This window comes from Pseudescherichia sp. AS216 (genome assembly GCF_037152055.1).
Classification (GTDB): domain Bacteria; phylum Pseudomonadota; class Gammaproteobacteria; order Enterobacterales; family Enterobacteriaceae; genus Pseudescherichia.
In genome coordinates this window covers 111,506-168,353 of sequence record NZ_JBBCMV010000002.1, presented here as the reverse complement: position 1 = coordinate 168,353, position 56,848 = coordinate 111,506, and the positions used below count along the sequence as shown (strand labels likewise).

At 59.8% G+C, this 56,848-nt stretch carries 49 protein-coding genes, 4 tRNA genes and 1 pseudogene (2 of these 54 cut by a window edge); 32 read left to right on the top strand and 22 right to left on the bottom strand.

From position 1 onward, the window contains the following. Positions 1–3,043, top strand: the 3' portion of a protein-coding gene (gene uca / locus WFN61_RS06355) for an urea carboxylase (RefSeq protein WP_337038319.1). The gene continues 569 nt to the left of window position 1, outside the view; the window shows 3,043 of its 3,612 coding nt (coding positions 570–3,612); its start codon lies off the left edge, out of view; its stop codon occupies positions 3,041–3,043. On the opposite strand, the gene WFN61_RS06350 is transcribed toward uca, so the two are convergent. Then, on the bottom strand, positions 3,040–4,311 hold the full coding sequence (locus WFN61_RS06350; RefSeq protein ID WP_144817813.1) for an EAL and HDOD domain-containing protein: 1,272 nt from the start codon (positions 4,309–4,311) through the stop codon (positions 3,040–3,042). The two genes, uca and WFN61_RS06350, sit on opposite strands and share 4 nt — an antisense overlap. A gap of 235 nt (positions 4,312–4,546) precedes the next feature. After that, positions 4,547–4,783 carry a DUF2171 domain-containing protein gene (locus tag WFN61_RS06345; protein WP_042387703.1) on the bottom strand — a complete coding sequence of 79 codons (237 nt, stop codon included), beginning with the start codon at positions 4,781–4,783 and terminating at the stop codon, positions 4,547–4,549. 137 nt (positions 4,784–4,920) lie between these two features. Here WFN61_RS06345 and WFN61_RS06340 point away from each other — a divergent pair, with 137 nt between their 5' ends. After that, positions 4,921–5,283 (top strand): nitrous oxide-stimulated promoter family protein, encoded by a 363-nt coding sequence (locus WFN61_RS06340; protein ID WP_257758370.1) that lies wholly within the window; start codon positions 4,921–4,923, stop codon positions 5,281–5,283. 35 nt (positions 5,284–5,318) lie between these two features. Here WFN61_RS06340 and flhA read toward each other — a convergent pair whose 3' ends face one another. The 6 genes from flhA to hypA form a co-directional block, all read right to left on the bottom strand. Next, positions 5,319–7,388 carry a formate hydrogenlyase transcriptional activator FlhA gene (gene flhA, locus WFN61_RS06335; protein WP_337038316.1) on the bottom strand — a complete coding sequence of 690 codons (2,070 nt, stop codon included), beginning with the start codon at positions 7,386–7,388 and terminating at the stop codon, positions 5,319–5,321. Between the two features lie 71 nt (positions 7,389–7,459). Then, positions 7,460–8,470 (bottom strand): hydrogenase expression/formation protein HypE, encoded by a 1,011-nt coding sequence (gene hypE, locus WFN61_RS06330; RefSeq protein WP_257758368.1) that lies wholly within the window; start codon positions 8,468–8,470, stop codon positions 7,460–7,462. After that, the gene (gene hypD, locus WFN61_RS06325; protein WP_257758367.1) at positions 8,467–9,588 is read right to left on the bottom strand and encodes a hydrogenase formation protein HypD; all 1,122 of its coding nucleotides are present in this window, start codon (positions 9,586–9,588) and stop codon (positions 8,467–8,469) included. The genes hypE and hypD overlap by 4 nt, the downstream gene beginning before the upstream one ends. After that, positions 9,588–9,860 (bottom strand): HypC/HybG/HupF family hydrogenase formation chaperone, encoded by a 273-nt coding sequence (locus tag WFN61_RS06320; protein ID WP_257758366.1) that lies wholly within the window; start codon positions 9,858–9,860, stop codon positions 9,588–9,590. The genes hypD and WFN61_RS06320 overlap by 1 nt, the downstream gene beginning before the upstream one ends. Then, positions 9,851–10,723 carry a hydrogenase nickel incorporation protein HypB gene (gene hypB, locus WFN61_RS06315; protein WP_337038311.1) on the bottom strand — a complete coding sequence of 291 codons (873 nt, stop codon included), beginning with the start codon at positions 10,721–10,723 and terminating at the stop codon, positions 9,851–9,853. Before hypB ends, WFN61_RS06320 begins: the two co-directional genes overlap by 10 nt. A 3-nt stretch (positions 10,724–10,726) precedes the next feature. Next, positions 10,727–11,077: a hydrogenase maturation nickel metallochaperone HypA gene (gene hypA, locus WFN61_RS06310; protein ID WP_337038309.1), complete on the bottom strand. Its 351-nt coding sequence runs from the start codon at positions 11,075–11,077 to the stop codon at positions 10,727–10,729. A 188-nt stretch (positions 11,078–11,265) separates the two neighbouring features. On the opposite strand from hypA, the gene hycA reads away from it, so the two are divergent. From hycA to hycI, 9 genes are all read left to right on the top strand, one after another. After that, positions 11,266–11,733: a formate hydrogenlyase regulator HycA gene (hycA, locus tag WFN61_RS06305; protein ID WP_312235250.1), complete on the top strand. Its 468-nt coding sequence runs from the start codon at positions 11,266–11,268 to the stop codon at positions 11,731–11,733. Between the two features lie 80 nt (positions 11,734–11,813). After that, on the top strand, positions 11,814–12,419 hold the full coding sequence (locus tag WFN61_RS06300; RefSeq protein WP_222888646.1) for a 4Fe-4S dicluster domain-containing protein: 606 nt from the start codon (positions 11,814–11,816) through the stop codon (positions 12,417–12,419). Continuing rightward, positions 12,416–14,242, top strand: coding sequence for a formate hydrogenlyase subunit 3 (hycC, locus tag WFN61_RS06295; RefSeq protein ID WP_337038307.1), 1,827 nt, complete (start codon positions 12,416–12,418; stop codon positions 14,240–14,242). The genes WFN61_RS06300 and hycC overlap by 4 nt, the downstream gene beginning before the upstream one ends. Positions 14,243–14,244: 2 nt before the next feature. After that, the gene (locus tag WFN61_RS06290; protein WP_312273156.1) at positions 14,245–15,168 is read left to right on the top strand and encodes a respiratory chain complex I subunit 1 family protein; all 924 of its coding nucleotides are present in this window, start codon (positions 14,245–14,247) and stop codon (positions 15,166–15,168) included. Positions 15,169–15,185: 17 nt separating this feature from the next. Continuing rightward, positions 15,186–16,895: a formate hydrogenlyase subunit HycE gene (hycE, locus tag WFN61_RS06285; RefSeq protein ID WP_144817825.1), complete on the top strand. Its 1,710-nt coding sequence runs from the start codon at positions 15,186–15,188 to the stop codon at positions 16,893–16,895. A 9-nt stretch (positions 16,896–16,904) separates the two neighbouring features. Next, on the top strand, positions 16,905–17,447 hold the full coding sequence (locus tag WFN61_RS06280) for a formate hydrogenlyase complex iron-sulfur subunit (protein WP_257758360.1): 543 nt from the start codon (positions 16,905–16,907) through the stop codon (positions 17,445–17,447). Beyond that, positions 17,447–18,214 (top strand): NADH-quinone oxidoreductase subunit B family protein, encoded by a 768-nt coding sequence (locus tag WFN61_RS06275; RefSeq protein WP_238081166.1) that lies wholly within the window; start codon positions 17,447–17,449, stop codon positions 18,212–18,214. Before WFN61_RS06280 ends, WFN61_RS06275 begins: the two co-directional genes overlap by 1 nt. Beyond that, positions 18,211–18,621: a formate hydrogenlyase maturation HycH family protein gene (locus tag WFN61_RS06270; RefSeq protein WP_337038305.1), complete on the top strand. Its 411-nt coding sequence runs from the start codon at positions 18,211–18,213 to the stop codon at positions 18,619–18,621. Before WFN61_RS06275 ends, WFN61_RS06270 begins: the two co-directional genes overlap by 4 nt. Continuing rightward, positions 18,614–19,069, top strand: coding sequence for a hydrogenase maturation peptidase HycI (gene hycI, locus WFN61_RS06265; RefSeq protein WP_337038304.1), 456 nt, complete (start codon positions 18,614–18,616; stop codon positions 19,067–19,069). Before WFN61_RS06270 ends, hycI begins: the two co-directional genes overlap by 8 nt. A 78-nt stretch (positions 19,070–19,147) precedes the next feature. On the opposite strand, the gene WFN61_RS06260 is transcribed toward hycI, so the two are convergent. Together WFN61_RS06260 and ascF are read right to left on the bottom strand one after the other, a co-directional pair. Beyond that, positions 19,148–20,572: a 6-phospho-beta-glucosidase gene (locus WFN61_RS06260; RefSeq protein WP_337038302.1), complete on the bottom strand. Its 1,425-nt coding sequence runs from the start codon at positions 20,570–20,572 to the stop codon at positions 19,148–19,150. An 18-nt stretch (positions 20,573–20,590) separates the two neighbouring features. After that, positions 20,591–22,039: a PTS cellobiose/arbutin/salicin transporter subunit IIBC gene (ascF, locus tag WFN61_RS06255; protein ID WP_144817831.1), complete on the bottom strand. Its 1,449-nt coding sequence runs from the start codon at positions 22,037–22,039 to the stop codon at positions 20,591–20,593. A gap of 220 nt (positions 22,040–22,259) precedes the next feature. On the opposite strand from ascF, the pseudogene WFN61_RS06250 reads away from it, so the two are divergent. From WFN61_RS06250 to WFN61_RS06230, 5 genes and pseudogenes are all read left to right on the top strand, one after another. Continuing rightward, positions 22,260–23,276, top strand: a pseudogene (locus WFN61_RS06250) (LacI family DNA-binding transcriptional regulator); the annotation flags it as partial. A gap of 133 nt (positions 23,277–23,409) precedes the next feature. Further along, positions 23,410–23,955, top strand: coding sequence for an electron transport protein HydN (gene hydN, locus WFN61_RS06245; RefSeq protein ID WP_312178036.1), 546 nt, complete (start codon positions 23,410–23,412; stop codon positions 23,953–23,955). A 37-nt stretch (positions 23,956–23,992) separates the two neighbouring features. Continuing rightward, complete coding sequence (fdhF, locus tag WFN61_RS06240; protein ID WP_337038297.1) at positions 23,993–26,140, top strand: formate dehydrogenase subunit alpha; 2,148 nt, start codon at positions 23,993–23,995, stop codon at positions 26,138–26,140. A 4-nt stretch (positions 26,141–26,144) separates the two neighbouring features. Continuing rightward, positions 26,145–28,367: a carbamoyltransferase HypF gene (hypF, locus tag WFN61_RS06235; RefSeq protein ID WP_337038296.1), complete on the top strand. Its 2,223-nt coding sequence runs from the start codon at positions 26,145–26,147 to the stop codon at positions 28,365–28,367. Between the two features lie 15 nt (positions 28,368–28,382). After that, positions 28,383–29,411 carry a HoxN/HupN/NixA family nickel/cobalt transporter gene (locus WFN61_RS06230; RefSeq protein WP_312273149.1) on the top strand — a complete coding sequence of 343 codons (1,029 nt, stop codon included), beginning with the start codon at positions 28,383–28,385 and terminating at the stop codon, positions 29,409–29,411. Here the strand turns inward: WFN61_RS06230 and norW are convergent. Together norW and norV are read right to left on the bottom strand one after the other, a co-directional pair. Then, positions 29,356–30,516, bottom strand: a complete 1,161-nt coding sequence (gene norW / locus WFN61_RS06225) for an NADH:flavorubredoxin reductase NorW (RefSeq protein ID WP_337038291.1) — start codon at positions 30,514–30,516, stop codon at positions 29,356–29,358. The two genes, WFN61_RS06230 and norW, sit on opposite strands and share 56 nt — an antisense overlap. Beyond that, complete coding sequence (gene norV, locus WFN61_RS06220; RefSeq protein ID WP_257758352.1) at positions 30,513–31,955, bottom strand: anaerobic nitric oxide reductase flavorubredoxin; 1,443 nt, start codon at positions 31,953–31,955, stop codon at positions 30,513–30,515. Before norV ends, norW begins: the two co-directional genes overlap by 4 nt. Before the next feature lie 189 nt (positions 31,956–32,144). On the opposite strand from norV, the gene norR reads away from it, so the two are divergent. The 16 genes from norR to WFN61_RS06140 all read left to right on the top strand — a co-directional run bounded on the left by norR (position 32,145) and on the right by WFN61_RS06140 (position 45,474). After that, the gene (gene norR, locus WFN61_RS06215; RefSeq protein ID WP_337038289.1) at positions 32,145–33,677 is read left to right on the top strand and encodes a nitric oxide reductase transcriptional regulator NorR; all 1,533 of its coding nucleotides are present in this window, start codon (positions 32,145–32,147) and stop codon (positions 33,675–33,677) included. A gap of 34 nt (positions 33,678–33,711) precedes the next feature. Next, the gene (mltB, locus tag WFN61_RS06210) at positions 33,712–34,794 is read left to right on the top strand and encodes a lytic murein transglycosylase B (protein WP_042387649.1); all 1,083 of its coding nucleotides are present in this window, start codon (positions 33,712–33,714) and stop codon (positions 34,792–34,794) included. A gap of 135 nt (positions 34,795–34,929) precedes the next feature. Beyond that, the gene (gene pncC / locus WFN61_RS06205; RefSeq protein WP_312282978.1) at positions 34,930–35,427 is read left to right on the top strand and encodes a nicotinamide-nucleotide amidase; all 498 of its coding nucleotides are present in this window, start codon (positions 34,930–34,932) and stop codon (positions 35,425–35,427) included. Between the two features lie 89 nt (positions 35,428–35,516). After that, the gene (gene recA / locus WFN61_RS06200) at positions 35,517–36,581 is read left to right on the top strand and encodes a recombinase RecA (protein WP_144817845.1); all 1,065 of its coding nucleotides are present in this window, start codon (positions 35,517–35,519) and stop codon (positions 36,579–36,581) included. A gap of 70 nt (positions 36,582–36,651) precedes the next feature. Then, on the top strand, positions 36,652–37,137 hold the full coding sequence (gene recX / locus WFN61_RS06195) for a recombination regulator RecX (RefSeq protein WP_144817846.1): 486 nt from the start codon (positions 36,652–36,654) through the stop codon (positions 37,135–37,137). Positions 37,138–37,282: 145 nt separating this feature from the next. After that, entirely contained in the window at positions 37,283–39,910 is a 2,628-nt protein-coding gene (gene alaS / locus WFN61_RS06190; RefSeq protein ID WP_312178029.1) for an alanine--tRNA ligase, read from the top strand. Between the two features lie 242 nt (positions 39,911–40,152). Beyond that, positions 40,153–40,338 (top strand): carbon storage regulator CsrA, encoded by a 186-nt coding sequence (csrA, locus tag WFN61_RS06185; protein WP_000906486.1) that lies wholly within the window; start codon positions 40,153–40,155, stop codon positions 40,336–40,338. 314 nt (positions 40,339–40,652) lie between these two features. Beyond that, positions 40,653–40,745: transfer RNA gene (locus WFN61_RS06180), tRNA-Ser, on the top strand. A 3-nt stretch (positions 40,746–40,748) separates the two neighbouring features. Beyond that, positions 40,749–40,825: transfer RNA gene (locus WFN61_RS06175), tRNA-Arg, on the top strand. A gap of 61 nt (positions 40,826–40,886) precedes the next feature. Further along, positions 40,887–40,963 (top strand) — tRNA-Arg (locus tag WFN61_RS06170). A 28-nt stretch (positions 40,964–40,991) separates the two neighbouring features. Further along, positions 40,992–41,068 (top strand) — tRNA-Arg (locus WFN61_RS06165). A 298-nt stretch (positions 41,069–41,366) separates the two neighbouring features. Next, complete coding sequence (yqaB, locus tag WFN61_RS06160; protein WP_312273333.1) at positions 41,367–41,933, top strand: fructose-1-phosphate/6-phosphogluconate phosphatase; 567 nt, start codon at positions 41,367–41,369, stop codon at positions 41,931–41,933. Then, positions 41,930–42,358 (top strand): YqaA family protein, encoded by a 429-nt coding sequence (locus WFN61_RS06155; protein WP_144817848.1) that lies wholly within the window; start codon positions 41,930–41,932, stop codon positions 42,356–42,358. Before yqaB ends, WFN61_RS06155 begins: the two co-directional genes overlap by 4 nt. A gap of 78 nt (positions 42,359–42,436) precedes the next feature. Next, on the top strand, positions 42,437–43,981 hold the full coding sequence (gshA, locus tag WFN61_RS06150; RefSeq protein WP_144817849.1) for a glutamate--cysteine ligase: 1,545 nt from the start codon (positions 42,437–42,439) through the stop codon (positions 43,979–43,981). A gap of 159 nt (positions 43,982–44,140) precedes the next feature. Then, positions 44,141–44,656, top strand: a complete 516-nt coding sequence (gene luxS, locus WFN61_RS06145; protein WP_238081134.1) for an S-ribosylhomocysteine lyase — start codon at positions 44,141–44,143, stop codon at positions 44,654–44,656. 59 nt (positions 44,657–44,715) lie between these two features. Further along, positions 44,716–45,474 carry an AraC family transcriptional regulator gene (locus tag WFN61_RS06140; protein ID WP_222888624.1) on the top strand — a complete coding sequence of 253 codons (759 nt, stop codon included), beginning with the start codon at positions 44,716–44,718 and terminating at the stop codon, positions 45,472–45,474. Here the strand turns inward: WFN61_RS06140 and leuA are convergent. The 10 genes from leuA to nrdE all read right to left on the bottom strand — a co-directional run. Beyond that, positions 45,471–47,120, bottom strand: a complete 1,650-nt coding sequence (gene leuA, locus WFN61_RS06135; RefSeq protein ID WP_337038269.1) for a 2-isopropylmalate synthase — start codon at positions 47,118–47,120, stop codon at positions 45,471–45,473. The two genes, WFN61_RS06140 and leuA, sit on opposite strands and share 4 nt — an antisense overlap. 102 nt (positions 47,121–47,222) lie before the next feature. Next, positions 47,223–48,770 (bottom strand): multidrug efflux MFS transporter permease subunit EmrB, encoded by a 1,548-nt coding sequence (gene emrB / locus WFN61_RS06130; protein ID WP_144817854.1) that lies wholly within the window; start codon positions 48,768–48,770, stop codon positions 47,223–47,225. 5 nt (positions 48,771–48,775) lie between these two features. Continuing rightward, the gene (emrA, locus tag WFN61_RS06125; RefSeq protein ID WP_144817855.1) at positions 48,776–49,951 is read right to left on the bottom strand and encodes a multidrug efflux MFS transporter periplasmic adaptor subunit EmrA; all 1,176 of its coding nucleotides are present in this window, start codon (positions 49,949–49,951) and stop codon (positions 48,776–48,778) included. Between the two features lie 122 nt (positions 49,952–50,073). After that, positions 50,074–50,604, bottom strand: coding sequence for a transcriptional repressor MprA (gene mprA, locus WFN61_RS06120; RefSeq protein WP_042387615.1), 531 nt, complete (start codon positions 50,602–50,604; stop codon positions 50,074–50,076). Positions 50,605–50,767: 163 nt separating this feature from the next. Then, positions 50,768–51,952: an MFS transporter gene (locus tag WFN61_RS06115; protein ID WP_144817856.1), complete on the bottom strand. Its 1,185-nt coding sequence runs from the start codon at positions 51,950–51,952 to the stop codon at positions 50,768–50,770. A gap of 126 nt (positions 51,953–52,078) precedes the next feature. Further along, on the bottom strand, positions 52,079–53,074 hold the full coding sequence (gene proX, locus WFN61_RS06110) for a glycine betaine/L-proline ABC transporter substrate-binding protein ProX (RefSeq protein ID WP_144817857.1): 996 nt from the start codon (positions 53,072–53,074) through the stop codon (positions 52,079–52,081). 69 nt (positions 53,075–53,143) lie between these two features. Beyond that, positions 53,144–54,235: a glycine betaine/L-proline ABC transporter permease ProW gene (gene proW, locus WFN61_RS06105; RefSeq protein WP_144817858.1), complete on the bottom strand. Its 1,092-nt coding sequence runs from the start codon at positions 54,233–54,235 to the stop codon at positions 53,144–53,146. Beyond that, complete coding sequence (gene proV / locus WFN61_RS06100; RefSeq protein ID WP_337038264.1) at positions 54,228–55,430, bottom strand: glycine betaine/L-proline ABC transporter ATP-binding protein ProV; 1,203 nt, start codon at positions 55,428–55,430, stop codon at positions 54,228–54,230. Before proV ends, proW begins: the two co-directional genes overlap by 8 nt. 353 nt (positions 55,431–55,783) lie before the next feature. Then, positions 55,784–56,746, bottom strand: a complete 963-nt coding sequence (nrdF, locus tag WFN61_RS06095) for a class 1b ribonucleoside-diphosphate reductase subunit beta (protein WP_337038261.1) — start codon at positions 56,744–56,746, stop codon at positions 55,784–55,786. A gap of 10 nt (positions 56,747–56,756) precedes the next feature. Beyond that, positions 56,757–56,848 carry the 3' portion of a class 1b ribonucleoside-diphosphate reductase subunit alpha gene (gene nrdE, locus WFN61_RS06090; protein WP_337038259.1) on the bottom strand. The gene runs 2,053 nt beyond the window's last position, so only the last 92 of its 2,145 coding nucleotides appear in the window; its start codon lies off the right edge, out of view; it ends in the stop codon at positions 56,757–56,759.

Sequence of the window (56,848 nt, the reverse complement as noted above, 5' to 3'; positions counted from 1 at the left end):
CTTCAGCGATGCGGGCGTCTTTATTGAGAAGTATATCGAGCGTGCCCGCCATCTGGAGGTGCAGATCTTTGGCGACGGCGCGGGAGAGGTGATTGCCCTCGGCGTGCGCGACTGCTCGGTGCAGCGGCGTAACCAGAAGGTGCTGGAGGAGACTCCCGCCACCGCGCTGCCTGAGGGAATGGCTGAGGCGCTCTGCCAGGCCGCTATTGAGCTGGGCAAGGCGGTAAGCTACCGCAGCGCCGGCACGGTGGAGTTCGTTTACGACAGCAGTGCCCAGCAGTTCTACTTCCTTGAGGTCAACACCCGGTTACAGGTAGAGCACGGCGTCACCGAGCAGGTGTGGGGCGTAGATCTGGTCCAGATGATGATCGCCCTGGCGGCGGGCGATCTGCCCCCGCTGGCCGAGATCGCCGCCGGGTTAAGCCCGCACGGACATGCGATCCAGGCCCGGGTCTATGCCGAGGATCCAGGCCGTGAGTTCCAGCCCTCGCCAGGCCTGCTGACTAACGTGAGTTTTCCGCAGCAGGATCGCACCACGCTGCGAATTGACACCTGGGTAGAGTCTGGCTGCGAGGTGCCGCCGTTCTTCGATCCTCTGCTGGCCAAGATCATTACCTACGCTGACTCCCGCGACGAGGCGATCGACCAGCTGGACAGCGCTCTGGACGCGACGCGCCTCTACGGCGTAGAGACTAACCGTCAGTACCTGCGGCAGATTTTGCGCGACGCGCCCTTTGCCAGCGGCGAACCGTGGACCCGCTGCCTTGAGAGCCTGAGCTACCAGGCGGCGACGCTGGAGGTGGTGAGCGCCGGGACGCAGACCACGGTACAGGACTATCCGGGACGGCAGGGCTACTGGGCGGTTGGCGTACCCCCCTCCGGGCCAATGGACGATCGTGCCCTGCGCCTTGGCAACCGTCTGCTGGGCAACGCCGACGACGCGGCGGGTCTGGAGATCACCGTGAGCGGCCCGACCCTGAAGTTTAATACCGATGCGGTGGCGGTCGTTACCGGCGCAGCAATAAGTGTCGAACTGGATGGCCAGCCGCAGGTAATGAACCAGACCTTCTTCATTCCTGCTGGCACCACGCTAACCCTGGGAGATACCCTGGCGGCGGGCGTGCGCAGCTACCTCTGCCTGCGCGGCGGTCTCGACGTGCCGGACTATCTGGGCAGCAAGAGCACCTTTACCCTCGGGCAGTTTGGCGGCCATGCCGGGCGCGCCCTGCGTACCGGAGACGTGCTGCACCTTGCATCGTTAACCGATGCCCGCTGCGGCGCGGCCCTGCCTGCGGCGCTGCATACGTCCCTCGGGACGGTACGCGAGCTGCGGGTGATCTACGGCCCACACGGTGCGCCGGAGTACTTTACACCCGAGTGGATCCCGACCTTTTTTGCCACCGAGTGGGAGGTACACTTCAACTCCAGCCGCACCGGCGTGCGGTTGATTGGCCCAAAACCGGAGTGGGCGCGCGACAGCGGCGGCGAGGCGGGGCTGCATCCCTCTAACATTCATGACAACCCCTACGCCATCGGCGCGGTAGACTTTACCGGCGATATGCCGGTGATCCTCGGCCCGGACGGCCCGAGCCTCGGCGGTTTTGTCTGCCCGGTGACGGTCATCGAGGCGGATCTCTGGCAGCTCGGCCAGCTCAACGCTGGGGATCGGGTGCGCTTCGTGCCGGTGGACATCGACACCGCCCGCCTGCTGGCGCAGGGGCGTAGCCAGGAGCTGGCGAGCCTGCAACCGGTGGCGATCAACTGGCAGATGCAGCCGCTCACCTCGCCGGTGGTGATGGAGACCGGCGCGGCGGACAAGCGGCTGGTAGCGCGCCTCTCTGGCGATACCCATCTGCTGCTGGAGATTGGCGATGCCGAGCTGGATCTGGTTCTGCGCTTTCGCGGCCACGCTCTGATGCAGGCCCTGGAGGCGCTGGCCCTCGACGGGGTGATTGACCTGACGCCGGGCATCCGCTCGCTACAGGTACACTATCAGCCGGAGGCGCTGACGCTGCCGCACCTGCTGGGGATCGTGCGCGAAGTGTGGCACTCGGTATGCCAGCAGGAGGATCTGCAGGTGCCGTCGCGTGTGGTCTGGCTGCCGCTGTCGTGGGACGATCCGGCGTGCCAGAAAGCCATCGACAAGTACATGACCACCGTGCGCCGGGATGCGCCATGGTGTCCAAGCAACCTGGAGTTTATCCGCCGCATCAACGATCTCGACAATATTGACGAGGTTTATCGCACGGTGTTTGACGCCAGCTACCTGGTCATGGGGCTGGGGGATGTCTATCTCGGTGCGCCGGTGGCAACCCCGCTCGATCCGCGTCACCGGCTGGTGACCACCAAATACAATCCGGCGCGCACCTGGACGGCAGAGAACTCGGTCGGGATCGGCGGGGCGTATCTCTGCGTCTATGGCATGGAGGGGCCGGGCGGGTATCAGTTCGTCGGACGTACGCTGCAGATGTGGAGTCGCTATCATGCGGTCGAGGATTTTGGCGGCAAGCCGTGGCTACTGCGCTTCTTTGATCAGATCCGTTTCTACCCGGTCTCCGCCGAGGAGCTGCTGACCATCCGTCGCGACTTCCCGCTCGGGCGCTATCCGCTGCGCATTGAGCAGAGCACGCTGCGGCTGGCGGAGTACCAGCAGTTTCTGGCCGAGGAGGCGACCAGCATCGACGCCTTCCGCCACCATCAGCAGGCGGCGTTTAATGCTGAAAGAGAGCGCTGGGTAGCCTCTGGCCAGGCGCACTTTGACAGTCAAGACGCCATGCCGGAGGTGGGTGACGATGCGCCGCTCCAGGCGGGCCAGCGTGGCATCGACAGCCCCATAGCCGGTAATCTCTGGCAGGTGCTGGTCAAGCCCGGCGACAGGGTGAAGGAGGGGGACGTAATGGTGATTCTGGAGTCGATGAAGATGGAGATCCCGTTGCGCGCCACCTGCGATGGTATCGTGGATCAGGTCCGGGTACAGCCGGGATCGTCGGTGCGGGCCGGGCAGTGCGTGGCGGTGGTTAACGCCGAGCGCGCCGTGGTTTAGCGCACGCGGGCGCTTTTCGGCGGGCTGGCCTTCAGCGGGGCGTTAACCGGCATCTCGTCGGCCCACTGGGTGGCTGAGGTCATCATCTCAGCCATCATCCCGCGCGTCAGTCCCAGCCGGTAAGCCTGCTGGCTGGCCTCCTCCCACTTCCGCTGCTCGTACAGCTCGGCCAGGCTAACAAACTGATGCAGCAGGCCCCGATGCTGTTGCAGAGCCATGCGGACATCCTGAGAGATCACTACCTGGCCGATCAGCTCCTCCAGTGGGATCTCGAATACGGCGTCCAGCAGGGAGAAGAGTCCCACCATGAACGCGTCGTTGGCCGAGACCCTGCCTCGCAGGCGAGTTGCCGCCAGCTCGCAGAACTTGGCGCGGATCAGGCTTTGATAGTAGGTTTCATTGGTTTTAACGTTATTCATCGAGCTGAGGCAGGTGACCAGCACAAAACGCCGCAGCTCTTTCGCCCCCAGATAAACCACGATATCTTTCAGCGAGTGGCTGCGCGTCCCCTTAATGCCCCGGGTGTTATAGAGAATGTTCTGCGCATAGCGCATCACCTTATAGGAGAGGGCGACGTCGTGCTTGAGCAGGTCTTCAATGCGCTGCAGGTTGGGGGCATCGGAGTTCACCTCCTGAATCAGGTTCAGAGAGACGATATGGTTCTGCACCAGTTTATTACTTTTGTAGACCACTGGCTTGCTAAAGAAATAGCCCTGAAAAAGGGTAAAGCCGGCGTTTTTAAATAGCTCGTATTCGTCGAAGGTTTCGATCTTTTCCGCCAGCAGCAGGGTGTTTTTCAGTAGCTCCTCGCGACATAGCAGGTAGTCCTGAATTTCCGGCCAGCTATTTTCTCGAATATCAAATTTGATAATGCTGATGTAGGGAATAAAGGTATCCCAGTCGCCGCTAAGGGAAAAATCATCCAGCGCAATGCGAAACCCTTGCTGATGCAGGCGTTTGATGGTGGCAAGCAGGGCCCCGGTCGGCTCGGCAGTTTCAAGGATCTCAATGACCACCCGATCTTTAGGCAGCGTTTCCGCCAGCCCCTGGAGCAGCAGTTCATAGGGAAAGTTAACAAACACCGTACCCGACTCTTTCTGGCTGCTGCCAGGCGCGCCAAAGAACTGCTCTTCAATGAGCTGGGCGGTGGCATGTTCAGGTGAAACGTTGGGGAAACGGTTAGCCATACTGTCCCGAAACAGGAGTTCATAGCCAAACGTCTGCAAATTTTCATCAAAAATCGCCTGTCTGGCGACAAAAGAAAACATTCTCTATCCTCACCCCAGCGCTTTAGCTTTTCACTATGCCGCGTAATGCGCGGGCTGACTAATACTTTTCACAAATTATCTCTTATTTGTAAAGTTTCGTCACAAAAAAAGTGTGTCTGTTTATCTTTTAAAAACAGGCGTTTGACAGGCTGGCTTATTTTTTAGGAATAAGAGAAGGGCGGGAAAATAGAGCGTGCCGCTCAGGTCAGAGACCCGAACGGCGCAAAAACTGCGGTTACGCGGTCTGCCAGGAAGATTTTACCTCTTCCGAGTTTTTGTTGAGAACCACGTTATTACCGTCAACTTTTTCTACCCAGCTTAGAGGGATATAGTGGTGCACACCGCCGGAAGCCGAATCACTTTTTGCCAGTTTGATCTTGTCTTCGCCTTCGAGGTGGTCAACGGTGCCAACGTGGGTACCACAGCTAGCAATAACCTGAGCGTGTTCACGAATTTCACTTTTATTAACCATACATCCTCCTTTGTTGTGATGAAGTTTGAGTATAGTCGACGTTTTTAACTCTGCAGGGCAGAACAATCTGAACTCTTTGAGCGGCTAATGAAGAAGATGTAATATGGATACCTCTTTTCCACCCTGGAGCATCTTCTATGGCTGGCCCTCGCATTACCCGTGAAAAACTCACTATCCGCAGGATGATTGCCCTCTATCAGCGCGGCGCGCCTGCTGCCTTCACGGAAGAGGGGCATTACGATGCGCTCTTTGCCTATGCGGAAAAACGTCTGGATAAGTGCGTATTTGGTGAAGAAAAGCCGGCCTGTAAGCAGTGCCCGGTGCACTGTTACCAGCCGGCAAAGCGGGAAGAGATGAAGCAGATTATGCGCTGGGCCGGGCCGCGTATGCTGTGGCGCCATCCGATCCTCACCGTACGCCATCTGATTGACGATAAGCGCCCGGTGCCGCCACTGCCCGAGAAATGTAGGCCGGGTAAGCGCAGCGCCACCCGGCGTTAACCGTTATGTCGGGTGGCGGCTTCGCCTTACCCAACCTACGAACCAATCGTACTCTTATCAATGCCTAACCGCTTCATGCGCGACAGCAGGGTAGTGCGCTTGAGGCCCAGCCGCTGGGCGGCCCCTTTCGGCCCGGCGATGACACCGTTGGTCTCCCGCAGTACCCGCAGGATCAGCTGCGTTTCCTCCTCACCGTCCTGAGCTACCGCCACCGGCGTAGTAGCGGCAACGGCAATCTCCGGCAGCGACAGCTGCAACACGCTGCCACGCGTCAGCAGCACCGCCCGCTCAATCACGTTCTCCAGCTCGCGCACGTTGCCCGGCCACTCCATGGCAGAGAGAGTGCGCAGCGTTTCGGCAGGAATGCTGTCAATATTACGCCCCAGCCGCCGGGCGATTTTGAAGGTGAAAGCCTTCACCAGCAGCGGGATATCCTCCGGACGCTCGCGCAGGGGCGGAATATGGATCGGGAAGACGTTGAGCCGGTAGTAGAGATCGCTGCGGAACTCACGATCCTGCACCATCTGCCTGAGATCCCGGTTGGTGGCGGCGATCAGGCGGACATCGGTCTGGATCAGCTTGTTGCTGCCGAGGCGCTCAAACTCCTGCTCCTGCAACACGCGCAGCAGCTTAGGCTGCAGCTCCAGCGGCATATCGCCTACCTCGTCCAGGAAGAGCGAGCTTTTATCCGCCAGCTCAAAGCGTCCGATGCGCTGGGCGCTGGCCCCGGTAAAGGCCCCCCGCTCGTGACCAAAGAGATCGCTCTCCAGCAGGCCAGCAGGCATCGCCGCGCAGTTCATCTTGACCATCCGCCGCGTATTGCGCCCGCTCAGATTGTGAATGGCCCGCGCAATCAGCTCTTTGCCGGTGCCGGTCTCGCCGAGGATCAGCACCGTGCTGTTGCTCTGGGCCACCATCTCCACCTGCTTGAGGACGCTAAACATCGCCTCGCTGCGCCCGATGATCTCGCCGAATTCGCTCTCGACGTTATTTAGCTGCTCGGTCAGGGCGAGGTTCTCATCCACCAGCCGCTCTTTGAGGCGCTGGATCTCCTGGTAGGCAAGGGCGTTGTCGACGGCAATCGCCACCCGCTCGGCAATCTGGCGCAGCAGCTGGAGATTGGCGGTAGTGAAGACTTTCTCCTCGCACTGGGCCAGCTTCAGAACGCCCAGCAGATTGTCGCCGGACATCAGCGGCAGCAGGCAGAGGGTCTGGATCTGATTGCCCCAGGTCTCAAACAGCCGCCGCTCGTAGGGAGCCAGCCGGTCGCGTTCGTGCAGGTTGAGTAGCAGCATCTCTTTGCTTTTAAATACCCGCTCGGAGAGGGTGCCTGCCTCGTCAACCTCGCTCTGCTCGTGCAGGGGCGCGCGCTCGTTGAGGTAGTGGGTGGAGTAGATGTTCAGCTTGCTCTTGCGGCTGCTGCGCAGGACGATGCTGATGGCGTCGATATCGAAATAGCGGTGGATCTCTTTGGCAATTTCCCCCACCAGTTCGTCCATATCAAGGCGGGAGAGCACCGCGTTAGTGATGGCGACCAGAATGCGAAAGTTGTCGCGCTCGCGGCACAGGAGATCGTAGTCCGGGCCGCAGTCGACCCGGCTCTGGATCTGCTCCACCACGACGCCAACGATCTGGGTGAAGGTGTGCAGGCGCTCCATCTCCTGGGCGCTCCAGGGCCTGTCATCATGGCGAATAAACTCGCAGCCGCCGAAGATCTGCCCCTCTGCTGCCAGCGGCAGCAGCCCATAGTGGCCAAAGGCGGGGTAGAGATGGCTCTCCGCAAGCTGCGGCCAGGCCTCGCTAAAGTCCTGGTAGCTACAGTGCAGGGCCTGCGGGCGAGAGAGAATGCGGCGCACCGGGCCGTGGGCCAGGGCGGTTTCATCCTCATACGCCACGGGCTTGCCGTCAGGGCCAGAGGCATAGTAGCAGGCCCGGCGATCCCCGGCGCGCCAGAGAACAATTCCGGCGCGATCCGCCAGCGCCGCCTCCTTCACCAGCCCGGTTAGGGTCTGGGCCAGCGCGGCAAGATCCGGCTGCTGTAATAGAGTCCGGGTGACATCGAACAGCCCCTGCTGTCCGAGATCGCCCATCGGTGTATTTGACATTGTACTCATCCAGAAAGGCACCGAACGGGGTACCAAAAGCCTAATCGTTTTTATCTTGCCTGCAAAATGCCCTAGCAAATTCGCGGCAGGGGTTCAGAGTGGGGGAGATCCAGGGTGCGCTTCACACCGTATAGACCACTCAGCCGAACCCCTTTACGGGCTACCACCTCGCCGATAATTGCCGCATCACGGCCCAGCGGATACAGGCGCAGCCGTTCAACCGCGGCCTCGGCGGCCTGACGCTCGGCGACAATCACCAGTTTGCCCTCGTTGGCAAAGTTGAGGGCGTCAAGGCCCAGCAGCTCACACACGCCGCGCACGGCGGGCTTCACCGGCAGGCTGGCCTCGTTAAGCTCAATGCCGCAGCCGCTGCTGGCGGCAAACTCATGCACCACCGCGTTGACGCCGCCCCGCGTGGCGTCGCGCAGGGCCTTAATGCCATCAATAGCGCGTAGGGACTGGATCAGCGGCGTGAGCACCGCACAGTCGCTCATCAGCTCACCGTCCAGCCCGAGCTGCTCGCGCAGGTTGAGAATGGTCGCGCCGTGGCAGCCCAGCGAGCCGCTCACCAGCACGACGTCCCCCGGCTGCAGCGCCTGGGCGCGCCAGTTCAAACCGGTGGGAATAGCGCCGATGCCCGCGGTGTTAATAAACAGCTTATCCGCTGCCCCGCGCTGCACCACCTTGGTGTCGCCGGTGACGATGGCAATATCTGCCGCCTTCGCCGTGGCTGCCATGCTGTTGACCACCGCCTGCAGGGTCGCCATCGGCAGCCCTTCTTCAAGGATGAAGCCGCAGGAGAGATAGCGCGGGATTGCGCCGCTGACCGCAATATCGTTAGCGGTGCCGCACACCGCCAGCTTGCCGATATCGCCCCCTGGAAAGAAGAGCGGATCGATCACATAGCTGTCGGTGGAGAAGGCCAGCCGATCGCCGCCCGCCGCCAGCTGCGTAATATCGAGACGGGCCTGATCCTCCTGCTCCGCCAGCCAGGGATTATCAAAGGCCTGCATGAACAGGGCGTTAATCAGCTGCTGCATCGCCTGGCCTCCGCTGCCGTGGGCCATTTGCACCGTACTCATACTTCACACTCCTGGGCGCGATAGTGATACCAGGCGGCGCAGGCTCCTTCTGAAGAGACCATAAGCGCGCCGAAGGCAGTTTGTGGGTTGCAGGTTTGACCAAACAGCGGGCACTGGTGCGGCTTACAGCGCCCCGTCAGCACCTCGCCGCAGCGGGCGCGCGGATCGTCCCAGGTCTGCTGCGGGCGGAGCTGGAAATGCGTTTCTGCATCGAAGCGCCGGAATGCATCGCGAAGACGCACTCCGGAGTGGGCAATCACGCCCAGCCCGCGCCACTCGCTGTCGCCCTCAACGGTGAATACCCTGGCGATAGCCTGCTGCGCCAGCGGATTGCCGTTGTCGGGCACCACCCGCCGGTATTGATTCTCTACCCTGCTACAGGCTGCTATTTTCTGCTCAACCAGCATCACCACGCCTTGCAGTAGATCAAGTGGTTCGAATCCAGCCACCACTAATGGCCGCTGAAACTCATCGGCGATAAAGCCGTAGGCCGTCGTGCCGGTCACCATGCTGACGTGGCCGGGGGCCAAAAAGGCGTCGATGCTGTTATCCGGCTGCTCCAGCAGGCTGCGCAGCGTGGGGCCGAGGGTAATATGCTGGCAAAAGAAGAAGAAATTGGTGAGGTTGCGGGCGCGGGCCTGCTCCAGGGTCACGGCGGTGGCGGGCATGGTGGTTTCAAATCCCAGCCCAAAAAAGACCACCTTGCGATCGGGATTGGCCTCGGCAAGCGTAAGCGCATCCATCGGCGAGTAGACCATGCGCACATCGGCCCCGCGTGATTTCGCTGCCAGCAGCGAGCCATTTTTCCCCGGTACGCGAATGGCGTCGCCAAAGGTGCAGAAGATCACCTCCGGACGGCTGGCAATCTCGACGCAGGCGTCGATGCGTCCCATCGGCAGAACGCAGACCGGGCAGCCGGGACCGTGAATAAACTCAATATTATCCGGCAGCAGCTGGTCGAGGCCGAACTTAAAGATGGCGTGCGTATGGCCCCCGCACACTTCCATAATCCGCAGCGGGCGCGCCGGGGTGTAGTCGAGACGACGGGCGCGATCGCGTAAGTGCGCAAGCAGCTGCATCACCGCCTCCGGAGCGCGGTACTCATCAACGAAGCGCATCAGGCGTTCTCCCCATACAGCAGCGCGCCGACGTCCGGCTCGACGTCAAACATGTTTTGCAGCGCCGCCAGGGTGTCGCGGGCCTCTGCTTCGTCGATCACGCTCATGGCGAAGCCAACGTGGACCAGCACCCACTGGCCGAGGCGGGAGCCGCCGGACTCATCGACGCTGCCCACCAGGGTCAAATCGACGTCGCGCTGGATGCCGCACACCTCAACCTTCGCCTGGAGCCCGTCGATGGCGCAGATCTGTCCCGGTACGCCTATGCACATGGCTGCGCCTCCAGCCAGGCCAGCCACTGGTCCATGCCTTCTCCGCTGGTGGCGGAGAGCTGGATAATCTCAATATCCGGGTTCACCGCTTTGGCGCTGGCGAGGCATTTTTCCACGTCAAAATGGAGATACGGCAGCAGGTCGATTTTGTTGAGCAGCATCAGCGAGGCGGCGGCAAACATATGCGGATATTTGAGCGGCTTGTCTTCGCCTTCGGTGACCGACAGCACCGCTACCTTGTGGCGCTCACCAAGATCGAAGCTGGCCGGGCAGACCAGGTTGCCGACGTTTTCGATAAACAGGATCCCGCCGTTTGCCAGCGGCAGGCGCGGGGCGGCGTCGGCGATCATCTGCGCGTCCAGATGGCAGCCTTTACCGGTATTGACCTGAATGGCCGGAGTGCCGGTGGCGCGGATGCGCGCTGCGTCGTTAACGGTCTGCTGATCGCCCTCGATCACCGCACAGGACGCCTTGCCTTTCAGGCGCAGCAGCGTTTCGCTCAGCAGGGTGGTTTTACCCGCGCCGGGACTGGAGACCAGATTAAGCACCAGCTGCTGCTTCGCGGCAAAGCGGGCGCGGTTGCGCGCCGCGAGATGGTTATTTTTAGCTAAGACGTCGATCTCGATCTCCAGCATACGCCGCTGGCTCATGCCCGGCGCATGGGTTCCGGCAACGCCGTGGCCGTAGTGGAGATCGCCTTCCGGCGTCCGGGCGGGGGTAAAGGATGAGGTTTTCACCTCGGTAATCGTCTGGCCGCTGCGCTGGGCAGGGGCAAAGGGGGCGCTGCGAAATGGCGAGTGAGGGCGGTGCTCGTCGCCCTCGATATAGAGATTGCCTTCGCCGCAGCCGCAGGTACTACACATAGTCTACTCCTGTTCAATTTCGAGTCGCTGGATCTGCAGGCCGTCGTCGGCCACGATCTGCAACATATTGCTCTGGCACTGGGGACAGCGGCGCACCCGCTGGCTCAGCAGGGGCACATACTGCTGGCAGTTTTCGCACCAGCACTCCGCCTGCTGCTCGTCGAGGTGCAGCGTGCAGCCTTCCGCCACGGTGCCCCGGCATACCAGTTCAAAGCAGAAGGTGAGGGCGCTGCTCTCCACGCAGGAGAACGCCCCTATCTTCAGCCATACGCCGGTCACCCGCCGTGCGCCGTGCGCCGCCGCCTGCTGTTCAATAAGCTCCAGCGCCCGCTGGCATAGGGTAATTTCGTGCATAGGGCCTCCCGTGATCCACTGCGCCGTTAATGCAATAACAGTGCCAGCCAACGAAAACGACGTTACTGACGATGTCGACGCTGACGAAATGACACTGTCTCGCAATTAATTTCATTAAAAATCAATAATTTAAAAAATGGCATGGAAAGTGCTATATGGGCTGGTCACAACTAACCGGGTAACCTGAAATGACCATTTGGGAAATTAGCGAAAAAGCTGACTTCATTGCCGAACGGCACCATCGCCTGCAAGAGGAGTGGCAGGCTTACTGCAACTCGCTGGTTCAGGGCATTACGCTGTCCAAAGCCCACCTGCATCACGGCATGTACTGTGCGCCGGAGCGGGATCTCTGCTTTGTGCTGTTCGAGCACTTCCTTATTACCGTCACCCTGGCGGACGGCTTTAACAGCCATACCATCCACTATCTGGTAGAGAGCAAGAACGGCGGCGAGCAGCTGCTGATTGCCGAGGCCCAGCTGGCGCAGGATGGCCGCATTGATGGCCGGATCAACAACCGCGACCGCGCCGAGGTGCTGGAGCACTACTTAGAGAAGATCGGTCCGGTTTACAACGGCCTGTATGCGGCCATTCAGCAGGACACGCCGGTCGATCTCCGCCAGCTCGTCAACCAATCCGCCCAGGCCTCGGTGGCCTGAATGCCTGCCGTGTCGAGGGGTGTCGAAATGACAGACCGTCGGCACGATTTCGTCAAAAATGACCACCTGAGGAGTGTCCGGTGAATCGTTTTGTTATTGCTGACGCCACGCTCTGTATCGGCTGCCACACCTGTGAAGCGGCCTGCTCAGAGACGCACCGCCAGCACGGGCTGCAATCAATGCCCCGCCTGAGCGTGATGCGCAGCGCGAAAGAGTCTGCCCCGCAGCTTTGTCACCACTGTGAGGATGCGCCCTGCGCCGGGGTTTGCCCGGTGAACGCCATCAATCGCGTAGAGGGGGCGGTACAGCTCAATGAGAGCCTGTGCGTGAGCTGCAAGCTGTGCGCAATCGCCTGTCCTTTCGGCGCGATTGAGATGAGCGGCAGCCGCCCGCTGCATATTCCGGCTAACGCCAATTCACCGAAAGCGCCCCCCGCGCCGCCGGCTCCTGCGCGCGTCAGCTCCCTGCTGGACTGGGTGCCAGGCGTACGCGCCGTGGCGGTGAAGTGCGATCTCTGCGATTTCGATGAGAGCGGACCGGCCTGCATTCGCACCTGCCCAACCGGCGCGCTGCGGATGGTGAATTCGCTGGATATCGCCCGGGCCAGCAAACGCAAGCGCGAGCTGACCCTCAACGGCGACTATGGCGACCTCTCGCTGCTCAACCTGCAAGGAGGCGCGAAATGAGCGCGTTTATGCTGATCGACCTGGCCGTGCTGCTGTTTGTTGCGGCGGCGGTGCTGGCGTTGCTTTTTTCGTTTCATCGCGGCTTAAGCGGCTTGCTGGCCGGCGTTGGCGGAGCGGTGGCCTGCGGGATGGTGATCGACGTGGCTGTCGGACTGTTAACCGGCAGGACGGCAAGCGGCGAGAGCGCCGTGCTTTACCTGCCTCAGCTGATCCGCCTGGCGCCGCTCAACGCCGTCTGGCTACTGGCTATCGCCCTGCCTGGGTTTTTTATCAGCCTGTATAACGTGGCGTGGCACCGACATGCACGGGTGAAGGTTAACGGCCTGCTGGTCAATCTGCTGATGGCGGCGGCGGTCTGCACCCTCGTCGCCAGCGATCTGCTCACCCTGGTGGTGATGGCAGAGATCATGGCGCTGTGCGGCGCGTTTCTTACCGGCTGCGCGCAGTCCGGCAAGCTGTGGTTTACCCTGGGCCGCGTAGGAACGCTGCTGCTGGCCGCCGCCTGCTGGCTGCTGTGGCAGCGTTACGGCACGCTAGAGATCGCGGGTCTCGCGGCGCGCTTCGTTGAAGAGGGGCCGGGGACGGCGGTCTGGCTGCTCTGGCTGGTGGGATTTGGCATGCTGGCGGGAGTTATCCCTCTGCACGGCTGGGTACCCCAGGCGCATGCCGGGGCCGATGCGCCTGCGGCGGCGCTCTTCTCCGGCGTGGTGATGAAGGTCGGGCTGTTTGGCCTCGTTGTCCTGCCGCTGTTGGCCGGGCAGTCCATGCCGCTGTGGTGGTGCCTCGGCCTGCTGCTGCTGGGGGCGGTGACCGCGTTTGTCGGCGGCCTCTACGCCCTGATGGAGCACAACATTCAGCGCCTGCTGGCGTACCACACCCTGGAAAATATCGGCATTATTCTGCTGGGCCTCGGCGCAGGCCTGACTGGGATAGCCCTCGGCCAACCGGCGCTGATTGCGCTGGGACTGGTGGGCGGCCTCTATCACCTGATCAACCACAGCCTGTTTAAGACCCTGCTGCTGCTGGGCGCGGGCAGCGTCTGGTTCACGACCGGCCATCGCGACATTGAGAAGCTTGGCGGCATCGGCAAACGGATGCCGGTTATCTCTCTGATGATGCTGGTCGGGCTGATGGCGATGGCCGGGCTGCCGCCGCTGAACGGCTTTGCCGGTGAGTGGGTGATCTACCAGGGCTTCTTCGCCTTAAGCGGCAGCGATCTCTTTATCGCCCGCCTGCTCGGCCCGCTGCTGGCGGTGGGGCTGGCGATCACCGGCGCGCTGGCGGTGATGTGCATGGCCAAGGTTTACGGCGTCACCTTCCTCGGCGCGCCGCGTACGCCGGAAGCCGCTAACGCCCGCCGCGCGCCGTGGCTGATGACCGCCTCGGTCGTTGGCCTGGCGGTGTGCTGCCTTATCGGTGGCGTGGCCTCGCCGTGGCTGCTGCCGCTGCTCTCCGCCGCGGTGCCGTTACCGCTCGCCACCGCAAGCGTCGTCTCGCAGCCAATGATTACCCTGCTGCTGATTGCCTGCCCGCTGCTGCCGTTCATCATCATGATGCTGTTCAAAGGCCGCCGCCTGCCGTCGCGCTCGCGCGGTACGGCCTGGGCGTGTGGCTACGAGCATGAACAGTCGATGGTTATCACCGCCCACGGCTTCGCGATGCCGGTGAAAGAGGCCTTTGCGCCGGTGCTGGGTCTGCGTAAGCGGCTCAACCCGGTGGCGCTGATGCCGGTCTGGCAGCGTGCTGCCCCGGCGCTGGTTCGCCGTCTGGCGCTGGTCGAGCTGGCGGTGCTGGTGGTTGTTGTTATTTCACGAGGAGCCTGAACATGAGCGTTCTCTATCCGTTACTTCAGGCGCTGGTGCTCTTTGCCTTTGCGCCGCTGCTGGCCGGGATAAGCCGCGTGGCTCGCGCCCGCCTGCATAACCGCCGTGGCCCAGGGGTACTGCAAGAGTACCGGGATCTGATCAAGCTGCTGGGCCGGCAAAGCGTCGCGCCGGCGGATGCCAGCTGGGTATTCCGCCTGATGCCTTTTGTGATGATCGGCGTGATGCTGACCATCGCCACCGCGCTGCCGGTGGTGACCGTTGCTTCTCCGCTGCCGGCGCTGGGGGATCTCATCACCCTGATCTACCTCTTCGCCATTGCCCGCTTCTTCTTTGCCATTGCCGGGCTTGATACCGGCAGCCCCTTTACCGGCCTCGGGGCCAGTCGTGAGGCGATGCTCGGCGTATTAGTAGAGCCGATCCTGCTTCTCGGCCTGTGGGTTGTGGCGCTGGTGGCGGGTTCAACCCATATCAGCACCATGACCGCCACGCTCTGGTCCTGGCCCGTTGAGCGTAGCGTTCCGCTTCTGCTGGCGCTCTGCGCCTGCGCCTTCGCCACCTTTATCGAAATGGGCAAGCTGCCGTTCGATCTCGCCGAGGCCGAGCAGGAGCTGCAGGAGGGCCCGCTTACCGAGTACAGCGGCTGCGGCTTTGCCCTGCTGAAGTGGGGCATCAGCCTCAAGCAGCTGGTGGTATTGCAGCTTTTCGTTGGCCTCTTCCTGCCGTGGGGGCAGATGGTGACCTTTAGCGCAGGCGGCCTGCTGCTGGCGCTGGTGGTGGCCGTCGTCAAGCTGGTGCTGGGCGTGCTGGTGATTGCCCTGTTTGAGAACAGTATGGCGCGGCTGCGCTTCTGCGCGACCTCCCGCGTGACCTGGGCCGGGTTTGGCTTTGCATTTTTAGCCTTCGTCTCCTTGCTGGCGGCGTGATGAAAGAGAGTTTGAACATGTCTGAAGAAAAATTGGGTCAGCACTACCTGGCGGCGCTGCATCAGGCCATTCCCGGCGCGGTGCTGGATGAAGCCTGGCAGACCCGCGATCAGCTGACCATTACCGTGAAGGTGAATGCCCTGCCGGAGGTGGTGGAGTATCTCTACTACCAGCAGGGAGGCTGGCTGTCGGTGCTGTTTGGCAACGACGAGCGCCAGCTCTGCGGCCGCTATGCCGTCTACTACGTGCTGTCGATGGAGCAGGGCACCAAATGCTGGATCACCGTGCGCGTAGAAGTTGACGCCAACACGCTGGAGTTCCCGTCGGTGACGCCGCGCGTGCCTGCCGCTGTCTGGGGCGAGCGTGAGGTGCGCGATATGTACGGCCTGATCCCGGTTGGCCTGCCGGACGAGCGGCGTCTGGTGCTGCCGGATGACTGGCCGGATGAACTCTACCCGCTGCGTAAAGACAGCATGGACTACCGTCAGCGTCCCGCGCCGACCACCGACAGCGAAACCTACGAGTTCATTAACGAGCTGGGTAGCAAAAAGAACAACGTGGTGCCGATTGGCCCGCTGCACGTCACCTCCGATGAACCGGGTCACTTCCGCCTGTTTGTCGATGGGGAGAACATTATCGACGCCGACTACCGCCTCTTCTACGTCCATCGCGGCATGGAGAAGCTGGCGGAGACTCGCATGGGCTACAACGAGGTGACCTTCCTGTCGGATCGCGTCTGCGGCATCTGCGGCTTCGCCCACAGCACCGCGTATACCACCTCAGTAGAGAACGCGATGGGCATCGTGGTGCCGGAACGCGCCCAGATGATCCGCGCCATTCTGCTGGAGGTGGAGCGTCTGCACAGCCACCTGCTGAACCTCGGCCTGGCCTGCCACTTCGTCGGCTTCGACTCCGGCTTTATGCAGTTCTTCCGCGTGCGTGAGACCTCTATGAAGATGGCGGAGATCCTCACCGGGGCACGTAAAACCTACGGTCTGAACCTGATCGGCGGCATTCGTCGCGACATGCTGAAAGAGGACATGATCCAGACCCGTCAGCTTGCCCGCCAGATGCGCCGCGACGTGCAGGAGCTGGTGGACGTCCTGATGAGCACGCCGAATATTGAGCAGCGCACGGTAGGAATTGGCCGTCTCGATCCGCAGATCGCCCGCGACTTTAGCAACGTCGGCCCGATGGTGCGCGCCAGCGGCCACGCCCGGGATACCCGCGCCGATCACCCCTTTGTCGGCTACGGCCTGCTGCCGGTAGAGGTGCACAGCGAGCAGGGCTGCGACGTTATTTCCCGCCTCAAGGTGCGCATTAACGAGGTGCTCACTGCCCTGAATATGATCGAGTTCGGGCTGGATAACCTGCCTGGCGGCCCGCTGATGGTAGAGGGCTTCACCTATATTCCCAACCGCTTTGCTCTTGGCTTTGCCGAAGCGCCGCGCGGGGATGATATCCACTGGAGCATGACCGGGGATAACCAGAAGCTCTACCGCTGGCGCTGCCGGGCGGCGACCTACGCCAACTGGCCGACCCTGCGCTATATGCTGCGCGGCAATACCGTCTCCGACGCGCCGCTGATCATCGGTAGCCTCGACCCCTGCTACTCCTGCACTGACCGCATGACGGTGGTGGACGTGCGTAAGAAGAAGAGCAAGGTCGTGCCGTACAAAGAGCTTGAGCGCTACGGCATTGAGCGTAAAAACTCGCCGCTGAAATAAGGAGTCGTCATGTTTACCTTTATCAAAAAAGTGATCAAGACCGGCACGCCCACCGCGTCCTATCCGCTTGCGCCTATCGAGGTGGATAAACACTTTCGCGGCAAGCCGCAACACGATCCCCGCCAGTGCATTGGCTGTGCGGCCTGCGTCAACGCCTGCCCCTCTAATGCGCTGTCGGTAGAGACCCTGCTGGCAAACAGCAAGCAGGCCTGGCAGTTTAACCTTGGGCGCTGCATCTTCTGCGGGCGCTGCGAGGAGGTCTGCCCCACGGCGGCGATTACGCTCTCTCAGGAGTATGAGCTGGCGGTGTGGAAGAAAGAGGATTTTTTACAGCAGTCGCACTTTGACCTGTGCCACTGCCGCGTTTGCGAGCGGCCTTTTGCGGTGCAGAAAGAGATCGACTACGCCATTGCGCTGCTGGCACATAACGGCGATAGCCGGGCGGAACATCATCGCGAAGGCTTTGAAACCTGTCCAGCCTGCAAGCGGCAGAAGTGCCTGGTGTCGTCCGATCGCATTGAACTTACCCGCCATATGCAGGAGGCCAGCTGATGAGCAATTTACTGGGACCGCGCGACGCCAACGGCATTCCCGTGCCGATGACGGTGGAGGAGTCCATCGCCAGCATGAAAGCTTCGCTGCTGAAAAAGATCAAGCGCTCGGCCTACGTCTACCGCGTCGACTGCGGAGGCTGCAACGGCTGCGAAATTGAGATCTTCGCCACGCTTTCGCCGCTGTTTGACGCCGAACGCTTCGGTATCAAGGTTGTGCCGTCTCCGCGTCACGCTGACATCCTGCTGTTTACCGGGGCGGTAACCCGGGCGATGCGCTCTCCGGCGCTGCGGGCCTGGCAGTCGGCTCCCGATCCAAAAATCTGCATCTCCTACGGGGCATGCGGCAACAGCGGCGGCATCTTCCACGATCTCTACTGCGTCTGGGGCGGCACCGACAAAATCGTTCCGGTGGATGTTTACATTCCCGGCTGCCCGCCGACGCCCGCCGCGACGCTGTACGGCTTTGCCATGGCGCTGGGTCTGCTGGAGCAGAAAATTCATGCCCGTCTGCCGGGGGAAGAGGATAACCAGCCGGCGACGCTGCTGCATGAGGATATCGTTCAGCCCCTGCGGGTGCGCGTCGATCGCGAGGCGCGGCGGCTGGCGGGCTACCGCTACGGACGCGAGATCGCTGACGACTACCTGCGCCTGCGGGCGCTGGGTGAGGGCCAGGTTGCGCGCTGGCTGGCGGCAGAGGACGATCCGCGTCTGAACGAGATCGTGGCGCACCTTAACGCCGTCGTCGACGAGGCGCGGATCTCATGAGTGAATCCGTGGTCTTCAGCCAGCTGAGCCGAAAGTTTATCGATGAGAACGACGCCACGCCCGCCGAGGCGCAGCAGGTGGTTTACTACAGCCTTGCCATTGGTCACCATCTGGGGGTGATTGACTGTCTGGAGGCGGCGCTAACCTGCCCGTGGGACGACTACCTGGCGTGGATCGCCACCCTGGAGGAGGGGAGCAACGCCCGGCGTAAGATGGCGGGGGTGCCGAAGTATGGCGAGATCGTCGTCGACCACTCGCATATCGCAATGCTGGCCGCGGCCTTTGACCGGGCGATGGCGGTCCAGACCCCGCAGCAGCAGACATGGAGCCGCGTGCTGCTCGGCCTGCTGCATGATATTCATCAGGAAAGCGCCATCTATCTGATGGTGAGGAGAGTCCGTGACTGACGTTTTACTCTGCGTAGGCAACAGCATGATGGGCGACGATGGCGCAGGCCCGCTGCTGGCGGAGATGTGTGCCGCCCGGCAGCCGGGCGCGTGGCAGGTGATTGACGGCGGCAGCGCGCCGGAGAATGACGTGGTAGCGATCCGCGAGCTGCGCCCGGATCGGCTGTTGATCGTCGACGCCACCGATATGGGGTTAAATCCCGGCGAGATCCGCATTATCGATCCCGACGACATTGCCGATCTGTTTATGATGACTACCCACAACATGCCGCTGAACTACCTGGTCGATCAGCTCAAAGAGGATGTGGGTGAGGTGATCTTTCTCGGCATCCAGCCGGATATCGTTGGCTTTTATTACCCGATGACCCCGCCGGTAAAAGCGGCGGTGGAAGAGGTTTATTCACGGCTTGCGGAGTGGGCTGGGGAGGGCGGTTTTACTCAACTCTGAGCCGTGCCCGGTGGCGCTGCGCTTACCGGGCCTACAGGATAGTAGGCCGGTGCAAGCGCAGCGCCGCCCGGCGAAAACCTAGTCCAGATCAGCCCCGTTACTGGCGATCACCTTCTTATACCACCAGAACGACTTCTTGCGGACGCGGTCCAGCGTGCCGTTGCCGTGGTCGTCGCGGTCGACGTAGACAAAGCCGTAGCGCTTGCTCATCTCTCCCGTTGAGGCCGCCACCAGATCGATGCAGCCCCATGAGGTGTAGCCAAGCAGGGGAATGCCGTCCGCCACCGCCTCGCCCATGGCACGAATATGCTCCCGCAGGTAGCTGATACGGTAGTCGTCGTTAATCTCACCGGTAGCGTCGAACTCGTCCCGCGCCCCCAGCCCGTTTTCCACCAGGAACAGCGGCTTCTGGTAGCGGTCATACATCATGTTCATGGTGATGCGCAGGCCGAGAGGATCGATGCCCCAGCCCCACTCGCTGGCCTCGATCCAGGGGTTTTTTAGCGATTTAACCACGTTGGCCGCGCTGGTGTTGCCCGCGTTCATCTCCGCCGAGGCGCAGCGGGAGGCGTAGTAGCTGAACGACACAAAATCGACGGTGTGCTTGAGGATCTCATCGTCGCCGGGCAGGATCTCAATGGCAATTCCCTTCTCGCGGAACATGCGCCCCGTCCACGCCGGATAGGCCCCGCGCGCCTGAACATCAATAAAGAACAGGTTTTCCCGATCCTTCTCCAGCGCCGCCCAGACGTCCTCTGGTTTGCAGGAGTAGGGATAGAAGTTGCCGCCCGCCAGCATACAGCCGACCTGGTTGTTTGGGTTCACCTCGTGAGCAATTTGGGTGGCCAGCGCGCTGGCGATCAGCTCGTGATGCGCCGCCTGGTACTTGACCCACTCCGGGTTCTCACCCTCCTCGAAAACCAGCCCCGCGCCCGAGTAGGGGCTGTGCAGCATGATGTTAATTTCATTGAAGGTCAGCCAGTACTTCACCAGCCCGTTGAACGCCTCGAAGCAGGTCCGGGCGTAGCGGGTGAAGAACTCCACCATCTTACGGTTACGCCACGAGCCATACTCGCGCACCAGGTGCAGCGGCACGTCGAAGTGGCACAGGGTCACCAGCGGCTCGATGTTGTACTTTCGACACTCCTCAAACACCGCCTTGTAGAAGGCGATTCCCTCGGGATTGGGCGTCAGCTCGTCGCCGTTGGGGTAGAGGCGCGCCCAGGCGATGGAGGTGCGAAACACGGTGAAGCCCATCTCCGCCATCAGGGCGATATCTTCCTTATAGCGATGATAGAAATCGATCGCCTCATGGCTGGGGTAGAACTCATCGTCGCGCAGGGTAAAGCGCTTCTCCAGGCCGAGCTTAACCGGCAGACGGTTTGCCCCATGCGGAATGGTATCAACGGTGGTCAGCCCCTTGCCGCCTTCGCGATACGCCCCCTCCGACTGGTTGGCGGCCAGTGCGCCGCCCCATAAAAATCCCTCTGGAAATACAGACATAATTGACCTCTTGTTAAATCAGGCTCTGGCCGCTGCCGCTGGCTTTGCCGCCTGCAACGCACGCGCTTTGGCTGCCTCATCCTCGACGGGCAGATCTTCAAAGCCCAGTAGCAGGGTGAGCACAAACGACAGCACCACCGCCAGCGCCATCACGGCAAAGACCCAGACAATGCTCATTGGATTAGCCGGATCGAAAAATTGTACGCTGGTAAAGAGTCCCGGCGCGGCCATCGAGTGGCTGGCAAGCCCGGCGATCCCGGCTACTGCGCCGCAGATAAAGCCGCTGATCAGGCTGGCGACCAGAGGGCGCTTCAGGCGCACTGCCACCCCGTAGAGCGCAGGCTCAGAGATACCCGCCAGAATGGCCGAGGCCGCCGCCGCCAGCGCCGTCTGGCGCAGCTCCGGGTTTTTGGTTTTCCATGCCACCGCCAGCGACGAGCCGCCCAGCGACAGGTTCGCACCAATCTCCGACGGCATCACCATGCCCTCTTTGCCGGTCTCGGCGATGGTCTGGATGATGGTTGGGGTAAAGACGCGGTGCATGCCGGTCATCACCAGCAGCGGCCATAGCGCGCCCATGATCGCTACCGACAGCCAGCCCAGGTAGCTATGAATGGTGTAGACCAGCGCGGAGATGGCGCTGCCGATCCAGATCCCGATCGGCCCGATCAGCAGGATGGCGAGCGGGGCGGCGATCAGTACGATCAGCATCGGCTTAAGGAAGTTTTTCGTCACCGCCGGGGTGATGCGATCCACCCAGCGTTCGATATAGGAGAGGCACCAGGTCATCACCAGCGCCGGGATCACCGTGTAGGTGTACTTCACCGCCGTCACCGGGACCAGGGCGAACTCTACCTGCTGGCCCTGAGCCGCCTTTGCCATCAGCTCGATAAAGCTCGGATGCACCAGCACCCCGGCGATGGCAATCGCCAGCGACATGTTGGTTTTAAACTTCACCGCCGCCGAGGCCGCTACCATCAACGGCAGGAAGAAGAAGGCCCCGTCGCCGATGACGGTGAGGATTGTCAGGGTAGAAGCGCCTTTCTCCAGTACGCCGGTCATCTCCAGGATCATCGCCAGCAGCTTGACCATTGATCCGCCGATGATCGCCGGGATCAGCGGTGACATAGTGCCGATCAGCGCATCGAGAATGCCTGCGCCAATGCGCCGCAGGGTCAGCTTCTGTGGCCCGGTGTCGGCTACCGGCTGCATATCGGCTGGCAGCAGGCGCACCACTTCGGCATAGGCCTGCGACACCGTATTGCCGATGATCACCTGACACTGGCTGTCGCTGCGCACCACGCCCATCACGCCGGGGGTGCTTTTCAGCGTGGCGCTATCGATCTGCGTCTCATCTTTCACCACAAAACGCAGGCGCGTCATGCAGTGGGTGACGGCGGCGATATTGTCCGCCCCGCCCAGCGCGGTGACCACGGTCGTCGCCAGCGCGGCATAGTTTTTGGCCATCGGATTTTTATCCTGTTTTAGTATGGGGTTACGGCTGCACCGCGAGCAGTGAGACGTGATGTAGGAAACCGGTTCCACAAAATCATGCTGAGTTTCATTTTTATATTCAATGATGAATGTTTAGATCCGTGAGGACGATCACCATGATCGCCGCTGGGCAAAGCGCTGCAAATCCGCGTCGGGTGCAGTAAACTGCGGATAGGCAAATGAAAGGAAAGCAAATATGACCACGATGCTGGAGGTAGCGAAGCGGGCAGGGGTGTCGAAGGCGACGGTATCCCGCGTGCTGTCAGGCAACGGCTACGTCAGCCAGGAGACCAGGGAGCGCGTGTTTCAGGCCATTGAGGAGAGCGGCTACCGACCTAACCTGCTGGCGCGTAACCTGTCGGCGAAAACCACTCAAACCCTCGGGCTGGTAGTGACCAACACCCTCTATCACGGGGTCTACTTTAGCGAACTCCTGTTCCATGCGGCGCGGATGACGGAAGATCGCGGCCGCCAGCTGATCCTTGCCGACGGCAAACACAGCGCTGACGAAGAGCGGCAGGCGATCCAGTATCTGCTCGATCTGCGCTGCGATGCGATCGTCATCTACCCGCGTTTTCTTAGCGTTGATGAGATCGACACCATCATCGACGGCCACACCCAGCCCATTATGGTGCTCAACCGACGGCTGCGTAAAAACAGCAGCCACTGCGTTTACTGCGATCAGAAAGGCACCAGCCTGGCGGCGGTGGAGACGCTGCTGGCCCAGGGGCATCGTGATATCGCTTTTATTACCGGCTCTCTCGACTCGCCCACCGGCAAAGAGCGTCTCTCTGGCTATAGAGAGGCGCTGGAGCGGCACGGCGTAGCGGTGCGTAACGAGCTGATAGTAGAGGGGAAGTGGACGCCCGCCAGCGGCTCGGCAGGAGTGGTGACGCTGCTGGAGCGCGGGGTGTGCTTCAGCGCGCTGGTGGCCAGCAATGATGACATGGCCATTGGGGCCATTAGCCAGCTGCACGGCAGCGGCATTGCCGTCCCGGAGCAGGTCTCGGTGATTGGCTTCGATGACATTGCTCTCGCCCCCTATACCGTCCCGCCGTTGGCCAGCGTCAAAATCCCGGTGACGGAGATGATCAAAGAGACCATCAACCGCCTTATTTTTATGCTCGACGGAGGCGCGTTTACTCCCCAGCCAGCCTTTACCGGAGAGCTGATCCTGCGCGGCTCCGTTAGCCGCGGCCCGCACGTCTGACGTCGACAGCTGTCATCGTCACAAGTGTCGATGACACTATTTCCTTGTTTTAATATCCATATAAATCAATGAAATAAACTCTGGCACGATTCGTGAATACTCCGGCACACTACCGTTAATGCTGGAGAATTTGATGAACCGTTTCATCATGGCCGACGCCAGTAAATGTATTGGCTGCCGTACCTGTGAAGTTGCCTGCGTGGTTTCCCATCAGGCGCAACAGGATTGTGCCTCTTTAACCCCCGACACTTTTCTGCCGCGTATTCACGTTATTAAAGGCGTGAACGTCTCTACCGCTACCCTTTGCCGTCAGTGCGAGGACGCCCCGTGCGCCAACGTCTGCCCCAACGGCGCCATCAGCCGGGATAAAGGCTTTGTTAACGTGATGCAGGAGCGCTGCATCGGGTGCAAAACCTGCGTCGTCGCCTGCCCCTATGGCGCAATGGAGGTCGTTGTGCGCCCGGTGATCCGCAACAGCGGCGCGGGTTTGAACGTGCGGGCGGAGAAAGCCGAAGCCAACAAGTGCGACCTCTGCCACACCCGTGAGGCGGGCCCCGCCTGCATGGCGGTCTGCCCCACCGAGGCGCTGGTCTGCGTTGACAGGGCACGTCTGGAGCAGCTCAGCGCCGAGAAACGCCGCCGTGCGGCACTCGACACCGCCGCCTCATTTCTCTTTTAACTGAACAGCATTTCAACTTTTAACAGGTCTGTTACTGATGAAAAAAATTACGAGCGTTTGTCCCTACTGCGGCGCAGGCTGCAAACTGAAGCTGGTAGTGGATAACAACAAAATTATTCGTGCCGAAGCGGCGGAAGGGGTCACTAACCAGAATCAGCTCTGCCTGAAAGGCTACTACGGCTGGGATTTCCTTAACGATACGAAACTCCTGACGCCGCGCCTGACCCAGCCGATGATCCGCTACCAGAAAGGCGGCAAGCTAACGCCCGTAAGCTGGGATGAAGCCATTCGCTACACCGCAAAACGGCTGGGGGAGATCAAGGCCCAGTATGGCGGCCGGGCAATCATGACCACTGGCTCCTCACGCGGGACCGGTAACGAAACCAACTACGTGATGCAGAAATTTGCCCGTGGCGTGCTGCACACCAACAACGTCGACTGCTGCGCCAGGGTCTGCCACGGCCCGTCGGTAGCGGGCCTGCAGGAGGCGCTCGGCAACGGCGCGATGAGCAACTCCATCGGCGATATTGAGCACTCCCGCTGCCTGCTGGTGTTCGGCTACAACTGCGCCGACTCGCATCCGATCGTTGCCCGCCGGGTGATCAAGGCCAAACAGAACGGGGCGAAGATCATCGTCTGCGATCCGCGACGGATCGAAACCGCGCGCATTGCCGATCAGCATCTGCAGATCAACAACGGCTGCAATATGGCGCTGGTCAACGCCTTTGGCTACGTGCTGCTGGAGGAGGAGCTGTACGACAGGGAGTACGTAGCCAGCTTTACCAGCGGCCTCGATGCCTATCGCGAGGTGGTTAAGGATTATGCTCCCGAAGCGGTTGAGCATCTGACCGGCGTCAGCGCCCAGCAGATCCGCCAGGCGATGCGCACCTACGCCGCAGCCCCGTCGGCCACCATTATGTGGGGGATGGGCGTAACCCAGTTCGGCCAGGCGGTGGACGTGGTGAAAGGTCTGGCAAGCCTGGCGCTGCTCACCGGCAACCTTGGCCGGGAGCACGTCGGCGTTGGGCCGGTACGCGGGCAGAACAACGTCCAGGGGGCGTGCGATATGGGGGTGATCCCCAACCAGTTCCCTGGCTACCAGGACGTGGTGGATCCGGCCGTGCGGGAGAAATTCGCCAAAGCCTGGGGGATTAACGCTGCGGATATGGATGACCAGGTCGGGGTACGCATTACCGAAGTCCCGCACCTGGCGCTGGAGGGCAAGGTCAAAGCCTACTACATCATGGGTGAGGATCCGCTCCAGACCGAAGCCGACCTGGGCCTGGTCCGCAAGGGCTTCGAGGCCCTCGACTTCGTGGTGGTGCAGGATATCTTTATGACCAAAACCGCCGAGCAGGCGGATGTCCTGCTGCCCGCAACCTCATGGGGCGAACACGGGGGCGTCTTCACCTGCGCCGATCGCGGCTTCCAGCGTTTCGAGAAAGCGGTAGAGGCGCAGTACAACGTCAAGCGCGACTGGGAGATTATCAGCCTGATCGCCACCGAGATGGGCTACCCGATGCACTACGACAGCAACCAGCAGATCTGGGACGAGCTGCGTGAGCTGTGCCCACTCTTCTACGGCGTCACCTACGAGAAGATGGGCGATATGGGACACGTGCAGTGGCCCTGTCCGACGCTGGATCATCCGGGAACGCCCTATCTTTACCAGGGCAACAAGTTCGATACCCCGGATGGCAAAGGGCACCTGTTTGCCGCGCAGTGGCGTGCGCCCGCCGAAGTGCCCGATGCCGACTTCCCGCTGGTGCTTTGCACCGTGCGTGAGGTGGGGCACTACTCCTGCCGCTCAATGACCGGTAACTGCGCGGCGCTGCAAACCCTCGCCGACGAGCCGGGCTTTGTGCAGATCAACCCGGAGGATTCGCAGGCGCTTGGCATTCGTGACCGGCAGCTGGTGTGGGTTGAGTCCCGGCGCGGGAAAGTGATCAGCCGTGCCGACGTTAACGAGCGCATTAATCGCGGCAGCGTCTACATGACCTATCAGTGGTGGATCGGGGCCTGCAACGAGCTGACCCAGGACAACCTTGACCCGGTTTCCAAAACGCCGGAAACCAAGTACTGCGCGGTGAAGGTCAGCGCCATTGCCGATCAGCCCTGGGCGGAAAACTATACCCAGACCACCTATCAGGCGATGAAAACCCGCCTGCGCGACGCGGCAGTGTAAAGGCATGAGCGATAGCGGCGTCCTTATCCGCGTGCGGGGCAAAGTTCAGGGGGTGGGCTTCCGCCCCTTTGTCTGGCAGCTGGCGCAGCGGCTCCAGCGTACCGGCGACGTCTGCAACGACGGGCAGGGCGTGGTGGTGCGGCTCTGGGGAGAGGAGGCCGGGTTTATGGCGCAAATGCGGCAGGCCTGCCCGCCGCTGGCGCGCATCGACCAGACTGAGGCCGTGCCGTTTCACTGGCCGCAGCCTCCTGTGGCGTTCACTATTCTGCCCAGCGCGGCAGGCGGCATGGATACCCAGATCGTGCCGGATGCGGCAACCTGTCCGGCCTGCCTGGCAGAGATGAACGATCCCACCGATCGCCGCTATCGCTACCCCTTCGTCAACTGCACCCACTGCGGGCCGCGCTTCACCATTATCCGCGCTATGCCCTATGACCGCCCGCAGACCGCAATGGCGGCGTTTCCGCTCTGTGCGGCCTGCGAGGCGGAGTATCGCAACCCGGCGGATCGCCGCTTTCACGCCCAGCCGGTAGCCTGCCCGGAGTGTGGCCCGCAGCTGGCATGGCAAGCAGCGGGCGAGACGCTGGCAGGAGAGGCGGCGTTGGCGGCGGCAGTGACGGCGCTGGATGCTGGCGGCATCGTGGCGGTGAAGGGCCTCGGCGGCTTTCATCTCGCCTGCGACGCGCTTAACCCGCAGGCGGTAGCGCGTCTGCGTCTGCGTAAGCGGCGTCCGGGCAAGCCATTGGCGGTGATGATTGCTGATGCAGAGAGGTTGCCAGAGCAGGTCCGCGCGGCGCTGGAGACCCCGGCCGCGCCGGTGGTGCTGGTGGATAAAACCCTGCTGCCTGCGCTGGACGCGGCTATTGCCCCATGGCTTAACGAGGTGGGCGTGATGCTGCCCGCCAATCCTCTCCAGCATCTGCTGATGCAGCACCTTAACCGCCCGCTGGTGATGACCTCCGGCAACCTCAGCGGTCAACCGCCCGCGTTGACTAACCACGAGGCGCTGCGGGATCTTGCCGCCATCGCCGACGGTTTTCTGCTGCATAACCGCGATATCGTCCAGCGGATGGACGACTCGGTGATGCGGGCCGATGGGGAGATGCTCCGCCGCTCGCGTGGGTTTGTGCCAGACGCCTTGCCGCTGCCGCCGGGCTTTAGCGACGTGCCGCCGCTGCTCTGCATGGGCGCGGATATGAAGAATACCTTCTGCCTGGTGCGCGGCGGGCAGGCGGTGATGAGCCAGCACTTCGGCGATCTCGGCGACGAGGGCGTCGAGGCGCAGTGGCGACAGGCGCTGGATCTGATGCAGTCCATCTATCACTTCTCTCCTCGTCAGATTGTTTGCGATGCCCATCCGGGGTATCGCTCCAGCCAGTGGGCAGAGGCGAGCGGGCTGCCGATCACGCGGGTGCTGCATCACCACGCCCATGCGGCGGCCTGCCTGGCCGAACACGGCTGGCCGCTGGCGGGCGGGGACGCTATCGCCCTGACCCTGGACGGGATCGGCATGGGCGCTGACGGTGCGCTGTGGGGCGGAGAGTGCCTGCGGGTGAACTACCGCGAGTGCGAATGGCTGGGCGGTCTGCCCGCCGTGGCGCTCCCCGGCGGCGATCTGGCCGCGCGGCAGCCCTGGCGAAACCTGCTGGCGCACTGCCTGGCGTTTGTTCCTGATTGGCAGAGCTATGCTGAAACCCAACCGGTGCAGGCGCAAAGCTGGCCGCCGCTGGCGCGGGCGATTACGCGCGGTATTAATGCGCCGCTGGCCTCCTCCTGCGGGCGTCTGTTTGATGCGGTGGCCTGTGCGCTGGGGTGCGCCCCGGAGACCCTAAGCTACGAGGGGGAAGCGGCCTGTCGACTCGAGACGCTGGCCGCACGCTGCCCTGGCGTGGCACATCCGCTTACTCTGCCGCTGCACGAGGGCAGGCTCGATCTGGCGCGCTTCTGGCCGCAACTCCTTGACTGGCAGGCGGAACCGCAGGCGCGGGCGTGGGCTTTTCACGACGCGCTGGCGCACGGCCTGGCAGAGCTGATGAGCCACCATGCCGACGCCCACGGGATCCGCACGCTCTGCTTTAGCGGCGGAGCGATCCATAACCGGCTCCTGCGCGCCCGCCTGAACGTCTATCTGCACGATTTTACGCTGCTGTTTCCCCGCAGGCTCCCTGCGGGTGATGGGGCAATTGCCTTTGGGCAGGCGGCCATCGCCGCCGCCAGACTCTTATAAATAAGGAACCTGATAATGTTGATGCGAATGTTACGCAGTGAGCCGCGCGCGGCGCTGCTGATGCTGGGGCTGACTATGGCTAATCTGCTGGCCTGGGGCTGGGCGTGGCACGCCTTTGCCAGCAGCCCGGCGCTGATGGCCGCCAGCCTGCTGGCCTGGGGCTATGGGCTGCGCCACGCGGTCGATGCGGATCACATCGCCGCCATTGATAACGTGACGCGCAAAATGATGCAGCAGGGCAAACGCCCGTTTGGCGTCGGGGCCTGGTTCTCGCTGGGGCACTCCAGCATCGTGGTGCTCGCCTCTGTGGCCATTGCCGCCACGGCAGCAGCGTTTCAGCACCGGATGGCGTGGTTTCATGAAACCGGCGGCATGATTGGCACGGCGGTATCGGCCATCTTTCTGCTGGCAATGGCGCTGGTGAACCTGGTGATTTTGCGCGGCGTATGGCGCAGCTTCCAGGCTCTGAAGCAGGGTAAGCCGGTGGAGGCCGAAAGCGCCACGCCGGGTGGGGTGATGCACTGGCTGTTTAGCGCTGCCTTTCGCCTGGTGGGCAGGAGCTGGCACATGTATCTGGTGGGCTTTCTCTTTGGCCTGGGCTTCGATACCGCAACGGAGATTGGCGTGCTGGGGATCTCTGCCGCCAGCGCCTCTAACGGTATCTCTATCTGGTCGATTATGGTCTTCCCGGCGCTGTTTGCCAGCGGCATGGCGCTGGTGGATTCGTTGGATAACCTGCTGATGGTCAACGCCTACGGCTGGGCCTTCGCTAAACCCCAGCGCAAGCTCTACTACAACATGACCATCACCGGTACGTCAGTGGTGGTGGCGCTGTTTATCGGCGGGCTGGAAGCGCTGGGGCTGCTGGCGGATAAATTTGCCCTGAGCGGCGGCGTGTGGAACGCCATCGCCACGCTGAACGATAACCTCGGCGACGCTGGTTTTATCGTGGTGGCGATTTTTATCCTTTGCTGGCTAGCCTCGATTGTTAACTACCGGGTCCGGGGTTATGACTCGCTGGTGGGAGCTGCTTCAGCAGAGTAAACGCCTCTTTCATGCGATCCTCGCTAATCGCAAAGGCGCAGAGCTGATCGCCTTCATCAAACCCCTGAGCGACCATCCCCGCTGCGCTGGTCTCTATCTGCCAGCGCAGATCGCGCCGCCCGGTCTCGCCCGCCAGCTGTAAGGGCAGCGCAGGGGTTTTGACCTTTACCAGCATCGCGGGCAGCTTAAGCGGAACGCGGGCACCGAGCAGGTTTTTCGCCAGGTACATGGCGCTCAGCTGAATCGGCTGGAGAAACGGCAGCACGTCGCCGTTGATCTCCGCACAGTCGCCAAGCGCATAGATATCTGCCTGCGTAGTTTGCAGGTAGCTGTCGACCTTCACCCCGCGATGCGTTTCTGCGCCGGCGCGCTGCGCCAGCGCGGTTTCCGCCCGCAGACCGGTGGCAGCCACCACGGCATCTACCTCCACGCTGCGGCTGCGATCCAGCTGAACGCGGATACCGTCAGAGGTTTTCTCCAGCCGTTGCAGCTGCGACTTCAGCAGCAGCTGCACGCCCATATCGGTCAGGCAGTGCTGTAAGCGACCGCTTACTTCGGGCGGCATCAGCATAGGCAGAATGCTGGCAGCCTGATCAATGAGGGTAACCACTTTTCCGGCGCGGCAAAAATCCATCGCCAGCTCGGTGCCAATCAGACCACTGCCGACAATCATTACCCGCTGCGCGTCGCGAAGCGCGGTTTCACAGGCGCGATACTCCCGCTGGCTGTTGAGAGTAAGCATCAGCTCGCGCCCCTCAACCGGCGGCACAAAGGCGGATGCACCTGTCGCCAGCACCAGCTTATCGTACTGCCAGGATTGTTGACCCGCTTTCACCACGTGCGCGGCGGCGTCAATATCGGTCACCCAGGTCCAGGGAAATAGCCGCAGGTTAAACTGTTCGGCAAACTCCCCCGCCGTCTGGCGGGTGAGGTCGTCTGCACGCTGGCTCTGGCTGATAACGTGGCTTAAGTCCGGCTTGTTGTATTCATCGATGCTATCGGCTGCAATCAGCTTCAGCGGTACGTTCGCATCAAGCTTGCGGATATTTTTCACCAGCTGGCGGGCGGCAAAGCCCGAGCCAATAATCACGATACCGTGGTTCATTTAACCTCCGTAGCCAGCTCATCAAAGACCTCTTTACCCAGGGAGCACTCCGGACAGAGGAAGTTGTCCGGCACGTCGCACCACGGCGTCCCAGGAGCGACCTCCTGCATCGGCTCGCCTTTAGCCGGATCGTAGATCCACTGGCAGACGCTGCACTGCATGCTCGGCCCCAGATCGGCAGCGGTTGCACAGGAGCTGGCGTCCGGCGTCTTGAAGGATGCGGGTGCAGCGACAGGTAATGGAGTAAGTGCCCACTGACGTGCAATATCGCGGCCGTGCTGACGGCAAATTTCAAGGGCATCAATGTCCGGACGCCATTTCGCCTTCAGGCTCAGGGACATCTCAAAACCGGCATCCTGAAGACGCGTAGAGAGGCGGTCTACCGCGCCGCCGCTCCAGCCGTGGGAGCCAAAGGCGCTGGCGCGTTTGTTGCGGAAGCGCAGGCCGGTCATCTCCTCTACCAGACCGGCAATTTTCGGCATCATCACGTTGTTCATGGTGGAGGTTCCCACCAGCACGCCTTTGGAGCGGAAGACGTTGGTTAATACCTCGTTCTTATCGCTGCGCGCCACGTTGAAGATTTTTACCGCCACGTTGGGGTCGACTTCGTTGATCCCCTGGGCAATGGCGTCTGCCATCATGCGGGTGTTATTGGACATGGTGTCGTAGAAGAGAGTGATGCGATCCTCCTGATAGTCCGCCGCCCACTTCAGATACAGCTCAACGATTTGGGTCGGGTTTTCACGCCAGACCACGCCGTGAGAGGTCGCAATCATATCCACCGGCAGGTTGAAGCCGAGGATCTCGGTGATTTTTGGTGTCACCAGGCGGCTGAATGGGGTCAGGATATTGGCGTAGTAGCGCTGGCACTGCTCAAACAGCTCGTTCTGATCGACTTCATCATTAAACAGGCGTTCATCGCAGTAGTGCTGACCGAAGGCGTCGTTGCTGAACAGCACCGCGTCACCGGTCATGTAGGTCATCATGCTGTCCGGCCAGTGCAGCATTGGGGTTTCAACAAAGATCAGCTGTTTGCCGTTGCCGATATCTAAGCTATCGCCGGTCTTCACGGTATGGAAGTTCCACTCCGGATGGTGATGGTGACCGTTAATAGAGTCGATGGCGTTGGTAGTGCAGTAGATCGGCGTATTCGGGATGTGGGACATCAGCTCGGTCAGCGCACCCGCGTGGTCCTCTTCGGCATGGTTAATAATGATGTAATCAATAGCGTTAAGGTCGATCTCGCTGCGCAGGTTCTGCACGAACTCGCGGCTGAATTTATGATCGACGGTATCGATCAGCACGTTTTTGCCTTCGCGAATGAGATAGCTGTTATAGCTGCTGCCGCGCAGCGTTTTATATTCGGTCCCATGGAAATCGCGAACTTCCCAGTCACGTTGACCAACCCAATGAATGTTATTTTTAACCAGAATAGACATAGCAACCTCAATTTCAATTCAGCATGTTTGACTCAGATGCTTTGTCTATATCAAGTTGCATGCCAACTTTTTAACTAGCTGAAATTAAATGATTTATTAATGAGATAACTCCAGATGGGTAGTCACTTTGACTATCATCACTATTGTCAATATGACACTATGTATTGTCAAAGTGACAGCGAGGTAACGATGAGTTTTTCAGTTGAGGTATTAGCCGGGATCGCCATTGAGTTACAAAGCGGCATCGGCCATCAGGATCGCTTTCAGCGGCTGATCGCCACCCTGCGTCAGGTCTTAGGCTGCGACGCCTCGGCGCTGCTGCGCTACAGCGCGCGGGAGTTTATTCCCTTAGCTATCGACGGCCTCGCGCCAGACGTGCTGGGGCGGCGTTTTACCCTTGAAGGGCACCCCCGGCTGGAGGCCATCGCCAGGGCAGGGGACGTGGTGCGTTTCCCGGCCGACAGCGATCTGCCCGATCCCTATGACGGACTTATTCCGGGCCAGGAGGAGCTGAAAGTGCACGCCTGCATCGGCCTGCCGTTGTTTGCCGGGCAGCATCTGATTGGTGCCCTGACCCTTGACGGCATGTCGCCAGATCGCTTCGATAACTTCAGCGATGAGGAGCTACGGCTGATTGCCGCTCTGGCGGCGGGGGCACTCAATAACGCCCTGCTGATTGAGCAGCTGGAGAGCCAGAATATGCTCCCGGGCGCGCCTGCGATCTTCGAGCCGGTGACCACCACCCGGATGATCGGCCTGTCGCCGGGCATGACGCAGCTGAAAAAAGAGATCGATATTGTTGCCGCCTCGGATTTGAACGTGCTGATTAGCGGCGAGACCGGCACCGGCAAAGAGCTGGTGGCGAAAGCCATTCATGAAGGCTCTCCGCGTGCAGACCAGCCGCTGGTCTATCTTAACTGCGCGGCGCTGCCGGAGAGCGTGGCGGAGAGCGAGCTGTTTGGTCACGTCAAAGGGGCGTTTACCGGTGCGATCAGCAACCGCAGCGGCAAGTTTGAGATGGCGGATAACGGCACGCTGTTCCTTGATGAGATTGGCGAGCTGTCGCTGGCGCTCCAGGCTAAGCTGCTGCGCGTGTTGCAGTATGGCGATATTCAGCGCGTCGGGGACGATCGCAGCCTGCGGGTAGACGTCCGGGTGCTGGCGGCTACCAACCGCGATCTGCGGGAAGAGGTGCTGGCCGGACGCTTTCGCGCCGATCTCTTCCACCGCCTGAGCGTCTTTCCGCTGGCGGTGCCGCCGCTGCGCGAGCGCGGTGAGGACGTGGTGCTGCTGGCGGGGTACTTCTGCGAGCAGTGCCGACAGCGCTTTGGCCTCGCACAGGTGCTATTAAGCAGCGGAGCGCGTTCGCAGCTGCTACAGTATGGCTGGCCGGGCAACGTGCGCGAGCTTGAGCACGCCATCCACCGTGCCGTAGTGCTGGCCCGTGCCGCACGGGCAGGGGAGGACGTCACGCTGGAGGCGCAGCATTTTGCCTTTGCCGACGCGCCTCTGCCGCAGATACCGGACGCCGCACCCTCCGTACCGGGCAGAAACCTGCGCGAGGCGACGGAGGATTTTCAGCGCCAGACTATCCGCCAGGCGCTGGCGCAGCATCACCAGAGCTGGGCCGCCTGTGCCAGGGCGCTGGAGATGGACGTTGCCAACCTGCACCGGCTGGCGAAGCGGCTGGGCTTGAAAGGCCAGCCAGATGATTTACCATGATTCTCTCAGGTCGATTTTGTATTAGGGACAACCCATGTTTAAGCGTCGTTATATCACTCTTCTTCCCGCGCTTGTTTTGCTCTCTGCCTGCAGCAGCAAACCCAAAACGCCTGAAGCGCCTCCGGCTACCACCGGTACGCCATCCGGCGGCTTCCTGCTTCAACCCCAGCATGATGTCATCATGTCAGGCGGTGACTTTGCCAATAACCCGGCGGCAGAGCAGTTCATAAATAAAATGGTCAGTAAGCATGGTTTCGATCCCCAGCAGCTGCGTGAAATTTTATCCCAGGCGAAGCGTCTTGATTACGTCCTGCGCCTGATGGATCGCCAGGCGCCTACTGGCCCAGCCCCGGTTGGTCCGAACGGCGCATGGCTGCGCTACAAGAAGCAGTTTATTACCCCGGACAACGTGCAGAACGGTGTCGCGTTCTGGAACCAGTATGAAGACGCCCTCAACCGCGCCTGGCAGGTCTACGGCGTGCCGCCGGAGATTATCGTGGGCATTATCGGGGTTGAGACCCGCTGGGGCCGCGTGATGGGTAAAACGCGTATTCTCGACGCGCTGGCGACCCTGTCATTTAACTACCCGCGCCGAGCCGAGTACTTCTCCAGCGAACTGGAGACCTTCCTGCTGATGGCCCGTGACGAGCAGGACGATCCGCTGGAGCTGAAAGGCTCCTTTGCCGGGGCGATGGGCTACGGTCAGTTTATGCCCTCATCCTATAAAAAGCTGGCGGTCGACTTTAACGGCGACGGTCACATTAACCTGTGGGATCCGGTTGACGCCATTGGCAGCGTAGCGAACTACTTTAAAGCCAATGGCTGGGTGAAGGGCGATCCGGTTGCTATTCCGGCTAACGGCCAGGCACCGGGGCTGGCAAACGGCTTTAAAACCAAATACAGCGTCTCGCAGCTGGCGGCCGCTGGCCTGACGCCGCAGCAGCCGGTGGGTAACCATCAGCAGGTGAGTCTGCTGCGCCTCGACGTCGGCACCGGGTACGAATACTGGTACGGCCTGCCGAACTTCTACACCATCACCCGCTATAACGCGAGTACCCACTACGCGATGGCGGTCTGGCAGCTGGGCCAGGCGGTATCACTGGCCCGCGTACAGTAGCGCTTACTCAGGATCCAGGGCCAGCGCACGCTGGCCTTTTTTCTGAATCGCCCTCGTAAAATCCTGCCTTCGCCCCCATATTAAGAGAGAAAGTGCTATCTTATCTCTCTCATTTCAGCCGTTTACGGAGCGGTTATGACTGACAGTGAATTGATGCAGCTCAGCGAGCGCGTAGGCCTGGCGCTAAAGGCGCGCGGCGCGACCGTGACCACGGCTGAGTCCTGTACCGGCGGCTGGGTAGCCAAAGCCATTACCGATATCGCCGGCAGCTCTGCCTGGTTTGAACGGGGTTTTGTCACCTATTCTAATGAAGCCAAGGCGCAGATGATCGGCGTAAAACCCGAGACGTTAGCCCAGCACGGGGCGGTCAGCGAGCCAGTGGTCGTTGAGATGGCGATCGGTGCGATTAAGGCCGCCCGCGCGACCTATGCCGTCTCTATTAGCGGTATCGCGGGCCCGGACGGTGGCAGCGAAAGCAAGCCGGTCGGCACGGTCTGGTTTGGCTTCGCCAGCGCGGCGGGAGAGGGGATCACGCGGCGGGAATGCTTCGCCGGTGACCGTGAAAGCGTGCGCCGTCAGGCCACCGTTTATGCCCTGCAAACCCTGTGGCAACATTTTCTACAAAGAGCTTGATACTGTATGCGTATACAGTATAATGAGCGCAACAAAACAGTAATCCCCGGCGAGCATCACCTGCTTTACCCGGCATGACAGGAGTAATAATGGCTATCGACGAAAACAAACAGAAAGCGTTGGCGGCAGCACTGGGCCAGATCGAAAAGCAATTCGGTAAAGGCTCCATCATGCGCCTGGGTGAAGACCGTACTATGGACGTAGAAACGATCTCCACGGGTTCGCTTTCGCTGGACATCGCCCTCGGTGCGGGCGGCCTGCCAATGGGCCGTATCGTAGAGATCTACGGGCCGGAGTCCTCAGGTAAAACGACTCTGACACTGCAGGTTATCGCTGCTGCACAGCGTCAGGGTAAAACCTGTGCCTTTATCGATGCAGAGCACGCGCTTGACCCTGTGTACGCGCGCAAGCTGGGCGTTGATATCGACAACCTGCTCTGCTCTCAGCCGGATACCGGTGAGCAGGCGCTTGAGATCTGTGACGCGCTGGCGCGCTCCGGCGCGGTTGACGTGCTGGTGGTTGACTCCGTTGCGGCACTGACGCCGAAAGCCGAGATCGAAGGCGAGATCGGCGACTCTCACATGGGCCTCGCGGCACGTATGATGAGCCAGGCGATGCGTAAGCTGGCGGGTAACCTGAAGCAGTCCAACACCCTGCTGATCTTCATCAACCAGATCCGTATGAAGATTGGTGTGATGTTCGGTAACCCGGAAACCACCACCGGCGGTAACGCGCTGAAATTCTACGCCTCCGTGCGTCTCGACATCCGCCGTATCGGCGCGGTGAAAGAGGGCGATAACGTGGTCGGGAGCGAAACCCGCGTGAAAGTGGTGAAAAACAAGATCGCTGCGCCGTTCAAACAGGCTGAGTTCCAGATCCTCTACGGCGAAGGTATCAACTTCTACGGCGAGCTGGTTGACCTGGGCGTGAAAGAGAAGCTGATCGAAAAAGCGGGCGCATGGTATAGCTACAACGGTGAGAAGATCGGTCAGGGTAAAGCGAATGCGACCACCTGGCTGAAAGAGAACCCGGCTACCGCGAAAGAGATCGAAACGAAGATCCGTGAAATTCTGCTCACGAACCCGGACACCAAACCGGACTTTACGGTTGACGACAACGACGTCAATGCGAAAGAGACCAACGAAGATTTTTAATAATCTGACGTAACGAACAAGGGCTGCCGATGCAGCCCTTTTTGCTATTTATCTATCCAGCAGGTGTGCCATGACAGATACCTCGCCCCGCCGCTCCGCCTATTCCCGCTTGCTCGATCGCGCCATGCGCATTCTCGGCATGCGCGACCACAGCGAACAGGAGTTCCGCCGCAAGCTGACCGCCCCGGTGATGACCAAAACCGGACCGGAGCCGGTAGATGCCACCGAAGACGATATCAATAACGTGGTGAACTGGTGCTATGAAAACCGCTATCTTGACGATGCCCGTTTTGCCCGCCAGTTTATCGCCAGCCGCAGCCGTAAAGGCTATGGTCCGGCACGTATCCGCCAGGAGCTGACCCAGAAGGGAATTGACCGGGAAACGGGAGAGGAGGCGATGCGCGAAAGCGACATCGACTGGATTGAGATTGCCCGCGAGCAGGCGCAGCGCAAATATGGCGATCCGCTGCCAGCGGTCTTTGCTGAGAAGGTGAAAGTACAGCGTTTTTTACTCTATCGGGGATTCCTGATGGAGGATATTAAAGAACTTTGGTGAAATTTTACGTCCTGGCTGCATACGGGATTTTACTTCGCAGTCAAGAAAACTTATCTTATTCCCACTTTTTCCAGTAGCTGGTCCTCGCCTGTAACAGGGAGAAACGCCAGCTGCGACATTTCGTTAGCTTGATTTCAGGATAATTATGAGCAAGAGCACCGCTGAGATCCGTCAGGCGTTTCTCGATTTTTTCCATAGTAAAGGTCATCAGGTTGTTGCAAGCAGCTCCCTGGTACCCAACAACGATCCAACTCTGCTGTTTACTAACGCCGGGATGAACCAGTTCAAGGATGTTTTCCTTGGTCTCGACAAGCGTAATTATTCCCGCGCAACCACCTCGCAGCGCTGCGTGCGTGCGGGCGGTAAACACAACGATCTGGAAAACGTCGGTTACACCGCGCGCCATCACACCTTCTTTGAAATGCTGGGTAACTTCAGCTTTGGCGACTATTTCAAACACGATGCTATCCAGTACGCATGGGAACTGCTGACCGGTGAAAACTGGTTCAACCTGCCGAAAGATCGCCTGTGGGTAACCGTCTACGAAACCGACGACGAAGCTTACGAAATCTGGGAAAAAGAGGTTGGCATCCCGCGCGAGCGTATCATCCGCATTGGTGATAACAAAGGCGCTGCCTACGCTTCTGATAACTTCTGGCAGATGGGCGACACCGGTCCGTGCGGCCCCTGTACCGAGATCTTCTTCGACCACGGCGCGCATATCGCCGGCGGTCCTCCGGGCAGCCCGGACGAAGACGGCGATCGCTACATTGAGATCTGGAACATCGTCTTTATGCAGTTCAACCGCCAGGCCGATGGCACCATGGAGCCGCTGCCGAAGCCGTCCGTGGACACCGGTATGGGCCTGGAGCGTATTGCGGCAGTGCTGCAGCACGTTAACTCGAACTATGAGATCGACCTGTTCCGCGATCTGATCGCTGCCGTTGCGAAAGTGACCGGCGCAACCGATCTGAACAACAAATCCCTGCGCGTCATTGCCGACCACATCCGCTCCTGTGCGTTCCTGCTCGCCGATGGCGTGCTGCCGTCGAACGAGAGCCGTGGCTACGTGCTGCGCCGTATCATTCGTCGCGCGGTCCGTCATGGCAACATGCTCGGCGCGAAAGAGACCTTCTTCTACAAGCTGGTTGCCCCGCTGATCGACGTGATGGGTGCGGCAGGTGAAGAGCTGAAGAGCCAGCAGGCGCAGGTTGAGCAGACGCTGAAAACTGAAGAAGAGCAGTTTGCCCGCACGCTGGAGCGTGGCCTGGCGCTGCTCGACGAAGAGCTGGCGAAGCTGACCGGCGATACGCTGGACGGTGAAACCGTCTTCCGTCTGTATGACACCTACGGCTTCCCAATGGATCTCACCGCCGACGTCTGTCGCGAGCGCGATATTAAAGTCGACGAAGAGGGCTTTAAGGTCGCGATGGAAGCGCAGCGCAACCGCGCCCGTGAATCCAGCGGCTTTGGCGCAGACTACAACGCCATGATCCGCGTTGAGGGCGCATCTGAATTTAAAGGTTACGACAGCCTGGAGCTGACCAGCAAGGTCACCGCGCTGTTTGTTGAGGGCCAGTCCGTCAACACGATTAGCGCAGGGCAGGAGGCGGTGGTCATTCTTGACGCAACGCCGTTCTACGCGGAATCCGGCGGCCAGGTGGGCGACAAGGGCGAGCTGAAAGGCAATGGCTTCACCTTTACCGTGACCGATACCCAGAAATATGGCCAGGCTATAGGTCATCAGGGCAAGCTGGCATCCGGCTCCCTGAAAGTGGGCGACGGCGTTAAGGCCGAGGTGGATGAAGCCCGCCGCGAGCGTATCCGTCTGAACCACTCTGCAACGCACCTGATGCACGCCGCGCTGCGCGACGTGCTGGGCACCCACGTGGCACAGAAAGGCTCGCTGGTGAACGACAAGGTGCTGCGCTTTGACTTCTCCCACTTTGAAGCCATGAAGCCTGCGGAGATCCGCGCGGTAGAAGATCTGGTTAACGCCCAGATTCGTCGTAACCTGCCGATTGAAACCCAGATTATGGACCTCGAAGACGCGCGAGCCAAAGGTGCGATGGCGCTGTTTGGCGAGAAGTATGACGAGCGCGTACGCGTTCTGAGCATGGGCGACTTCTCTACCGAGCTGTGCGGCGGCACCCACGCCTCCCGCACCGGTGATATCGGGCTGTTCCGCATCGTGTCGGAATCCGGCACGGCGGCAGGCGTTCGTCGTATTGAAGCCGTTACCGGTGAAAATGCGCTTGCCAGCCTCCATGCGCAGAGCGAGCAGCTGCAGGACATTGCTCAGCTGCTGAAGGGTGACAGTCAGAACCTGGGCGAGAAAGTGCGCTCCGTTCTCGATAAAACTCGCCAGCTAGAGAAAGAGCTGCAGCAGCTGAAAGCGCAGCAGGCGGCGCAGGAGAGCGCAAACCTCTCCGATAAGGCTGAAGAGATTAACGGCGTGAAGCTGCTGGTGAGCGAGCTAGCGGGCGTCGAGCCGAAGATGCTGCGTACTATGGTTGACGATCTGAAGAACCAGCTGGGTTCCGCGGTAATCGTTCTTGCCACGGTAGCAGAGGGTAAGGTTTCTCTGATTGCGGGGGTCTCGAAAGAGGTGACCGACCGCGTGAAAGCAGGGGAGCTGATTGGTATGGTTGCCCAGCAGGTGGGTGGTAAAGGCGGTGGCCGTCCAGATATGGCGCAGGCCGGCGGTACCGACGCAGCCGCGCTTCCTGCGGCGTTAGCCAGCGTTAAAGGCTGGGTAAGCGCAAAACTGTAATAACAAATAAAGCGAATGCAGACGCCATAGCCTTCGGGTTATGGCGTACTTGCCACTACGCTGTTGATAACGATAAAGTCAGGTTGAAGTTGTGTATATCGGCTAAACTTACGTTTAACAGAATGTGATGCCGTGACTGCTTACACTTTACGTGTTTGTCATCGCTTACTTTTTGGCGTTATATGATGGATAATGCCGGGATACAAGAGACCCGACTCTTTTAATCTTTCAAGGAGCAAAGAATGCTGATTCTGACTCGTCGAGTTGGTGAAACCCTCATGATTGGGGACGAGGTCACCGTGACAGTTTTAGGGGTTAAGGGCAACCAGGTGCGAATTGGTGTGAACGCCCCTAAAGAAGTATCTGTTCATCGTGAAGAGATCTACCAGCGTATCCAGGCTGAAAAATCACAACAGTCCAGCTACTGATATCATCGCGTCTCGCTTTCTGGCGAGACGCAGCTCTTGCCAGCCCGCTTTTTTTCACGCTTTCCTCCTATTCTGCCCCTTTTGCATGACATTTTCATTTCTCGGCTCGCTTTCTTTATGCTGCGTTACGTCAAGGATTGTGCTGATAAAACACTCTTTTTGATCCTTTTCAGCGCAAATTGTTTGCGAAGTGTGCAAACGAATCAGGGCTGGGAAAAATTGTTTGACTTATAAGTCCCAGAAAGTAATATGTGCGCCAACGCAGCGACGAAGAGCGGAAACAAGTTCTTCGAAGCACTCGCAAGAGGCGTGTTGGTGAGGTGGCCGAGAGGCTGAAGGCGCTCCCCTGCTAAGGGAGTATGCGGTCAAAAGCTGCATCCGGGGTTCGAATCCCCGCCTCACCGCCATTTGCATCCATAGCTCAGCTGGATAGAGTACTCGGCTACGAACCGAGCGGTCGGAGGTTCGAATCCTCCTGGATGCACCATATTGTGCAGTGTTGCGGCACGTTGAGCGACATTGAAAAAGTTGTAAAGCAGTACCCTGATGCATCCATAGCTCAGCTGGATAGAGTACTCGGCTACGAACCGAGCGGTCGGAGGTTCGAATCCTCCTGGATGCACCATCTTCTTGAAACAAAGCACCACCTTAATGCATCCATAGCTCAGCTGGATAGAGTACTCGGCTACGAACCGAGCGGTCGGAGGTTCGAATCCTCCTGGATGCACCATATTCTCCGAGATAACAGCCAGGCTGCTGTTTCAAGGTCTGCGAAATTATCGCTAGCACCAGGGAGGATAACGTTGCGTAAGCAACGGCCCGTAGGGCGAGGCGCAGCCGAGTAATCCTCCTGGATGCACCATCTTTTCTAAGATAAAAAGCAATTCTCTGATTTTCCCCTCTAAGTACATCATTTTTTTCTCCAAATTTAACTTCCTGTTTTACACCCTAACTCTCTATCGCCATCAGCGACAAAACGCCCTGTTTACGTTAAAGTAATGTTCTGTTATCCGCAGTGTGAGAACGCGATGTACGAACGTTATGACGGTCTGATTTTCGATATGGATGGCACCATCCTTGATACCGAACCTACCCATCGTAAAGCCTGGCACGACGTGCTGGCGCACTACGGCATGCGCTTTGATGAGCAGGCTATTGTCGCGCTCAACGGCTCGCCGACCTGGCGTATTGCGCAAGCGGTCATTGAGTGGAACCACGGCGATCTCGATCCTTACGCCCTGGCGCGTGAAAAAACCGAGGCGGTGAAGGCGATGCTGCTGGACACCGTAGAGCCGCTGCCGCTGATTGAGGTGGTGAAAGCGTGGCACGGTCGTCGTCCTATGGCGGTAGGCACCGGCAGCGAGCGCGCCATTGCCGAAGCGCTGCTCACTCACCTTAATCTGCGCCACTATTTTACCGCGGTGGTTGCCGCCGATGACGTTGAGCACCACAAGCCTGCACCCGACACCTTCCTGCTCTGTGCCGAGCTAATGGGGGTCGACCCGACCAAATGCGTAGTGTTTGAAGACGCTGACTTTGGTCTGGAGGCGGCGCGGCGGGCAGGAATGGATGCCGTGGACGTGCGTACGCTGTGAGCGATGCGCTGTCACTCCTTTCCCTTTTTACCAGCAGCTTTCTCAGCGCCACGCTTCTGCCAGGCAGTTCAGAAGTGCTGCTGGTTGCCCTGTTAATCTCTGGCGTCAGCCAGCCCTGGCTCATTATCTTAATAGCAACAATGGGTAATAGCCTTGGAGGGGTGACTAACGTTATCCTTGGACGTTTCTTTCCGCTGCGTAAAACATCACGCTGGCAGGAAAAAGCCCAACACTATTTGAAACGTTATGGCGCAGCCACGCTATTATTGAGCTGGATGCCTGTTATCGGTGATCTGCTGTGCCTGCTTGCGGGATGGATGCGCATTGCGTGGGGGCCGGTTATCTTTTTTTTATGCCTTGGCAAGGGGCTACGCTATGCCGTTTTGGCGGCCCTGACCCTGCAAGGTATGACGTGGTGGCACTAATTGGTTGGTCATACGCTTTTATCGTCAACCATTACAATTATGCTTATTAGAAATGATTTCGACAGGCGGGAGGTCAACTTGATCCCGGACGTATCACAGGCGCTGTCCTGGCTGGAAAAAAATCCTCATGTCCTGAAAGGGATTATGCGAGGGCTTGAGCGCGAAACGCTGCGCGTTAACGCTGACGGCACGCTTGCAACAACCGGACATCCGGAGCAGCTTGGTGCAGCGCTGACACATAAATGGATCACCACTGATTTCGCCGAAGCGCTACTGGAATTTATTACCCCAGTTGATGGCGATATCGATCATATGCTGACGGTGCTGCGCGACGTGCACCGCTACAGCGTGCGCAACCTGGGAGAGGAACGGCTGTGGCCGCTGAGTATGCCCTGCTACATCGAGAATGGGCAGGATATTGAGCTGGCGCAGTACGGCAAATCCAATATTGGTCGTCTCAAGACGCTTTACCGTGAGGGGTTGAAAAACCGCTACGGTGCGCTGATGCAGACCATCTCGGGCGTGCACTACAACTTCTCTCTGCCAATGGCTTTCTGGCAGGCAAAGTGCGGCAGTACGGATAAAGAGGCGGTCTCCGACGGCTATTTCCGCCTGATCCGTAACTACTACCGCTTCGGCTGGGTGATCCCTTACCTTTTCGGTGCATCGCCGGCTATCTGCTCCTCGTTCCTGCAGGGCAAACCCACTACGCTGCCGTTTGAAAAAACGGAAGAGGGGATGTACTACCTGCCGTACGCCACCTCCCTGCGTCTGAGCGACCTCGGCTATACCAATAAATCGCAAAGCAATCTCGGTATTACGTTTAACGATTTAGAGGGTTATGTGGCAGCATTGAAACGGGCGATCAAAACGCCGTCTGCTGACTACGAGAAGATGGGGCTGACGAAGGACGGTAAGCATCTGCAGATCAATACCAATATTCTGCAGATCGAAAATGAGCTCTATGCGCCGGTACGCCCGAAACGGGTGACCCGCAGCGGTGAAGCGCCGTCGGATGCGCTCCTGCGCGGCGGCATTGAGTACATTGAGGTTCGCTCCCTGGATATTAACCCCTTCTCGGCGGTGGGCGTGGACGAGCAGCAGGTGCGTTTCCTCGATCTGTTTATGGTCTGGTGCGTGCTGGCGGATGCGCCAGAGATGAGCAGCGATGAACTGCTCTGTACGCGGACCAACTGGAATCGTGTAATTCTGGAAGGGCGCAAGCCGGGCCTGACCCTGGGCATCGGCTGTGAAACCGCGCAGTTCCCGTTAAAAGACGTTGGCAAAGATCTGTTCCGCGACCTGAAGCGCGTTGCGCTGACGCTGGACAGCATTGACGGCGGCACCGCCTATGCCGAGGTGTGCGATCAGCTGGTGGCGAGCTTTGACGATCCGGAGCTGACCTTCTCGGCGCGTATTCTGCATTCAATGCTCGAAAGCGGGATTGGCGGTACCGGCAAGGCGCTGGCGGCACAGTATCGTGATATGCTGCGGGAAGAGCCGCTGGAGGTTCTGCTGGACGAGGACTTCACCAAAGAGCGCGATGCATCCTGGGCGCGTCTGCGTGAGATTGAGGCGGCGGACAGCGAGTCGTTTGAAGATCTGTTGGCAAAACACGCCTGACAGGCCTGACAGAAAAGAAAAAGGCCACATTGCTGTGGCCAAAATTTCATCTCTGAAAACAGGGATGATGATAACAAATGCGCGTCTTTCATATATTCAGACTGGCATGCGTTCAAAGAGTTCACTTATTTTTAAAAAAATCACTCCGGAGGTGAAAAAATGCCGTTGTTGGATAGCTTCACTGTCGACCACACCCGTATGGAAGCCCCTGCTGTTCGCGTTGCGAAAACTATGAACACGCCGCACGGCGATGCCATCACCGTCTTCGACCTGCGTTTCTGCATCCCGAATAAAGAAGTGATGCCGGAGAAGGGCATCCACACCCTGGAACACCTGTTCGCAGGCTTTATGCGCGACCACCTGAACGGCAACGGCGTTGAGATCATCGATATCTCGCCGATGGGCTGCCGGACCGGCTTCTACATGAGCCTGATTGGCACCCCTGAAGAGCAGCGCGTAGCCGATGCCTGGAAAGCGGCGATGGCTGACGTGCTGAAGGTGAAAGAGCAGAACCAGATCCCTGAGCTGAACGTCTACCAGTGCGGCACCTATCAGATGCACTCTCTGGATGAGGCGCAGGAGATTGCGCGTCATATCCTGGAGCGCGACGTGCGCGTCAACAGCAACGACGAGCTGGCGCTGCCGAAAGATAAGCTGCAAGAGCTGCACATCTAGTCGTCGCAAACGCCCGGCAAACGCAGTGCCGCCGGGCGTTTCAGCATCTGTAGATCACTATGACTACCACCACAACCTTCTCTTTTACCCATCGCCCGCTGATCCCCTTTGCTCATGATTACGCCCATGGCGACAGTGAGCCGTGGCATCAACACGACTGCGCGCAGCTGCTGCATAGCCTGAGCGGCGTGGTCAGGGTTGAGACCGCAGCAGGCTGCTGGGTGGTACCGCCTGGGCGGGGCGTCTGGCTCCCTGCCGCAACGCAGCACGCGTTACGTATTACCGGCAACGTTGCCGCCCGCACGCTGTTTATCGATCCGCTGGCACGCGCTGACCTGCCTGCCTCCTGCCAAATCGTGCAAATTTCCCCTCTGCTGCGCGAGCTGATTGTCTCATCATTCGATCTGGCTGAACGCTACACGCCGGGTAGCCGCGATGAGCGGATCTATGAGCTGATCCTCGATGAGATCCGCGTGATGCAGGCGCTGCCTTTCCATCTTCCTGAACCGCACAGTAATCTCCTGCGCACGCTCTGTCAGCAGATCGGCGAAGAGCCTGCCCGAGAGTGGACCACAGCCCTGGCGGCTAGCGTGACGAACATGAGTGAGCGCACGCTCAACCGCCATTTTCAGCAGCAGACGGGATTAAGCTTTGGAGAGTGGGTGCGTCGGGCTCGCCTGATGGCGGCCCTTATGCGCCTGGCGCAGGGGCAGTCGGTGCTGCGTGTGGCGCTGGATACCGGCTACGGCAGCCATAGCGCCTTTACCGCCATGTTCCGCCGGGTGATGGGCGTTTCACCCAGCGACTACTTTCGCTAGGCCAGCGTATTCAACAGCGCCTGGAGCGACGCGCGAGCAACGTCATTATCGATGCCTACGCCCCAGCGGCTGCTGCCATCCTGAAACAGACAGTGAATATAGGCGACCGAGCGGCTGTCGCTGCGCTCGCCCAGGGTGTGCTCATGGTAATCTTTTATCACAAACGGCTGCGCTACCCATGCTGATAACCCGCTGGCTGCGGCAGAGAGCAGCCCATTGCCGCACCCTTCAAGCTGTCGCGTTTCGCCGTCGTGCGAGACGGCGGCGGTTAACCGTAACAGCCCATCCTGCTGGCTTTCACTGCTGTAGCTGAGCAGACGGAAGCGCGGGGCTGGCACCAGCCCATAGCGACTGCGAAAAAGCTGCCAGAGCGCATTTTGCGTCATCTCTTTACCGCCTTCGTCGGCTTCCCGCTGCACGTGCTGGCTGAAGTCCTGCTGCAGGGCGCGGGGAAGCGTCAGGCCGTGATTCTGTTCAATGATCCATGCGCTGCCGCTTTTGCCCGACTGGCTATTAACGCGGATCACGGCCTCATAGGTGCAGCCGATATCCTGCGGATCGATAGGCAGATAGGGCATTTCCCAGCGTTCGCCCGGCCTGCGCGCGTCGAATCCTTTCTTGATTGCATCCTGGTGTGAACCGGAGAAGGCGGTATAGGCCAGCCGCCCAGCCCAGGGGTGACGCGGGTGCACCGGCAGCTGATTGCAGCTTTCAACCACCTCCACCACGCGCGTCATATCGCTGAAATCCAGCCCCGGTGAGATGCCCTGGCTGTAGAGATTCATCGCCAGCGTCACCAGACAGACGTTGCCGGTACGCTCGCCGTTGCCAAACAGACAGCCCTCAACGCGATCTGCCCCCGCCATGACCGCCAGCTCGGCGCTCGCCACGCCCGTGCCGCGATCGTTATGCGGATGAACGCTGATACAGACCGCCTCGCGCTGGCTGAAACGGCGGCAAAACCACTCAATTTGATCGGCATAGACGTTAGGCGTGTTTACCTCCACGGTGGCGGGGAGATTGACGATCATTGGTCGTTCGGCACAGGGCTGCCAGATAGCCGCCACCGCTTCGCAAATCTCCAGGGCAAATTCAGGCTCGGTAAAGCAGAAGGTTTCCGGCGAGTACTCGTACTGCCAGCGCGTTTGCGGGTTCTCTTCGCACAGCTGACGAATCTGGCGCGTGCTGCGGGTAGCCAGTTCAATTACCTGCGCCTTCTCCATACCGAACACCAGACGGCGAAACAGCGGCGCAGTGGCATTGTAGAGATGCACCGTCGCGCGGCTGGCTCCGCGCAGCGCGTCGAAGGTGCGCGCAATGAGATCCTCGCGCGCCTGGGTTAACACCTGGATCGTCACGTCGTCGGGAATACGATGCTCTTCTATCAGCTGGCGCACAAAATTGAAATCGGTCTGCGAAGCCGAAGGGAAGGCAACTTCAATCTCCTTAAAGCCGCAGTCAAGCAGCAGGTTCCAGAGCTGCATTTTACGCGCCACGTCCATTGGCTCGGCCAGAGCCTGGTTACCGTCACGCAGATCGGTAGAGAGCCAGCGCGGTGCGTGAGCGATCTGCTTTTCCGGCCACGTGCGATCGGGCAGGGAGAGAGGGGGATAGGGCTGGTATTTCTGGGCGGGATTTTTCAGCATGGTGTGCTCCTGTTGTCTTTTCACTATCGTGAAGCGATTTCAGGAGCACGGCTTTATCAGGACGGACAATCCCTGTCGCAGTCCGGTCAATTTACTCGGCGATCAGTGCGCGCCGCCGCCGCCGCTGCCTGCGCCAAACGGCGGTTTCGCAAACCACACCAGCCCCAGCATGATCACGAATATCCCTGCGGAGATCCAAAATATCTCGTTTGCCGAGATAATCAGACCCTGATTGGTGATCTGCTGGGCTATCCAGCCGGATGCCTGCTGCTGTGTCATCCCCATTCCCTGCAGCTGGTCATACATAAGCTGGGCGTTAGGGTTGTAGGGAGTCACCGACTCCGTAAGCTGGGCGTGATGGATCGACTCCCGGTTGGTCCACAGCGTGGTAGTAATGGACGTGCCGATGGAGCCTGCCAGCGTACGCGAAAAGTTCGACAGGCTGGAGGCGGCTGCAAGACGCTCGGGCGGTAGTCCAGAGAGGATAATGGTCGTCAGCGGCATAAAGAAGCAGGCGACGGCAAACCCCTGGATAAACTGCGGCAGTGCCGAGGCGGCAAAGTCCATGCCCGGCTCGAACGTATAGGCACGCCAGTAGAAGCAGACCGCATACATAATAAAGCTGAAGGTGACCAGCCGACGCATATCCAGCTTATGGGCAAAGCGGCCGATAATCGGCGACAGGATCACCGGGATGATCCCCACCGGCGCAGAGGCCAGACCCGCCCAGGTGGCCGTGTAGCCGTAGACCTCCTGCAACAGCTGCGGCAGCAGTACAATCGCGCCAAAGTAGAGCATGTAGGCCATGCTGATACAGAGGCAGCCGATAGTGAAGTTGCGCGACTTAAACAGCGAGAGATCGACAATGGGGTGGTCGTCGGTCAGCTCCCAGACGATCAGGAAGCTGAGCGCCACCACCGCCACAATGGTTAGGATAATGATCTCCCTGGAGTTGAACCAGTCCAGCTCTTTACCCTGGTCGAGCATGACCTGTAGGCAGCCCACGCCGATCACCAGCAGCGCCAGGCCAACGGCATCAATGCGCCGCTGCTCGGTGCGGGTTTCCCGACCGCGCAGGCTCTGCATCGCCATCACGACTACCACGATACCGATGGGCACGTTGATGAAGAAGATCCAGCCCCAGTGATAGTTATCGCTGATGTAACCGCCCAGAATCGGGCCGCAGATCGGGGCGACGATCACCGTCATGGACCATAGCGACAGGGCGATAGAGCGCTTCGCCGGTGGATAGTTGCTAAGCAGCAGGCTCTGTGAGAGCGGGATCAGCGGCCCGGCAACGATCCCCTGCAGGACGCGGAAGAAGATCAGCATGTTGAGGCTGGTGGACATCCCGCACGCCCAGGAGGCGATGGCAAAGGCGATGGTCGACCACAAAAACAGCTTTACCTCACCGACGCGCTTCGCCAGCCAGCCGGTGATCGGGATAGAGATGGCGTTTGCCACCCCAAAAGAGGTGATCACCCACGTTCCCTGGCTCAGTGACGCGCCAAGGTTACCGGCAATAGTGGGGATCGCCACGTTGGCGATGGTGGAGTCCAGCACCTGCATAAAGGTCGCCAGCGACAGCGCAATGGTCATGATGACCAGCTGCGCCCCCTCCAGCGGTTTTCTCGGTTGCGTAGCGCTCATCAGGATTAGCCCGCGTTGGCCTGCACGATATCGTTAATCAGGATATTAACCGGTTCGAGGCCGATCTCCCGCGCGTTACTCTCATAGGCTGGCGTGGTGCGTGCCTGGCTGGCCAGCATCTGGCCGTCACTGTTACTGGTGTCTACGGTGACCAGCGTCGACAGGCCAATACGCAGCGGATGCTGGGTAAGCTGGTTGGCATCCAGCTCAATACGCACCGGCAGGCGCTGAACCACTTTGATCCAGTTCCCGGTAGCGTTTTGTGCCGGAAGCAGCGAGAAGGCGCTGCCGGTACCCATATCGAGACCGACCACCTTACCGGTGTAGGTCACGTCGTCGCCGTAGATATCGCTCACCACGGTTGCCGTCTGGCCGATACGCATGTGCGCCAGCTGGGTCTCTTTGAAGTTAGCATCCACCCACAGGCCGGAGGCTGGCACCACGGCCATCAGCGGGGTGGTGACGCCGATCTGCGCCCCAGGCTGAACCGCACGGCGTGATACATAGCCGGTCATGGGGCTGACGATCTTGGTACGCTGCAGGGCGAGCCAGGCGTTGCGTACTTCGGCAGCGGCCTGCTGCACCGCAGGCTGATCTTCCAGGCGGGTGCCCAGAATCATCGCCTGGTTGGCGTTATACTGCTGAACCGCCACGTCGAGCTGGGCCTGGGCGCTGGCAACGGCGTCGCGAGCGTGCTGCAGCTCTTCACGACCAATCAGGTTTGCGGTACCCAGCGGCACGCGGCGGTTAAGATCGCTCTGCGCCTGGGCGAGTGCGGTCTTTTTCACCTCAATATTGGCCTGATACTGCTTGCTGTTGATCATCATCTGGCGGGTCTGGCGCACGCTCGACGCGAGCTCGGTCTGCGCTTTCTCGAACGCCTGCTGAGCGTCAGTGGGATCCAGCGTGACCAGCACGTCACCCTTTTTCACAAAGTCGGTATTGTCGACCCAGACTTTCGTCACGCTGCCGGACACCTGCGCCATGATCTGAACCTGGTTCCCTGCCACGTAAGCGTCGTCAGTCTCTTCATGATGACGCAAAACTAAAAACCAATAGATCCCATATGCCACGGCAATAACGATAAAGAGCAAGGTCAGAATAAGCAGGATGCGCGTACGCTTACCTTTCTTATTGTTGACCGGTTGCTGCGGGGTCTGACTCTCCGCATTTGCGCTCATGTTTGTTCTCCACGATCTTATTATTTCACATCGGCTGAGCCGACCTGTTCACCAAAAGGCCAGCACGCTGTGCTGGCCTGGCAATTTCTTATGTAATCAGGATTGTCGTGCGGATCGTCGCGTTAGCGCAGCGCCTCAAGGATGACGTCTTGTTCATCCATCTCATCCAGGCGGGTAAGCAGCTTACGGGTGATCTGCTCAAGCTGCTCTTTCTCTTCGACGGTAAGCGAAGACCAGAGCTGATGCAGGCAGTTATGCTGCGGAGGCAGTACCTGACGTAAAAACTCATGACCTTTATCGGTCAGCTGCAGATGCAGGCAGCGGCGATCGTTGTCGCTCTCGCGACGTTCGATCCAGCCGCGCTTTTCCAGTTCATCGGCGATACGGGTCGCGTTAGTACGTGACGAACCCAGCGCACAGCTCAGCTCAGAGGGTTGAATGCTGTGGTTTTCCTGAGACTCCAGCGTAATTAACGCCATAAATAACGTCTCGTTAATCCCTTGAGCTTTCAGCATCTTATTGCGGTTATCCAGCAGCTTCCCCTGCATGTGCATGCACAGACGGGTGAGGAGGATCTCGTTAAACGGGAAATCCTCGTAGCGACTGGCGCGAAATTTTAGCATTTGTTCAATGGGCGTAAACGAACTATCCATTTTGGGCATGACCTCATTAGTTACAGCCGATATAGTAACGATAGTGACAAATAAAGTAAATGTATTAGTTGAGGATATACATTCAGTAACTGAAACCGTCACCAGGCGGGGCATACCTTACCACCCCCGCCGTTATCGATGCTAACTAAAGGTCAATGAACGGTTACTCCGTAGCCGATTGGCGGTGATAGCCACGCCACCAGACCAGCAGGTTGATCAGCGCCACGGCGCTGCCCGCCAGACAGACGCCGCGCCAGCCGTCGTGCTGCCAGGCGCTGGCGGAGATCAGCGACCCGGCCGCGCCGCCGATAAAGTAGCTGGTCATGTAGCCAGCGGTGAGGCGGTTACGTGCCTCCGGCTTAACGCGGTAGATCACCGTCTGGTTGGTGATATGTACCCCCTGCACCGTGAGATCCAGCACGACAATACCGACAATTAACGCCAGCGCCGAGGCGTGGCCGAACCAGATAGCAATCCACGACAGCAGGAGTAGCAGTAGACCCCAGGTGGTGGTCAGGTGCGACTTGCCACGATCGGCAAGGCTTCCCGCTGGACGCGCACCGAGCGCACCTGCGGCCCCTGCCAGGCCAAACAGGCCGATGACCCCTTCGGAGTAGTTAAAGGGCGGAGCGGCCAGCAGAAAGGCCATGGAGGTCCAGAGAATGCTGAAGTTGGCAAAGGTAAAGCAGCCCAGCACGGCGCGGGTACGCAGCAGCCTGTCATGGGTAAAGAGGGAGAACACCGAGCCGAGCAGCTGGAAGTAGTTGAGGTGGTTGTCCTGCTTGACCTTGGGCAGGCCGCGCCAGAGGGCAAATGCCATCACCACCATCAGAACGGTAGCCACCCAGTAGACCGTACGCCAGCCGCCGAGGTTCGCCAGCAGCCCGGCCACGGTGCGCGCCAGCAGGATCCCCAGCAGCAGGCCGCTCATGATCGTCCCGACGACCTTGCCGCGCTTCGCCGGTGTAGCGAGGGTCGCAGCCAGCGGGACAAGGATCTGCGCGACGACGGAAAAGAGGCCGGTGAGGGCGGTACCGAGGATCATCATGCCCAGTGACTGGCTGGTGGCGGTGATTAACATCCCGCCCGCTGCGAGCAGGGTCATCACCACGATCATTGTCCGGCGCTCGAACATATCTCCCAGCGGCACCAGCAGCAGCAGGCCTGCTGCATAGCCGAGCTGGGCGGCGGTGACGATAAACCCGGCCTGGCTGGAGGAGAGTGAAAAGGCGCGCGCGATGGTATCGAGCAGGGGCTGGGCATAGTAGTTGCTGGCCACGGTCAGGCCGGTAGCCACGGACATAAGCACAATCAGCGCGGGGCTGAGCGGATGGGAGGATTTGGTCATAAGTAGGCGATATTCAGATAAATGATTATTTATCATAACGAATTCGCGGATAGCTGGGGAGAGATCGTGTGTCGGTTCGTGCTGTGGAAAAAATGCTCCCCCACCTGCAGGTGAGGGAGAGAAAGCTTACTGCTGAGCAGCCAGCGCCTCTTTGATCCAGCCGTCAAACTGCTGCTGGTGGGCTTTGATCCAGCCGTCGACGTGGCCCTGGATATCCGCTTCCGAGGCTTTGCCCGCGTGCATCATGGCATTCTGGGCGTTGATGTCCGCCAGCGGCAGCTTCATCACGGAGAACAGCTTCGCCGCCGCCGGGTTTTTCTCGGCCCAGGCTTTGTTGGCAACGATATGCATGGTGTTAACCGGGAAGCCATAGTTCATGCCGTTCGGCAGCTTGGTGTCGATATCTTTCTGCTCGCCCGGCAGGGAGGAGAAGGGTACCTGTAACCAGACGACGTCGCGGCCTGGCTTCATCACGTCACTCACCCAGTATGGAGTCCAGGTGTAATAGATGATGGGTTTACCCTCTTTAAAGCGGGCAATGGTGTCGGCCATCATCGCGGAGTAGTTACCGTGGCTGACCTCAACGGTTTTCTCCAGATCGAAGGCTTTGTTCTGGTGGTTAATCACCGCTTCGCAGCCCCAGCCCGGCGAACAGCCCATCATGTCGGCCTTGCCGTCACCGTTGGTATCAAACAGTTTGGCGATCTTTGGATCCTTCAGCTGCTCAATATTGGTGATGTGATACTTCTCGGCGGTTTTCTTATCAATCAGGTAGCCCTGCGCCGCGCCGGAAACAAAGGTGCCTTCGCGGTAGAACTTCTTATCGCCACCGGCGGCGGCGTACATGTCGTCATGCAGCGGCTGCCAGTTGACGGCGGTAAAGGTGGCATCGCCGGAGGCAATAGAGGTGTAGCCGACGTTGTAGTCCACTTCGCTGGCCTTGTTCACGGTGTAGCCGAGCTTCTCAAGGGCGCGGCTGACCAGCAGCGTCTGGAAGGACTCTTCAGAGATGGTGCTCTGGATCGGCTGGACGGTCATGCCTTTGCCCGGCAGATCCGCCGCGAAGGTGCTGGTTGAGACAAGGGTGGCAAACGCTGTGGCAAAAAGTACGCTATGTCGCATCGTTGTTCCTTAATTATGGGAAGGGAGGAGTAGGCCCGGCAAGCGAAGCGCCGCCGGGCAAAAAGTCACTTATTTAATGAAAGGACGCGTCACTAACCCGATAGGACCCGAGGTATACCAGCGGCGGTTGCCACGGCTGCGGGAGTCGCGGCCCACGGCCTGGGTCAGGCGGTCAAGGATGATCGCCAGGATCACGATCCCGACGCCGCCCACGGTGGCCAGGCCCATATCGAGACGGCCAATACCGCGCAGCACCATCTGGCCGAGGCCGCCCACGGCGATCATCGAGGCGATCACCACCATCGAGAGGGCGAGCATCAGCGTCTGGTTCACACCGGCCATGATGGTCGGCATCGCCAGCGGCAGCTGCACTTTAAACAGCATCTGGCGCGGGCTGGCCCCGAACGAGCGTGAGGCTTCGATCAGATCTTCCGGCACCTGGTTAATACCGAGGATCGTCAGACGCACGATCGGCGGCAGGGCGAAGATAATGGTTACCACCACGCCCGGCACGTTGCCGATCCCGAACAGCATGACGATCGGCACCAGGTAGACAAAGGCCGGCGTCGTCTGCATCGCATCCAGCAGCGGACGAATAATTTTCGCCGCCCGCGGACTGCGTGCCAGCCAGATCCCCATCGGCAGGCCAATCAACACGCAGAAGAGCAGGGCGGTCAGCACCAGCGCCAGGGTGATCATCGCCTGCGACCAGGCACCGATCGCGCCGATCAGGATCAGCGACACCAGGGTAGCGATGCCCATACCCGCGCCGGCAAACTGCCAGGCGATCAGGGCGAAGACCACGATGGCGACCGGGGCAGGCATACCCAGCAGCAGCTGTTGGAAGCCGTTGAGGATATAGTCCACCGGTACGCGGATGCCCTGGAATACCGGACGGAAGTGGGTGACCACCCAGTCAATGCCGGTAGTGACCCAGCTGTCCAGCGGGATCAGCGTCTTGTGGAACGGATCCATAATGTTGAAGTGTTCCGGCGCAGGCGGGGCGCTGTTCAGCCAGTCTGCGCTGCCGCCGTCGGTCGGTGCCGCAGCCGGAGTCGTACCCCATGCGTCGGCGGACTGCGTTGCGGTAGATTGTGTAGCAGCAGATTGCGTGGCGTCTGCCGCCTCGGTGGTTCCCCACGGATTAGATTGATCAGCCATTGTTTGCCCCCTCGCGATCTAAAGCCTGCAGCAGCATCCGTTTTGAGATGATGCCGACGTACTGTTGCTCTTCACCCACTACCGGTACGGCACAGGGTGCCTGGCCTACGTGGGAGAGCAGTTCGCTAAGCGGCGTCTCTGCGTCGACCGGAGCCGGAGAGTCAATGAGCGCCGCGTCGATACCCTGCTGCTGGCTCAGCGCCGCCTTCAGGGAGTCGATGGAGACCGTGCCGACAAACTTGTTGCCGCGCTCGATGACGTAGCCATATTCGCGATCCTCGTCCTCCAGCAGCTTCAGCGCCGAGCGCGGGCCGAAGCCGGGGGCTTTACGCAGCAGGCCAACCGGGCTACGACGGGCAATATCCTTGGCGCTAAACACCTGGCTGATGTCCACGCCGCGGAAGAAGGTGCGCACGTAGTCGTTGGCCGGGTTATTTAAGATCTCATCCGGTGTGCCGACCTGCACCACTTCGCCGCCCTGCATAATGGCGATGCGGTCGCCGATGCGCATGGCTTCGTCGAGATCGTGGGAGATAAAGACAATGGTACGCTGCTGTTTAGACTGGAGCTTCACCAGCTCATCCTGCATCTCGGTACGGATCAGCGGATCGAGGGCCGAGAACGCTTCGTCCATCAGCAGAATATCGGGGTTGATCGCAAGGGCGCGGGCAAGGCCAACGCGCTGGCGCATGCCGCCGGAGAGTTCATCCGGGTAAGCGTGGGCGTAGTTCTCCAGCCCCACCTGACGCAGCGCATCCAGCGCTTTGGTCTGGCGCTCGCCAGCAGGCATTCCCGCTAATTCCATACCAAACGCCGTATTGTCGAGTACGGTCATGTGTGGCATTAGCGCGAATGACTGGAAAACCATCGCAATCTTTTTCCTGCGCACCTCACGGAGTTCGGCGTCTGATATTTTGGCGATATCTACGCCGTCAATCAGCACCTGGCCGCGGGTGGGTTCAATCAGGCGATTGAGAAGGCGAACCATGGTCGATTTCCCCGAACCGGAGAGCCCCATGATGACGAAGATCTCGCCTTCTTCAATGGCCAGACTGGCGTTGATAACGCCAAGGGATAGCCCTGTTTTTTCCAGAATCTGTGCTTTCGAAAGTCCCTTGTCGATATATTTGAACGCCCGCTGCGGGTTGTCGCCAAATATCTTATAGAGATTTTTTACTTCGAGTTTAATTGCCATGCAATAAAAAGGTTCCCGTATTTATTTATATCAATAACAATCATGATGGAAATAATGAGCGGGCTATACCCTAGCACAGTGAGAATCTGAGACAACCCTCAATTGCACCCTGGCATGGAAATTGCTGAACCGCGAACGGCGCGACTTCCCATGAGATAAGGGCTCGGGGGCAATATCCAGTGAGGGAAATTTTTTCCTTTTTTGTGGTACAGGCTCACATAAATTGCCACTGTTACCGGAAATAATGTCGAGGATTTTACTGCAGGTCGCATTGAAATATATTTGTAATATGAATGGTGCTCAGGGAAATAATCGGGCAGATCACCATAAAATAGTGACTGCCAGAAATATAATTAAAAATCCCAGTCTGTGTCTTCGGTTTCCACCGCTTTGCCCATCACGTAGGAGGAGCCAGAGCCGGAGAAAAAGTCATGGTTTTCGTCGGCATTGGGTGACAGCGCGGCCATGATGGCCGGGTTCACGTCGGCCATCTCCGGCGGGAACAGCGCTTCATAGCCGAGGTTCATCAGCGCCTTGTTAGCGTTGTAGCAGAGAAAGGCTTTCACCTCCTCTTCCCAGCCGGTTCCCGCGTAGAGCGCCTCGGTGTAGGCCAGCTCGTTATCATAAAGCTCCATCAGCAGATCGAGGGCGAAATTTTTCAACGCCTCCCGTTCGCCAGCCTCTACTTTTTCCAGCCCGCGCTGGTACTTATAGCCAATGTAGTAGCCGTGTACCGCTTCATCACGAATGATCAGCCGGATAAGATCGGCGGTATTGGTCAGCTTGCCGCGGCTGGACCAGTACATCGGCAGCCAGAAGCCAGAGTAGAAGAGGAACGACTCCAGAAAGACGCTGGCGATCTTCTTCTTCAGCGGCGCATCGGCGGCGTAGTGCGCCAGAATAATCTGCGCCTTACGCTGGAGCGGAGCGTTCTCCTCGCTCCACGCGTAGGCGGCGTCCACGTCGCTGGTCTGACAGAGGGTGGAGAATATCGAGCTGTAGGAGCGGGCGTGGACCGCCTCCATAAAGCTGATGTTGGACATCACCGCCTCTTCATGGGGGGTGATGGCGTCCGCCATCAGCGCCGGTGCGCCGACGCCGTTCTGAATGGTGTCCAGCAGCGTCAGGCCAGTGAAGACGCGGATTGTCAGCTGCTGCTCGGCGTGGCTTAGCGTTTGCCACGCGGGAATGTCGTTCGACAGCGGCACCTTCTCCGGTAGCCAGAAGTTGCTGGTCAGCCGGTTCCAGACCTCCAGATCCTTATCATCCTGAATAATGTTCCAGTTAACGGCGCTAACCCGTGATAAACGGCTCATCCTCTTCTCCTTACAGCGCGCATGACACGCAGCCTTCAATTTCGGTGCCTTCCAGCGCCAGCTGGCGCAGACGAATGTAGTACAGCGTTTTGATGCCCCGCT

Excerpts from the sequence above, each read along its gene's own strand:
- WFN61_RS06350 (WP_144817813.1), bottom strand. The coding sequence starts at position 4,311 with ATGTTTTCTTTTGTCGCCAGACAGGCGATTTTTGATGAAAATTTGCAG.
- WFN61_RS06345 (WP_042387703.1), bottom strand. The coding sequence starts at position 4,783 with ATGGTTAATAAAAGTGAAATTCGTGAACACGCTCAGGTTATTGCTAGC.
- WFN61_RS06340 (WP_257758370.1), top strand. The coding sequence starts at position 4,921 with ATGGCTGGCCCTCGCATTACCCGTGAAAAACTCACTATCCGCAGGATG.
- flhA (WP_337038316.1), bottom strand. The coding sequence starts at position 7,388 with ATGTCAAATACACCGATGGGCGATCTCGGACAGCAGGGGCTGTTCGAT.
- hypE (WP_257758368.1), bottom strand. The coding sequence starts at position 8,470 with ATGAGTACGGTGCAAATGGCCCACGGCAGCGGAGGCCAGGCGATGCAG.
- hypD (WP_257758367.1), bottom strand. The coding sequence starts at position 9,588 with ATGCGCTTCGTTGATGAGTACCGCGCTCCGGAGGCGGTGATGCAGCTG.
- WFN61_RS06320 (WP_257758366.1), bottom strand. The coding sequence starts at position 9,860 with ATGTGCATAGGCGTACCGGGACAGATCTGCGCCATCGACGGGCTCCAG.
- hypB (WP_337038311.1), bottom strand. The coding sequence starts at position 10,723 with ATGTGTAGTACCTGCGGCTGCGGCGAAGGCAATCTCTATATCGAGGGC.
- hypA (WP_337038309.1), bottom strand. The coding sequence starts at position 11,077 with ATGCACGAAATTACCCTATGCCAGCGGGCGCTGGAGCTTATTGAACAG.
- hycA (WP_312235250.1), top strand. The coding sequence starts at position 11,266 with ATGACCATTTGGGAAATTAGCGAAAAAGCTGACTTCATTGCCGAACGG.
- hycC (WP_337038307.1), top strand. The coding sequence starts at position 12,416 with ATGAGCGCGTTTATGCTGATCGACCTGGCCGTGCTGCTGTTTGTTGCG.
- WFN61_RS06290 (WP_312273156.1), top strand. The coding sequence starts at position 14,245 with ATGAGCGTTCTCTATCCGTTACTTCAGGCGCTGGTGCTCTTTGCCTTT.
- hycE (WP_144817825.1), top strand. The coding sequence starts at position 15,186 with ATGTCTGAAGAAAAATTGGGTCAGCACTACCTGGCGGCGCTGCATCAG.
- WFN61_RS06280 (WP_257758360.1), top strand. The coding sequence starts at position 16,905 with ATGTTTACCTTTATCAAAAAAGTGATCAAGACCGGCACGCCCACCGCG.
- WFN61_RS06275 (WP_238081166.1), top strand. The coding sequence starts at position 17,447 with ATGAGCAATTTACTGGGACCGCGCGACGCCAACGGCATTCCCGTGCCG.
- WFN61_RS06270 (WP_337038305.1), top strand. The coding sequence starts at position 18,211 with ATGAGTGAATCCGTGGTCTTCAGCCAGCTGAGCCGAAAGTTTATCGAT.
- WFN61_RS06260 (WP_337038302.1), bottom strand. The coding sequence starts at position 20,572 with ATGTCTGTATTTCCAGAGGGATTTTTATGGGGCGGCGCACTGGCCGCC.
- ascF (WP_144817831.1), bottom strand. The coding sequence starts at position 22,039 with ATGGCCAAAAACTATGCCGCGCTGGCGACGACCGTGGTCACCGCGCTG.
- hydN (WP_312178036.1), top strand. The coding sequence starts at position 23,410 with ATGAACCGTTTCATCATGGCCGACGCCAGTAAATGTATTGGCTGCCGT.
- fdhF (WP_337038297.1), top strand. The coding sequence starts at position 23,993 with ATGAAAAAAATTACGAGCGTTTGTCCCTACTGCGGCGCAGGCTGCAAA.
- hypF (WP_337038296.1), top strand. The coding sequence starts at position 26,145 with ATGAGCGATAGCGGCGTCCTTATCCGCGTGCGGGGCAAAGTTCAGGGG.
- WFN61_RS06230 (WP_312273149.1), top strand. The coding sequence starts at position 28,383 with ATGTTGATGCGAATGTTACGCAGTGAGCCGCGCGCGGCGCTGCTGATG.
- norW (WP_337038291.1), bottom strand. The coding sequence starts at position 30,516 with ATGAACCACGGTATCGTGATTATTGGCTCGGGCTTTGCCGCCCGCCAG.
- norV (WP_257758352.1), bottom strand. The coding sequence starts at position 31,955 with ATGTCTATTCTGGTTAAAAATAACATTCATTGGGTTGGTCAACGTGAC.
- norR (WP_337038289.1), top strand. The coding sequence starts at position 32,145 with ATGAGTTTTTCAGTTGAGGTATTAGCCGGGATCGCCATTGAGTTACAA.
- mltB (WP_042387649.1), top strand. The coding sequence starts at position 33,712 with ATGTTTAAGCGTCGTTATATCACTCTTCTTCCCGCGCTTGTTTTGCTC.
- pncC (WP_312282978.1), top strand. The coding sequence starts at position 34,930 with ATGACTGACAGTGAATTGATGCAGCTCAGCGAGCGCGTAGGCCTGGCG.
- recA (WP_144817845.1), top strand. The coding sequence starts at position 35,517 with ATGGCTATCGACGAAAACAAACAGAAAGCGTTGGCGGCAGCACTGGGC.
- recX (WP_144817846.1), top strand. The coding sequence starts at position 36,652 with ATGACAGATACCTCGCCCCGCCGCTCCGCCTATTCCCGCTTGCTCGAT.
- alaS (WP_312178029.1), top strand. The coding sequence starts at position 37,283 with ATGAGCAAGAGCACCGCTGAGATCCGTCAGGCGTTTCTCGATTTTTTC.
- csrA (WP_000906486.1), top strand. The coding sequence starts at position 40,153 with ATGCTGATTCTGACTCGTCGAGTTGGTGAAACCCTCATGATTGGGGAC.
- yqaB (WP_312273333.1), top strand. The coding sequence starts at position 41,367 with ATGTACGAACGTTATGACGGTCTGATTTTCGATATGGATGGCACCATC.
- luxS (WP_238081134.1), top strand. The coding sequence starts at position 44,141 with ATGCCGTTGTTGGATAGCTTCACTGTCGACCACACCCGTATGGAAGCC.
- WFN61_RS06140 (WP_222888624.1), top strand. The coding sequence starts at position 44,716 with ATGACTACCACCACAACCTTCTCTTTTACCCATCGCCCGCTGATCCCC.
- leuA (WP_337038269.1), bottom strand. The coding sequence starts at position 47,120 with ATGCTGAAAAATCCCGCCCAGAAATACCAGCCCTATCCCCCTCTCTCC.
- emrB (WP_144817854.1), bottom strand. The coding sequence starts at position 48,770 with ATGAGCGCTACGCAACCGAGAAAACCGCTGGAGGGGGCGCAGCTGGTC.
- emrA (WP_144817855.1), bottom strand. The coding sequence starts at position 49,951 with ATGAGCGCAAATGCGGAGAGTCAGACCCCGCAGCAACCGGTCAACAAT.
- mprA (WP_042387615.1), bottom strand. The coding sequence starts at position 50,604 with ATGGATAGTTCGTTTACGCCCATTGAACAAATGCTAAAATTTCGCGCC.
- WFN61_RS06115 (WP_144817856.1), bottom strand. The coding sequence starts at position 51,952 with ATGACCAAATCCTCCCATCCGCTCAGCCCCGCGCTGATTGTGCTTATG.
- proX (WP_144817857.1), bottom strand. The coding sequence starts at position 53,074 with ATGCGACATAGCGTACTTTTTGCCACAGCGTTTGCCACCCTTGTCTCA.
- proW (WP_144817858.1), bottom strand. The coding sequence starts at position 54,235 with ATGGCTGATCAATCTAATCCGTGGGGAACCACCGAGGCGGCAGACGCC.
- proV (WP_337038264.1), bottom strand. The coding sequence starts at position 55,430 with ATGGCAATTAAACTCGAAGTAAAAAATCTCTATAAGATATTTGGCGAC.
- nrdF (WP_337038261.1), bottom strand. The coding sequence starts at position 56,746 with ATGAGCCGTTTATCACGGGTTAGCGCCGTTAACTGGAACATTATTCAG.